This is a genomic window from Dactylosporangium sp. NPDC006015 (assembly GCF_040614215.1).
Taxonomy (GTDB): domain Bacteria; phylum Actinomycetota; class Actinomycetes; order Mycobacteriales; family Micromonosporaceae; genus Dactylosporangium; species Dactylosporangium maewongense.
Genome location: NZ_JBEXUD010000026.1, coordinates 100,012 through 155,382 on the forward strand (window position 1 = coordinate 100,012; position 55,371 = coordinate 155,382).

A 55,371-nucleotide genomic window follows, 5' to 3' on the forward strand; every position below is an offset into this window, starting at 1 on the left:
CGCGATGCTCGCCCGCCGCCGCGGCGAGGAGAGCGAAGGCAGCATCATCGAGCACCCGCTGCTGCTCGCCGCGCTCGCCTCGCGGAAGCGGCGGGGCAAGAACATCGTCGAGCACCCACTCCTGCTCGCCGCGCTGATGGCGCGCAACTGACCCGATCATCCCGGTCCCGTCCCCGGCCGTACCGCGGCCGGGGGCGGGATATTCGCCGATTTCAAGGGAGGCACCATCGTGGCGGCTGAATCGTCGACACCACACGATCCCGACCAGCCACAGCAGGTCGAGGCGCTCATCGACGAACTGATCCTGGAGATTCTCGACAGCGCCGACCAGGGACAGATCACGAAGGCCCCCGGCCGGGCCCGGGGCCGCGGCCCGATGCCGGGAGGCCTGCTGGAGAGTATCCGGGCCGGCATGGCACAGGGCGGCATGGCACGGGGCGGTTCGACGCTGGAGCGGCTGCTCATGGCCGAGGCCCTCGCCGGGGTGCTCGCCGACGCGCTCGCACCCGCCCTGGCGGAGGCGCTCGCCCCCAGGATCATGAAGGTCCTGCAGGGCAACGCGGAGGACGAGCCGGCCGGCGACGCGCGGACGCCCGCGAAGACGCCGAGCCGGTCACACACCCGCAAGTCAGAGTCGAAATAGCGCGGCGGCCGCTCCCCCACAGGAGAGCGGCCGCCTTGCTCGGCACGTGCATGCTTGTTTACGGGTGGGCCACCGGCCGGACCGCGGCGGCGTCGCGGCGCATGACGAAGGCGCACGCGATCTCCGCGCACCCGATCACCAGCGCGCTGATCCCGGCCAGCAACACCATCGCGGTGAGCGTGGCGCCCGGCCACATGACGAACACGAGCCCGACGACCAGCGAGGCCACGCCCATGGTCGTGAGCCACACCCGCGTCCTGCCGTGCGTCATCAGCCCGATGCCGATCTCCGACAGCCCGGTCAGCAGCCAGGCCAGCCCGACGATCAGCGCGAGGGCCGTCACGCCGGCGATGACGTCGCGCAGGCACGCGATGCCCACCACCACCATCGCCGCGCCCACCACGCCGGTCATCAGTCGCCGCCCCGCCGCCTGATGGTCGGTCAGGGCCGCCGCGAGCCGCATCACGCCCGCGACAAGCAGCCAGATGCCGACCAGCGCACCGAGGACCCGCAGGGTCTCGCCCGGCCAGACGAGCACCACGAGCCCGAACAGCGCGGTGGCCACGCCGAGCACCAGGGTCTGCCGGAACGGCACCGCCGCCGCCTGCGACGACTTCTGAACCGCACCGCCGTGTCTCGCTGAGAACGTCGCCATGTCCCCTCCTTCTCATGTTCGTTCCACCCCACGATTCACCCGCGCACGGGCCACGTCATCGCCCGCGGAGGGTGGGGATGTCAGAAGGCGAGCCAGACGGCTGCCGCCGCGGCCACGAGCAGGCCGATGTTGAGCCCGATCAGCCGGGCCTCGCCGCGCGACAGGTGCACCGCGATGCCGCCGACCTGGATCAGCACCAGACCCGCCGCCGCCGCGACGGCCAGCCACGGCGCGATCCCGGTCAGCCGCGGCAGGATCAGGCCCGCCGCGCCGAGGACCTCCAGCACGCCGATCGTCCGGACGAGCGGCATCGGGACCCGGTCGACCCAGCCCATCATCGGCAGCAACCGCTCCTGGCTCTGCGTGGTCTTCTTGCCGCCGGCGTACAGGTAGAACACCGCGAGCAGCCCGCCGACGATCCAGTACGCGATCTCCATGTGCGCCCCTCACCAGGATGGTTACCAGTCGTAAGTGACCACATGGTGCGTCACTATTGAGGGGCTTACAAAAGGCACACGCGTGTGCGTGACGCACAAGGGATGGTCATGTCCGAGTACGAGCACACCTGCATGATCCGGGGCGACGGCGGCCGGACGATCCGCGCGATCCTCGACCAGATCTGCAACAAGTGGACCCTGCTGATCGTGGCCACCCTCGACCAGGGGACGCTCCGCTTCACCGACCTGCACCAGCAGATCCCGGGCATCTCCCAGCGGATGCTGACCCTGACGCTGCGCCACCTGGAGCGCGACGGCCTGGTCGCCAGGACGGTGCACGCCGAGGTCCCGCCCCGCGTCGAGTACACGCTGACCTCGACCGGCAAGAGCCTCATCGGACCCGCGCTCGCCCTCGCCGGCTGGGCCATGGAGCACGTCCCGCACATCGAGGCGAGCCGGGCGGCCTACGAGGCGCGGTCCTGAGCGATCGGGCGGCCCACGAAAATGGTCAGTACTCGTCCTTGCGCCGCCACCAGATGCCGGTCTCGTTGCGCCCCAGCGGCGCCCGGTCGAGCCACTGGTACATGCCCCAGATCGCGTCCACGCCGCGCTCGTAGGTGGAGTACGTGTGGTGGACGACGCCGTCCTCGTCGCGCACGAACGCGCTCAGGCCCGGGCCCTGCTGCCGGTAGGTGGACCAGTCGACGCCGACCCCGCCGGCGAGCTCGAGCACGTCGGGGCGCATCTCCCCGGACTCCGGCGGCCGGACGTCCATCTGCCGGTAGTTGTACTCCACGCTGCCGGACCGCCACTCCTCGGCGGAGTGCGTCACGCGGAAGTCGTAGTTGAAGTCGCTGCCGGCCGACGACGCCCACGGGAACGTCCAGCCCATCCGCTCCCGGTAGGCCAGCAGCTTCGCCAGCGGCGCCTGCGACACGGCGTGCAGCGTCACGTCGTGGTTCGCGAGGTGGACGACGGACCCGTTGAAACCGTCCGCGATCGAGGAGCACGACGGGCAGCCCGCGGTGTAGTCCGGCCCGAACATGAAGTGGTAGATCAGCAGCTGCGACCTGCCGCGGAACAGGTCGGCGAGGGTCGCCGGCCCGTCCTCGGTGTCGAAGCGGTACTCCTTGTCGATCCGCACCCACGGCAGCTCCTGCCGCTGCCGGGCCACGGCGTCGCCGCGCCGGGTGAGCTCCTTCTCGGCCTCGAGCAGCTCCAGCCGCGCCGCCAGCCACTCCTCGCGCGTCCCGACCTTGTGGTCGATCATCTCTTCCCCCTGACTCCGGTCTCCTGTAGCAACCCAACGGTTGCACAATCTCGGACTGAACGCAACCAGAAGGTTGCGTCAGTTTTCGTGTAAGCAATGCGACACGGGCTTGCGAACCGGTCGCCGACTACGACAGCGTGCACTCGTACTTTCACTGACCGCGATGTATCCGTACGCCTTGCACAGTCACGGGGGTGACCGAGCTTGACGGTTGAGTTCGCCGCGGTTCCCGAGGGGGAAGTGCTCGCCAGGCGATCGGCGCGGCAGCTCGCGGAGTCGGTGGCGGCGCTCGCGCTCATCGTGCTCTTCTCGCCGCTGCTGCTGGCGGCCTACGCCGCGGTCGCACTGACCAGCCCCGGGCCCGCCCTGTTCCGGCAGGACCGGGTCGGCCTGCGCCGCCAGGTCTTCACGATGTTCAAGTTCCGCACCATGTACGACGGCAACGACGACACCGAGCACCGCCGCCTCATGCGCGAGCAGCTCGTCGCCGAGGTGCCACCCACCGGCGGCGAGCCCGGTATCTACAAGTTCGCCCGCGACCCCCGCGTCACCCCGGTCGGGCGGCTGCTGCGCGAGTACAGCGTCGACGAGCTCCCGCAGCTGTGGAACGTCGTGCGCGGCGAGATGTCGCTGGTCGGCCCGCGCCCCTACGTCCCGTGGGAGGCGGAGCTCTTCCCCGCCGACGTCGAGCGGCGCTTCAGCGTGCGGCCCGGCATGACCGGGCTGTGGCAGGTCAGCGGCCGCAGCACGCTCGACTTCCGCAGCGCGCTGCGGCTCGACGTCCACTACGCCGACAACCGGTCGCTCTGGCTGGACCTGCGCATCCTCGCCCGCACGGCGATCGTCGTGTTCGACCGCTCGGCGAGCCGGTAGCCGGATGCCTCGGCCTCCCCGCCGGCCGCGGGTCCGGCACATCGCGATCGTCGTGGCCAACCTGCCCGCCGAGCGGGACCGCCGCGTCATCCGCGAGAGCCTGTCGCTGGAGTCGCGCGGCTACGGCGTGACGATCATCGCCCCACGCGGAACCGCGCGCGGAACCCTGCCGGGCAGCCGCGACGTGCGCCTGCGCCCGTATCCGCTGCTGGTCACCGGCTCCGGCGTCGTCACCTTCGCCCTCGAGTTCGTGTGGTCCTTCCTCTGCGTCGCCGTCCGCCTCGCCGGCGAGGTCCTCCGCGGCCGCGCCCACGCGGTGCAGGTCTGCAACCCGCCCGACGTGTACTGGCCCCTCGCCCTGGTGTTCCGGCTGCTGCGCCGCCCCTGGGTCTTCGACCACCACGACCTGTGCCCCGAGATCCTGGCCACCCGCAGCGGCTCGGACGGCGGGGGGCTCGCGTTCCGCGTCCTCGTCCTCTTCGAGTGGCTCACCCTGCGCACCGCGACCGCGGTCTTCGCCACCAACGAGTCGTTCCGCGCCAACGCGCTGCGCCGCGGCGTCCCCGCGCACAAGGTGACCGTCGTGCGCAACGGGCCGTCGGCGCGCGAGGTCGGCGTGGCGTCCCCCGCTCCCGCGGCCGGGCACCGGATCGCCTACCTCGGCGTGCTGGGCCCCCAGGACAACGTCGAAGGCGCCGTCCTCGCCGCCGAGGAACTCACCCGCCGCCGCGGCCGCACCGGCTGGCGCATGGTCATCGCCGGCGACGGCGAGTCCAGGCCGACCCTCATGAAGCTCACCGCGGACCGCGGCCTGGCCGATGTCGTCGAGCTGCCCGGCTGGCTCGACGCCGTCGAGGTCGACGCCCTCCTGCGCACCGCGACCGTCGCCATCCAGCCCGACCTCCCGACCCGCATGAACGACCGGTCCACCATGGCCAAGACCGTCGAGTACCTGGCCCGCGGCGTCCCGGTCGTCGCCGCCGACCTCACCGAGACCCGCCGCACCGCCGCCGGCGCGGCGCTCTACGTCCCCGCGGCCACCCCGGTCGCCTTCGCCGCCGCCCTCGACGCGCTGCTCGACGACCCGCCCCGCCGCGCGGCCATGAGCGCCACCGGCCGCCACCGCTTCGAGACCTTCCTGTCCTGGGACCACCAGGCCGAGGCCTACCTCGCCGTCTGGTCCCGGCTCCTGCCCACCCTTCCGCCCACCACTGCCACCCGGATCCCCGCCCAGCGCCCGGCGCCCGGCCCGGCGCTCCGCCGCAGGTCAGACGCAGATGACGGCGACGCCGGTGGCGCGGACGGCGGCGAGCTCGGCGGGGTCGGCGGTGGAGTCGGTGACCAGGGTGGAGACCTCGGCCAGCGGGGCGATGGTGGCCAGGCAGTCGCGGCCGATCTTTGAGCCGTCGGCGACGACGATGACCTGGGTGGCGCGGCGGAGCATGGTGGCGTTGGTGTTGGCCTCGATGTCGTCGTGGGTGGTGAGGCCGCCGGCGGCGGTGATGCCGTCGACGCCGATGACGGCCACCTGGAGGTGGAGTCCGTTCAGGGTGCGGTCGGCGATGGGGCCGACGAGCTCGTAGGACTGGGTGCGGGTGACGCCGCCGGTCATGATCAGCTTCAGCCGAGGGCGCAGCGCCAGCTCGGCGGCGATGTTGACGGCGTTGGTGACGACGGTCAGGTCGACGCGGGTCGCCAGGAGCCGGGCGAGCAGGTGGGTAGTGGTGCCGCCGGTGAGGCCCAGGGTGAGCGGGCCGTGCGGGAGCAGCTCGAACGCGCGCTGCGCGATGCGGGCCTTGGCCTCGCGGTGCTGGCCGGTGCGGTAGCGGACCGGGAGCTCGGCGAGGGACGGGGACGCGGCGACCGCGCCCCCGTGGGTGCGGGCGAGGAGCTGCTGGTCCTCGAGCGTCTGCAGGTCGCGACGGATCGTGGCGGTGGAGACGCCGAACTCCGAGGCGAGGGCGCCGGCGTCGATGGAGCCGCTGCCCGAGACGCGGGACAGGATCGCCGAGACGCGGTCGGCGCGGCGGCGGCTCACCCGATCACCGAACAAAACGCGCAGTTCAGAATGTCCACTTGTGCAAGATACCTTGTGAAGCGAACAGGAAACGCGCAACCCTGGTTGGCATGACGGACACCGCGAGGGAGATCGCCAGCCAGCCCGAGACCTGGGCACGAGCGGCGACCGTGGACGGCAGCGCGCTCACCGGACGGGGCGAGCGCACCCTGGTGCTGGGCTGCGGCACCTCGTGGTTCATGGCGCAGAGCCTGGCCGAGCTGCGCGAGGCCGCCGGCTTCGGCGAGACCGACGCCGTGTGCGCCTCCGAGTTCGTGCCGCGCCGCCGGTACGACCGGGTCATCGCCCTCACCAGGTCGGGCACCTCGACGGAGGTGCTGGACGCGCTGCGGCGCCTCCCGGGGAGCCCGCACCGGGTGGCGGTGACGGCGGTGGACGGGGAGCCGGTCGACGACCTGGTCGACGAGCGGATCCTGCTGGACTTCGCCGACGAGCGCAGCGTCGTGCAGACCAGGTTCCCGACGACGCTGCTGGCGGTGGCCCGTCACGCGTACGGCGAGAACCTGTCGCACCTGGTCGGGGACGGCGCGGCGGCGCTGGCGGCGGAGCTGCCGGCGGGCGTGCGGGACGTCGGGCACCTGGTGTTCCTCGGCACCGGCTGGACCGTCGGGCTCGCCCACGAGGCGGCGCTCAAGGTCCGCGAGGCCGCGCAGGCCTGGTCGGAGTCCTACCCGGCGATGGACTACCGGCACGGCCCGGTCGCGGTCGCCGGGCCGGAGAGCCTGGTGTGGGCGTTCGGCGCGGTGCCGGACAGCCTCGACGACACGATCCGCGGCGCCGGCGCCACCCCGGTGCGCAACGGCCTCGACCCACTGGCCCAGCTCGTGCTGGCGCAGCGCTTCGCCGTCGCGCTCGCGGAGCACAAGGGCCTCGACCCGGACCGGCCGCGACTGCTGACCCGGTCCGTGATCCTTACCCAGCCATGATCCTCACGGTGACGCTGAACCCCGCGCTCGACGTCACGTACACGGTGGACGCGCTGGTGCCGCACGCCACGCACCGCGTCACGGCGGTGCGGGAGCGGGCCGGCGGCAAGGGGCTCAACGTCGCCGCGGTGCTGCACGCGCTCGGCGAGCCGGTCCTCGCCACCGGGCTGCTCGGCGGGATGACGGGCGCGGCCGTCGCCGCCAGGACCGCGGTGCCGCACAGCTTCACGGCCATCGGCGGGGAGACGCGGCGGACCGTGACGGTCGTCGACCGGGCCGACGCGACGGGGCTGTGGGAGCCCGGGCCGGCCGTCACGCCGGACGAGTGGGGCGCGTTCCAGGAGCACTACGCGGCGCTCGTCAAGGACGCCGAGGTGGTGGTGCTGTCCGGGTCGCTGCCGCGGGGTCTGCCGGCGGACGCCTACGCGACGCTGGTCGGGCTCGCCCGCCGGTACACCTGCCGCAGCGTCCTCGACTCCAGCGGCGACGCGCTCCGGATCGGCGCCGCCGCCGGCCCGGACGTCGTGAAGCCCAACGCGGCCGAGCTGAACGACATCCAGACACCGCTCCGGGCGGTCGTCGAGACGCACGGCCCGCGAGGGCTGATCGCGCGGACGCCCGAAGGGTCGTGGCGGGCGATCCCACCCGAGGTGGTGACCGGCAACCCGACCGGCGCCGGCGACGCGTGCGCGGCCGCCCTCGCACGGGGGCTGCGGGACGGCACGCCCTGGCCGGAGCTGCTCGCCGACGCGGTCGCCCTGGCGGGCGCCGCCGTGGCCGCACCGGTCGCCGGAGAGATCGATATCAACCACTACCGAGCAACGAGGGAACGGGTCCATGTTCAGCCCCACGGGTGAGATCGTCGAAGCGGCACGCAGCGCGAACGTGGGCGTCGGCGCGTTCAACGTCATCACCGTCGAGCACGCCGAGGCGATCGTCGCGGGGGCGGAGGCAGCGGGCTGCCCCGTCGTGCTGCAGATCAGCGAGAACGCGGTGAAGTTCCACGGGGGGCGCCTGGCGCCGATCGCGGCCGCGGCCCGCCGGGTCGCCGAGCTGTCGTCGGTGCCGGTGGCGCTGCACCTCGACCACGTGGAGAGCGACGAGCTGTTCGACCAGGCCGCGGCGCACGGGTTCGGATCCGCGATGTACGACGCGTCAAAGCTGCCGTTCGAGGCGAACGTGGCCGCGACGAAGGCGGCGGCCGAGCGGGGCCGGGCAGCCGGGATCTGGGTGGAGAGCGAGCTCGGCGAGGTCGGCGGCAAGGACGGCGCGCACGCGCCCGGCGTGCGGACCGACCCGGCGGAGGCGGCGGCGTACGTGGCGGCGACCGGCGTCGACGCGCTCGCCGTCGCGGTCGGGTCGAGCCACGCGATGACGACCCGGACGGCGGCGCTGGACCACGCACTCATCGCCGCCCTGACGGCTGCGGTGCCCGTCCCCCTGGTGCTGCACGGCTCCTCGGGCGTGCCCGACGACGAGCTGCGCGCGGCGGTCCGCGGCGGCCTCGTGAAGATCAATATCGGCACGGCGCTGAACGTCGCGTTCACCGGCGCGGTGCGGTCGGCGCTGGAGGACGCGGCCGTGGTCGACCCGCGCAAGTACCTGAAGGCCGCGCGGCAGGCGATGGCCGACACGGTGACGCACGCATTGCGGGTCGTGACCGAGCTTTAGGCCACCTTTACGTTCGACTTAGATCTCCCCGGAACGCTTGAGAGAGCGCTCTCCTGGTGTCTACGGTCGCGGTGCTCGCATCGACCAGACCCGTTCCGGAGGGCTCATGCCGACCCAGCGGCAGACCAGACGACGCACCTTGCTCGCACTTCTCGCCGTGCCGGTCGTCGGCGCGGTCGCCACGACCGTCATCGTCACCACCACCGCCGGCGCCGAGCAGGCCGACACCGCCGGGCTGCTGCAGGCCGAGGCGTGGAGCGCCCAGTCCGGCGCCAGGACCGAGAACACCGGCGACACCGGCGGCGGCAAGAACGTCGGCTGGCTCGCCAACGGGGACTGGATGCGCTACGACGGCGTGGACCTCGGCGGCACTGGCTCGCTGACCGCCAGTGTCCGGGTCGCCGCGGCCAGCCGCGCCGGTGGCACCGTCGAGCTGCGCGCCGGCACGCAGACCGGTGAGCTGCTCGCCAGCTACCCGGTGAACTACACCGGCGGCTGGCAGACGTGGACCACGAAGACCGCCGTCAGCCCGACCGCGCTGACCGGCAAGCAGACGGTCTTCGTCGTGCTCAAGAGCGACCAGCAGAGCGACTTCATCAACATCAACTGGCTGCAGTTGAAGCGGACGCCGACGGCGACGGTCCCCGGCTCGCCGACCGGCGGCACCACCACGCCGCCGACCGCGCCCACGACCAGGCCGCCGACCAGCGCGCCGCCGGCGCCGCAGACCGGCTGGCCGACCGTCGACCCGGCGAAGCAGGCCGCGGACACCGCCGCGTTCTTCGCCCGCAAGCCGAAGCCGGTCACCAACAACCCGGTGAAGGTCCCCGAGTTCAACGCGCAATGCACGGTGAGCCACCACAACAACGACGACCCGATCGTCTTCCCCGGCCTGACCGGCGCCGCGCACAACCACACGTTCTTCGGCAACAAGACCACCGACGCGGCCTCGACCACCGAGAGCCTGCTGGCGGGCAACACGACCTGCAACCCGACCGGCGACCACTCGGCGTACTGGATCCCGACGCTGTACCAGAACGGCAAGGTCGTCGACCCGAAGGGCGCGGTCACCGTCTACTACGGCTCGCGGCTCAAGGACCCGAGCAAGACGCAGCCCTTCCCGACCGGGCTGCGGATGATCGCCGGCGACGCGAAGACCCAGACGGACACGCCCGACAAGCAGGGCAACCACTTCTGGTGCGCGGGCATCGGCGGCGCCACCGGCCGCACGCCGGACGGCGAGTACCCGGTCTGCGCCCCGACGGCCGAGCTGGTCCGCCAGATCACGTTCCCCGACTGCTGGGACGGCGTGCACCTGGACAGCCCGAACCACAAGGACCACATGGCCAACGGCGACTACACGGGCGCCTGCCCGAAGTCGCACCCGGTGCCGATCCCGTCGGTGTCGTTCGTCATCGCGTACCCGCTGAACACCAACACCACCGGGATCACGCTCTCGTCGGGCAACGGCTACTCGATGCACGCGGACTTCTTCAACGCGTGGGAGCCGGAGGAGCTGGCCCGGCGGGTCCGGGACTGCCTCGACCAGGGCTACAAGTGCAACTCGGCGGGCAACTTCTAGCCGGGCGCGCAGGAGCTCGGAATGGCCACCCGCCGCCACGGGTGGCCATTCCGCTGTTCAGGGATGGCCGGGTCCACAGCCGGGTTTCACAGCCGGCTGCCAACCTCGGCGGACCGTGTGCACAGGGATAGGGCCGAGAGTTGCTTCCAGCGGCCCTCCGGGAGCGGGCCGACCGAGACCGGGAGCGACATGATGACCAGCACCGAGCAGCCCACCCCCGTCTGGGCCACCCCCGTCAACAACACGCCTGTGCCGGACATGACGGCCCCGGCCTACCAGGGCCAGACTCCGGCCGCGGTCATCGAGGGGCCACCCGCACAGCGCCCGGCGGCCAGGTCGTCGCGGCTCAAGACGGCGATCGTCGGGGCGGTCGCGGCGCTCGTCATCGGCGGCGGCGGGTTCGCGGTGATCAGGGCGTCCGAGGACAGCGCGGCGCCGGCGAGCCAGCAGGCCGGCGCGCAGAGCGGTCAGGGAGCGCAGGGGGCGCAGGGGGCTCAAGGGGGGCAGCAGGGAGCCCAGGGGGCGCAGGACGGTCAGGGGGCCCAAGGGGGGCAGGGCGGCGCACCGGACGGCGGTCAGGGTGGGCGCGGCGCGATGGGCGGCGGGATGGGGCGGGGTGCCGGTGGGCTCGCCGGTGTCATGTACGGCGACTTCGTCGCCTCCGACAGCAACGGCGGCTACGTCACCAGGCGGATGCAGACCGGAACGGTCACCGCGGTGAGCGCCACGTCGATCACCGCGAAGAGCGCCGACGGCCACGCGACCACGTTCGCGGTGACGTCGGCGACGACGGTCAGCGGTGGAGGCACGATCGGCGACGTGCAGGTCGGCGACACCGTGACCGTGGTCGGCACGGTCACGGGCGACACCGCGAGCGCCACCGCCATCACCGCCACCGTTCCTGCGGGGAACTGAGGAACATCGGGGGGATCAGGCGTCGGCCAGGGCGCGGGTGCACAGCGTGCGGGCCCACTGGATGCGGTCCAGGGCCACCTCGGGGCGGTCGCCGAAGACCTCGGCGGCGCGGGCGTAGCACTCGTCGGGACCGAGCTGATCGAGGGTCCGGTCGACGGTGTCGCGGACGGTCGCGTCGTCCAGGTCCGCGTGGTTGGGAGTGTCGGAGACGAACAGGGCCATGCACAGGACCGGGTCGACGAGGCAGGTCGTCATGGTGGCTCACCTCTCGGAGAGGTCGTTGTTGTCCTGTCCACCGTCGCTCGGGTGAGGGGGCGGGGCATCTGCGCCAGCATGCGTCCGGGGCTGCGGGTTTCCGGACCCGGAGATACCGGCTGGCAGCCACCGGCATCTCAACTGGCCTCACCCTTCACGGACTCGTCCCTCAGGGGAATTCTGCAGGACAATGTGGTGCCGTGACCGGGCCGGCTGGCGATGTGCATCGTGCCGCCGAGCGCGGCGATCCGGTCACCGAGGCCGATCAGGCCGGTGCCCAGGTGCGGGTCGGCGCCGCCGGCGCCGTCGTCCTCGATCGAGAACTCCAGCGCGCCGCCGTCGAGGTCGTCGGCGACGGACCCGCGGACGGAGATCAGCGTGGGGTGGGCGTGCCGGATCGCGTTGGTGAGCGCTTCGGCGATCACGTAGTACGCGCCGATCTCGATCTTCGTGTCGATCCGCGTGGGCAGGTCGAGCCGGACCTCCACCGGCACCGGCGACCGGCGCCCCAGCGACTTGACCGCCGGCACCAGCCCGCCGTCGGACAGGATCGACGGGTGGATGCCGCGGGCGAGCTCGCGCAGCTCGTCGATCGCCTCGGCCAGGTCGGTGCCGATGTGCGACAGCCGCTCCCGCAGCTCGCCGCCGGCCTGCGTCTCGGTCGCCCGCAGCTGCAGCAGCAGCGCGATCAGCCGCTGCTGGGTGCCGTCGTGCAGGTCGCGTTCGATCCGGCGGCGGCCCTCGTCGGTGGCGGCGACGACCCTGGCCCGCGAGGCGGTCAGGTCGGCGCGGGCCTGCGAGCTGGCGATCGAGCTGGCGACCAGGTCGGTGAACTCGGCGGCGCGGGCGGCGTCGTGCTGCAGCAGCGGCCGGGCGCTGGTCGACAGGGCCTTCAGCACGCCCCAGGTGCGGCCGGCGACGAGGACCGGCGCGCCGATCGCGGAGCGGATCGAGAGGTCGCCGAACTCCCGGGCGAGGAAGCCCGCGTTCGGGGGGGCCTCGATGTGGACCGGCTTGCCCGAGTGCAGCACCCGCCCGGCCACGCCCTCACGATCCAGGATGACCTTGCCCGGCGAGATGCGGTGCGCGGCGTCGGCGCTCCAGGTCGCCACGACGGTGCCCTCGCCGTCGGGTTCGAAGCGGACCAGGGCGGTGGCGTCGGCGCCGAAGAGCTTGCCGGCCTCCTCGGTCACGGCGCCGAACACGGCCACCGCCGGCCGGCCCTTGGCCGCGACGGTCGCCACCCGGCGCAGCGCCGCCTGTTCGGCGGCCACCGAGCTGAGCGTGGTGCGGCTGCGTCGCATGGCGCCGACCATCGAGTTGAACGTGCGCTGCATGCTGCCGATCTCGACCGCCCCGTCGGTGGCGACCCGGACGTTCAGGTCGCCGCGGGCGACTTCGTCGGCCGCCGAGACGAGCCGGCGCAGTGGCCGCACCACCATCACGGCGAGGGAGCGGGTCAGGATCGCGACGCCGAACATGGCGGTGGTGAAGCCGCCGATGCCCGCGACGAGGGCCCGCCGCCCGGCGAGCATCGACTCGCGGCGGCTCTGTTCGACGGTGCGGCGCTGGGCGGCGGCGAAGTCGTCGAACTCCTGGCGCAGCGCGGAGATCTGCCGCTGCCCCTGAAGGACCGATGTGGGGCTGATGTTCTTCGGCACGGCGCCCTCCTCCAGGGCGATGGAAGGGTCGGCGTAGTCGTCGAGATAGTCGGTGATGTCCAGGTTGAGCACGGCGACGCGGGCGGTCTGCACGCGGTCGCCGGCGACGGTCGCGGCCAGCTCCTGCTGCTGTGCCGGGATCTGCTCCTGGGCGGCCTTCCACGGCACGAGCACCGCGGGGTCACGGGTGAGCGCGAAGCCGCGGCGGCCGGCCTCGACGTCCAGCAGGAGCCGCTCGAGGGTGGTGGCGGCGGAGACCGATCGCTCGGCCCGGGTGACTGCGAGGACGGATTCGCGCAGCTGGTAGACGGACAGGAGGATGGCGGCGAACGCCGTGCTGATCAGCAGTGTGAACAGCGCGCAGGTGACCCCTAGGCGGAGCGTCAACCCCCCGTGCATGGGGTGTCCTTACCCCCTAACGCGGGGATATGTTGGATTTGATGACATCTGTGGTGGTCGCTGACGATGACGTGCTGCTCCGAGAGGGCCTCGCCAGCCTGCTCGACCGTCATGGGTACACCGTGGCCGGAGTTGCCGACGACGGATCGCACCTGCTGCGGCTGGTCGAGGAGGTCAGGCCCGACCTCGCGGTGGTGGACATCCGCATGCCCCCGACACACACCAACGAGGGGCTGGCCGCGGCACGGGAGATCAGGAGCCGGTTCCCGTCCGTGGCGATCCTCGTGCTGTCGGCGTTCGTCGAGGTGGAGCACGCGATCGAGCTGCTGGCCAGCGGCGAGCGGATCGGGTACCTGCTGAAGACCCGGATCACCGACGTCGAGGAGTTCCTGGAGACGCTGCACCGGGTGCAGGACGGCGGGACCGTGGTCGACCCGGCGGTGGTGCAGGAGCTCGTCGCGGCGCACCGGCGGCGGGACCCGCTCGACGTGCTGAGTCCCCGGGAGCGGGAGGTGCTCGCGCTGATGGCGGAGGGCCGGTCCAACGCGGGGGTGGCGAAGCAGCTGTGGGTCACCGAGGGCACCGTCGAGAAGCACGTCAGGTCGATCCTGACCAAGCTCGACCTGCCGGAGACCGACGAGACCCACCGCCGGGTCCTGGCGGTGCTCACGTTCCTTGAAGCCGCGTCAGCAGGCACTTGATCGCCGCGGCGGACAGGTGCTCCTTCGGCAGGAAGCCGATCGCCCGGCTGTCCGCGAGCAGGTCGGCCACCTCTTCCGCGGAGAACGCCGACACCATGATGACGGGGCTCTCCTCGATCCGGGCGGCGAGGTCGAACCCGCTCTCCGCCCCGAGGCCGACGTCCACCAGCACGACGTCCGGCCGCTGCGCGTCGATGGCCTGCAGCGCCCCCCGGCTGTCCGCAGCGTCCCCGACCACGGCGATCCCCTGCGCGGTCAGCAGACGTTTGGCTCCCGCGCGAAAGCGCTCCGAGTCGTCGACGATGACGCAGCGGATCGTCATACCTTGAACGGTGCCAGCCCAGCCGCCCGCTGACCTTACGGCTAGCCGGAAAGACCGGATGTCACCACCACGCCTACCACCCCGGGGCCGGCGGTGCGGCCGATCGCCATGAGCCCGGCCGCCACTGTTGCCGGCCCCCCGGATGCGGCCCGGGCGAGGCGCCGGAGCGCCCCGCCCGGTGTCGAAGCGGAAGCTAGACGGTCACGAGATCAGCCGCCGGCTCCGCCGCGGCGGGGCGGCGAGCGGTGCGCAGCGCCGCCAGGCCGGCGAGGGCCAGGCCGAAGGCCGCCCAGCCGAGCAGGACCCAGACGTGCCCGGCGGCGGCGTGGCCGTCGAAGAAGGCGGTACTGCGCAGCAGGGAGCCGGCCGCCCCCGGCGGGAGGAACTGGCCCAGGGCGCCCCAGCCCGACGGCAGCATCTCCGGGGCGCTGGTCAGCCCCGACAGCGGGTTTCCCAGCAGCATCATGGTCGCCGCGCCGAGGCCCAGGCCGGCCGGGCCGAGCAGGGACTCCAGGCCGAGGATGGTCAGGGCGGTGGCGGCGATGCCGAGGGCGACGGCGCCGGCGTTGAGCCAGTAGGAGCCCTCGACCGAGCCGAGCCAGAACTGCAGGATGCCGACGAGCGCGAGCCCGCCGGTGACCGAGAAGGCGAGCGCGCCCGCGAGGCGCCGGCCGGCGCCGACGACGAGGGTGGTGAGCAGGCCCGCGGCCGCGATCCCGCCGAGGACGAGCGGGAGCGCACCGGCGGCCAGGCCGGCGCCGCGCTGGTCGTCGGCGGGCAGCGGGACCAGGTCGCGGACCGGGACCGCCAGCTCGGTGGCGCCGAGCGCCTGGGCGACCTGCTGGAGGGCCTGGGCGACGGACGGGCTGGCGGCCGAGGCGATGATCAGCTGCGGCCGGCCGGTGGAGAGGTCGATGGCGCCGTAGACGTCGCGGTCGAGGATCAGCCGCTCCGCGGCGGCGGTGTCGCCGACGACGGTCACGTCGAAGGTGCCGGGGCGCTTCGCCGCCAGCTGCTGGGTGACCTGCGCGGTGGCGGCGGCCGGGCCGGCGACGGCGATCGGGATGTCGTGCACGCTGGAGCGGCTCGCGGGCCAGGCGAACGCGATCATCATGACGCTGAGCAGCGCGGTGAGCAGGAGCACGAGCGCGCCGACGCGGGGCCAGGCCGACGGTGGTGCGGCGGTGGTTGCCATCGGAAGTCTCCTAAAAAGAACGTTCGTTCGCGTACAACGAGCATGCGCCGCCCCCTGGGACGCGTCAAGAACGAACGTTCGCTTTGGCGGCGTGGTGTACGACACTCCGCGTCGCCTTCGGCAGCGTGAACGCGAACCTGGTGCCGCCGCCGGGGTTGTCCACGGCCACGATCTGGCCCCCGTGCCGCTCCACGATCCGCTTGCAGATCGCCAGGCCGAGGCCCGTGCCGGCGTAACCGGCGGAGCGGTGCGCCCGGTGGAAGTTGTTGAAGATCGCCTCGTGCTGCCCGGCGGGGATGCCGATGCCGTTGTCGGCGATCTCGACCCGGACCAGCTCCGCCTCGACGCGCTCCGAGCCGATCTCGATCCGCGGCACGACGCCCGGCGCGGTGTACTTCACCGCGTTGCCGACCAGGTTGTCGACGAGCTGGCGCAGCAGCACCGGGTCGGCGTGCACGTCGTGCAGCCGGCCGAGGACGAACTGCGGCGCGGCCGCGTCGCCCGCCGCCGCCAGGTCCGCGCGGGCCATGGTCACGTCCGCGACGAGGTCCCGCAGCGGGACGTCGACGGGCGCGATGACGGCGCTGCGGGTGGTGGTGTACGCGAGAAGGTCGTTGATCAGGTGCCGCATGCGGCCGGAGGCACGCACGATCCGGCTGAGGCTGTCGGTGGCGTCGTGCCGCTCGGCCGACTCGGGCATGCCGCGCAGCGTGTCGTCGAGGTTCTCGGCCCAGCCGTCGATCGTGGTCAGCGGGTTCAGCAGGTCGTGCGCGACGACCCCGGCGAAGGACGCCAGCTCGTCGCGCTGCCGGCGCTCGGCCGTGACGTCGTGGAAGACGACCACCACGCCGTCGTCGCCGTGCAGGCGGCGCGCGCTGACGCTCACGATCCGCCCGTCGGGGACGCCACTGTTGCGCACCAGCAGCTCCACGTTGCGCACGTCCTCGCCGGCGAGGGCGCGGGTGTGCGCCATCTCCTCCTGCGGCAGCCGGGTGCCGTCGGGGAGGAAGAGGCCGTAGTGGTCCGGGTCGGCGATGGCGGCGGTGCCGCTGGTCACCCCGCCGAGCAGGGCGACCGCGGCCGGGTTGCGCATGACCCAGCTGCCGTCGGCCCGGATCACGGCGAGGCCGTCGCTCATCGAGTCGACGATCGTGGTCAGCAGGCCGGCCTGCGCCGCCGCGGCCCGGCCGGTCTCGGTCAGCCGGTCCAGCAGCTCGGCGCGCTCGTCGCGGCCCAGCGCGATCGACAGCCCGACGATCGCGACCATGCCGACGAAGGCCTGCGCGACCAGCGCCCGCGTCTGGTGCGACGCGATCGTGGCGAACGGGCCGTCGCCGTGCAGCGTGAACAGCACGGCGAGGGTGCCCAGGCACAGGTCGTGCAGGACGACGAACGTGGTGTGCAGCCGCAGCGCCGCCCAGACGGTGACGGCGAGCAGCGGAAACGCCAGCGGCAGGCCGTGGTTGAGGGCGAAGCCGACGACGTACGCGCTGATCGAGCACACGACCAGCGCGAGGTACTCGGCGAGCCGCACCGGCGCGACCCGCCTGAGGCGGATGCCGTTGCGCCAGTGGTGACCGACCCGGAGCCCGACGGCCAGGATGAGCAGGATGCTCACCGTGTTGCGGGTGAGCCAGACGGCCGCGTCCATCCAGGAGAAGTGGCCCGAGACGAGCCAGACCGCGGTCGGCCCGATCGTGGCGCCGGCGAGCGCGCCGGCGCCGGTCGCGACCAGCATCCGCCAGAGGTCGGAGGAGCGGGCGAGCGGCTCGTCCCCGCCGGCGCCCCACAGCCGCGGGCTGAGCCGCGCGTGCACCCGCAGGAACACGGCGACCTGGACGAGGTTGGCGACGAAGAACCACAGCGCGAGGACGAGCGGCGCGCCGGTCGCCACGTTGGCCACCACGGTGATGACCCCGAGCATCACCGGGTCGGCCCAGCGCAGCCGCGCCCTGCGCTGCATGGAGAACCACAGGACGGTGACCCCGGCGGCCGGCCACACGAGGCTGAGGCTCGTGCCGTCCATGATGGTGAGCCGCCCGGCGAACGTGGCGAGGAGGCAGAGCAGGGACCAGACCGCGGTCCGCGCGAGCGAGCCCGTCATCCGGGCACCAGCACCATGTCGAGCGCGGTGCGCAGGCTCTCGCTGGTGAAGGGTTTGCGCAGGTACAGCGCGCCGGTGTCGCGGACCCGGGCCACCACCGTGCCGTCCCACAGCACGGTGAGGAACATGGCCGGCAGGTCGGCGCGCTGCCGGCGGAGCAGGTGCAGCAGCTCGATGCCGTCCATGCCGGGCAGGTCGACGTCGAGGATCGCCGCCTCGGGCAGCCCGTGCGTGGCGACCGCATCGAGTGCCTCGGCGCCGGTGCCGGCCGCGAGGACCTCGTGCCCGTCGGCGCGCAGGCGCTTGACGATCAGCTCGAGGACGTCCTGCTCGTCGTCCACGACGAGAATCCGTGCCATGTCGGCCCCCTGCCTGTCCTCCTGCTGATCGACAGGCGGGGGGCCGATGTTCAGCGTTTCGTGGGAACGACGTCCTGCAGGTGGCGGCCGTTGACCGAGGACCGGCGGCCGGCGTCGACCTCGCGCTTCCAGGTGCGCACGTAGTTGGACGCGGTCAGCCGCTCCACGTCGTTGAGCTCGAGGAGGTCCCCGACGAACGAGGTCAGGGCCATCGTGTCGCGGGGGTCGTTGTCCGGGACGTGCTCGTGCAGGGCCGCGTGCACCTGGCTGCGCAGGGACCCCTCCCGGATCGACCTGGTCGGCGTCAGCGTGGGCTCCTCGGCGATGTCGACGGTGGTCGTCACCTTGGACTGGCCGCGGGGGCGCCGGGGCGTCGGCGGCGGGAGGATCTCGGCGATCTCGCCGCGCCACTCACCCAGCGGCGAGGCGGCGGGCTCCCGCGGCTCAGCCGCGGGAACGGGCGCTTCAGGCGCCTCGGCGACCTCGGGCGCCTCGGGCAGGGTCAGCTGCTCCTCGGCGGGCTCCTCGGCGGGCTCCTTGACCAGGGCCTCCGTGAGCGCGGGGCGCCGCGCGGGCTCGTCGACGACCGAGATCACCCGGGCGTCCGACGCGAGGCGGGCCGGGGCCAGGTCGGCGGCGATGAGCGCGGTGAGCCCGTCGTAATCGGCGCCGTCGGCGAGCCGCACGGCGATCTCGTCCAGGTCGTAGACGGCGACCGCGATGTCCGCCGTCGTCGGGTCGACCGCGGCGCGGATCTTGCGGTGCAGCACCTTGGCGATCGCCTTGGTGCGCACCTCCTTGCGCTTCTCCGCGCGGGCCGCGGCCAGGGACGTGTAGAGGCCGAGCCGGTCGTCGGCCTTCGCCAGGTTCTTCGCGCGCAGGGTCATCCAGGGGTGCCGGATCCAGTGGCCGACCACCTCGTACGCCGGCGTCGTGGGCGGCAGGTCGCCGGTGGCCCGCAGCCGGTCGCGGCGCTGGTTCTCGGTGTGCATCAGCCACACCAGGTAGCCCAGCGCGGACATGCCCGCGAAGAAGCCGGCGAGCAGTTTGTTCTCGTGCGCCAGCCAGTTGAAGGCGACCGCGAAGCCGGCGATGGCGGCGGACAGCACCCGCGAGGCCGTCGCCCGCTCGCCGAGCCGGCGCCGCACGTCGGCGTTGGCCAGGACCACGATGCCGCCCAGCTCGAGCGCGCCGACGGCCGGGACGGCCCACAGCAGCGGGATGCCGAGCGCTTCGACCGCCCCGGACACCTGCCCGGCGAGGGCGACCAGCAGCACCACGAAGTAGAACAGCTGCCGCATGTATGACGTGCGCCGGACCGTGCGCTGCAGGTCGGCGTCGAGTTCGACGATTCCGGGTCGTGAGGTGCGGTGGGCGTCCGGTGCGGTCACCGGTTTCTCCTGTCATCCGTTGCCGGCAGCGGGTAACCCCGCGCCGCGAGGAACTCGGCCAGCGCGAGGTCCACGGAGCTCTGCACCGTGGTGTTGTGGTCCTCGACGAAGCGCTGCAGGGCCTGCTCGATCTCGACCCTGACCCGGGTGTTGAGCTGCACCCGCTCGGACCGGGCGCGCTGCGGCGGCATCGCCACCGCGTTGTCTGTCAGTTCCAACCCACACTCCTGCTAGCCGTTTGCTAGCGGGGACGCTAGCAAAGGACGCGTCGATATCCTCAATCGACGCGCCGACCCCGCAGGGCGACCCCGGTGAGTAAGGCACACGTCACTCCACCGGCCCCGGCGATGATCAGCGTCGCCGGGGCGCCGGCGGCGTCGATCAGCAGGCCGCCGGCCACGTAGGAGAGCGCGGCGGCGGCCCCGACGGCGCCGTACAGGTTGGCGAAGACCCGCCCGAGCAGCGCGTCCGGCACGAGCCGCTGCAGCAGCGTGTTGCAGCCCACGTCGATCGCGGCGATGCCGAGCCCGCGTGCGGCCTGCATCGCGAACACCACCGCGGCGGCCCCGGCGACGTGCGCGAGCGCGCCGGTGAGGAGGTTGCCGGCGGCGCTGACCGCGAGGCCGGCGGCGAAGAGCACGGTCATCCGCGCCCGGCCGGCGCGCCCCGAGAGCAGCGCGTAGCCGGCGGTGAGGCCGAAGCCGACCGCGCCGAGCAGCAGCGCCGCCACGGAGTCGCCCGCCCGCAGGTCCTCCTTGGCGAGCACGACGAGGGCGACGTCGTCGACGCCCGTACACAGGACGACGGCGCAGAAGCCGAGCGCGACGACCCGGACCGTCCGGTGCCGGGCCAGATACCCCAGACCGGTCCGGGCGCCTTTCCACAGCGACTCGGCGTCCAGCACGGACGGCCGGATCCGCGGCAGCCCGGTCAGCAGGGCCGCCGAGACCACGAACGACGCCGCATCGGCGGCGAGCACGCCGCGGGTGCCGAGCCACGGCAGCAGGGCGGCGGCGAGCAGCGGCCCGGCGAGCTCGGCGACGTTGGTGACCAGGCCGAGCCGGGCGTTGCCGGCGGCGAGCCCTTCGGCCGGCACCAGCGACGGCACCGCCGCCCGCGACGCCGACTGGAAGATCTGACCGGCGACCGCCCGGGCGGCGACGAGCGCCAGCAGCAGCCACAGCGACGGCAGGAACAGCGCGATGGCGGCGACCACCAGCGCCTGGGCGAGCTCGCAGCCGATCATCAGCCGGCGCCGGTCGAACCGGTCGGCGAGCGCCCCCGCGAACGGCGCGACGAGCGACGGCACGAAGTCCCCGGCGAGCAGCAGCGCGGCGACCGCGAGCCCCTGACCCGTCGCGCCGGCGACGTGCAGCATCAATGCGACCATGCTGAGGGTGTCGCCGGCGTACGAGATGCCGCGCGCCCCGAGAAGGACACCCAGACCCCTCGGGGTTGTCTCGGGGTCGCTCCCTGATGCGTCTCTTATCCGCGCGGCCATAGCGTCATCCACATGACCGAGTGGCTCGAACCGCTGTACAGCCTGCCCGCTGCCCTGCTGGGGCTGGCGCTGGGGCTCGTCATGCTGCTCGACTCCATCCCGCTGCTCGGCATCCTGATCCCGGCCGACGTCGCCATCCTCACCACGGCCGGCGCGGCCGACCCGGTCAGCAGCCTCGGCTGGATCATCGCAGGCTGCCTCGCCGGCTGGTCACTGAGTTTCCTGGCTGGCTGGGCCTTCGGCCAGCGGTTGCGCGAGGGCCGGTTCGGCCGCTGGATCGGCGAGGCGCGCTGGGCGAAGGCCGACCACGTGGTGCGCACCGGCGGCAGCCGCATCCTGGTGACCGCGCCGTTCCTGCCGTTCCTCAACACGCTGGTGCCGCTCGCGGCCGGCGGGCTGCGGATGCCGTACCTGCGGTTCCTGCGCTCCGCCGCGCTCGGCTCCGCGCTGTGGGGCGGGCTCTACGTCGGGCTGGGCGTGCTCGCGACCCGGCTGTCGGGGCTGCTCCCCACGGGCAACCTGACCACGGTCGCGACCATCGGCTTCGGCCTCACGTTCGGCTGGGTGGCGCTCTTCACGACCCGCCGTATAGTCGCCGTAAACGGTGCAGAGCTGGCGGCTACGGTCAGTAACTGATCGGACGCGTTTCTCGGTCCTGTGCTTCCGGGTGACAGTCGGTAATCTGACGGCTGACCAGCCCCCGGAAGGGACTCCGTTGCGCAAGCGCATCATCGCCTCGCTCCTCGCGGCGCTCATCGTGGTCGGCGGCTGGGCGGTGCCGGCCGGCGCGGCGCCCGGCGACCCGACGGCCGCCCCCGACGAGGGCAGCGCCAACATGACCCTCGGTGAGCTGCTGGACAAGGCCAACGGCGAGTTCCTGGACGCCCAGGGCATCCTGGAGGTCTCCAAGCAGCGCCAGGCGGAGCTCACCACGAAGGTCGCCGCCATGCAGGGCGAGCTGGACGTGATCCTCGCCGAGGTCAACATCATCGCCGGCGCCGCCTACCGCAGCGGCGGCATCCGCACCACCGCGGCGCTGATCCAGAGCGAATCGACCGAGTCCTTCATCGAGCGCACGATGATGGTCAACACCGTCGCCCGGTACAACGACCGGAAGATCGGGCAGCTGACGAAGCTGCAGAAGGAGCTCGGCGAGGCGAAGAAGGCCGTCGACGCGGAGGTCGCGCAGCAGCAGGCGCAGACCGACATCATGGCCAAGAAGAAGAAGGACGCCGAGGCGGCGCTGGTGAAGATGGGCGGCCGGGCCAACGGCTACGTCAACGCCAACTCACCGCTGGCGACCCCGGCCCCGCGCAACGCCAACGGCTCGTGGCCGAAAGAGAACTGCATCATCGACGACCCGACCACGACCGGCTGCATCACTCCCCGGATGATCCACGCGGTGAAGGAGGCCCAGAAGGCCGGCTTCACGCGCTACTACTCGTGCTTCCGGCCCTCCGGACCGTATGAGCATCCGAAGGGCCGGGCCTGCGACTTCGCCGCCCAGTCGGGCGGCTTCGGCGGGGTGGCCAGCGGCGGCGACAAGACCTACGGCACCAACCTCGCCGCCTACTTCGTCAAGAACGCGAGCGCGCTCGGGGTGCTCTACGTGATCTGGTTCCGCCAGGTGTGGACGCCGGCCGCCGGCTGGCACTCGTACAGCGGCGGCAACGGCGACCCGTCCAGCGACCACACCAACCACGTGCACCTGTCAATGATCTGACCGCCTACAGGGGCAGCCGCCAGCCGAAGGGGTCCCCCTCGGTGCCGCGCTGGATGCCGACGAGCGTGTCGCGGATCTTCGCGGTGAAGGGGCCCTCGACCGCGCCGGCGATGGCGAACTCGCCGTCGGCGGTGCGGGCGGTGCCGATCGAGCTGATGACGACGCCGGTGCCGCTGGCGAAGGTCTCCTTCAGCCGGCCGGAGCGGGCGTCGTCGCGCCACTCGTCGAGGCTGTACGGGCGCTCGGTGACCGTGTAGCCCAGGTGGGCGGCGAGGCGCAGCACCGAGTCGCGGGTGACGCCCGGCAGGATCGAGCCGTTGAGCGGCGGGGTCACCAGCTCGCCGTCGTAGACGAAGAACAGGTTGTTGCTGCCCGCCTCCTCGATGTACCGGCGCTCGACCGAGTCGAGGAACACCACCTGGTCACAGCCGGCCTCCTGGGCCTGCGCCTGCGCGCGGAGGCTGGCGGCGTAGTTGGCGGCGGTCTTCACCGCGCCGGTGCCGCCGGGCGCGGCCCGCGAGTACTCCTGCGAGACCCACATCGTGACGGGCTTCGCACCGCCGGCGAAGTAGGCGCCGGCCGGCGAGGCGATGACGGCGTACAGGTACTCCGACGACGGCCGGACCCCGAGGAACGGGTCGGTCGCGATCATGAACGGGCGCAGGTAGAGGCTCTGCCCCTCGCTCGTCGGCACCCAGTCGCGGTCCGCCTCGACGAGCACCCGCAGCGACCGCAGGAAGAGCTCCTCGGGCAGCCGCGGCATCGCCAGGCGCTCCGCCGTGACGTTGAGCCGGCGGGCGTTGGCGTCCGGGCGGAAGAACGCGACGCCGCCGCCGGGCTGGGCGTAGACCTTGAGACCCTCGAAGATCTCCTGCCCGTAGTGCAGGGCGGCGGTCGCCGGCGAGAGCGCGAGCGGGCCGAACGGCTCCAGCTTCGCGTCATACCAGCCCTTCGTGTCGGCATACCGCACGGTGACCATGTGATCGGTGAAGACGCGACCGAAACCGGGGTCGCTCATCAGGGCGGCGCGCTCCGCGGCAGAACGGCGGGTGGCGGCGACGGTGGCGAATTCGAGCATCCCGCGACTGTATTCGCTCACTGAACGATGCCTAAGCTCCTTCCCGGGGACTGGGCGGTAGCTTCCGCGGCGGTGATTCAGCGGCGGTGGTTCAGCGGCGGTCGCTTCAGAATAGGTCCTTCGGGGGCAGGGGCGACTGGGTGGCGACGTCGTCGGTCACCACGCGGGCGCCGGCGACGAGACGGTCCAGGTCGTCGCCGTGGACGAGCCGGGCCGGGAACGCGTCCCCGGCGCCCGCCCGGGCGAAGCCGGCGACGGGGAGCGGGGCCGCCGACGCGGCCAGCACGACGTTGCCGAAGCGGCGGCCGCGCAGCACGGCCGGCTCGGCCAGCAGGCACACGTCGGCGAAGAGCCGGCGCAGCGTCGCGACCTGGCCGCGCGCGAACGCCAGGCCGGTGCCGTCGGCGAGGTTCGCGGCGTACACGCCGCCGGGGCGCAGCAGCCGGGCCGCGGCGGTGACGAACTCCAGCGACGCGAGGTGCGCCGGCACCCGGGCGCCCCGGTAGACGTCCGTGATGACCAGGTCGAAGCGGCCACCCGACATGGACTCCACGGCGGCCCGGGCGTCCATCGCCCGGACGCGGATGTCGGCGCCCCGGGGCAGCGGCAGCTCCCGCCGCACCAGGTCGATCAGCGCCGCGTCGAGCTCGACGACCCGCTGCGAGGAGCCGGGCCTGGTCGCGGCGACGTAGCGGGCCATCGTCAGCGCGCCGCCGCCGAGGTGCAGCACCGACAGCGGGGTGCCCGCGGGTGCGATCCCGTCGACGATCGAGGCGAGGCGGCGCATGTACTCGAAGTCCAGCCGGCTCGGGTCATCGAGGTCGACGGCCGACTGCGGATAGCCGTCGACCAGCAGCGTCCACCGGCCCGGCCGCCCGTCGTCGGGGAGCAGCTCGGCGACACCGCCGTCGATTTCACTGACGATGCCGGACCCACGCTTCTGACGACCCATGGATCACACCGTAGTTACAGTTCACGAGAAGAATTTTTGTCATCGGGTGTTGTTCAATGTCGCCTTTAGGACGAACATCGTCCCGTTGGTGCCCAAACGACACTCCTCACGCGGAGGCGCGATGCAAGTACCCGCCGCATTCGAATACGCGAAAGCGACGACGGTGAGCCAGACCCTCGAACTGCTGTCCCAGTGGGGCGAGGACGCCCGGGTCATCGCCGGCGGTCACAGCCTGATCCCGATGATGAAGCTCCGACTGGCCCGGCCGACCGCGCTGATCGACATCAACGACGTCAGCGAGCTGTCCTACATCCGGGTCGAGGGCGGCGAGCTGCGGATCGGTGCGCTGACCCGGCACGCCGATCTGCTCGACTCCGCGCTCGTCGAGGAGCACTACCGAATCTTCCGCGACGCGGAGCGGGTGATCGCCGACCCGATCGTGCGCAACCGCGGCACCGTCGGCGGGTCGCTGTGCCAGGCGGACCCGGCCGAGGACCTCTCCGCCGCGTTCGCCGCCGTCGACGCCTCGGTCGTCATCCACGGTCCGCGGGGGTCGCGCACCGTGAAGCTGACCGAGTTCCACGTCGGGCCCTACGAGACGGTCGTCGAGGCCGGCGAGCTGCTCACCGAGGTGCGCGTGCCGATCCGCCCGGGTGGCGGCTCCGCGTACACGAAGGTCGAGCGCCGCGTCGGTGACTGGGCGGTCGCCGCGGCCGGCGCCGCGATCTGGACCGACGCCGCGGGCACCGTCAGCAACGTCGGCATCGGCCTGGCCGCCGTGGGCGCCGAGCACTTCCGGGCAGCGGAGGCCGAGGCGTACCTCGTCGGCAAGCCCGCCACGGAGGAGAGCTTCGCCGAGGCGGGGCGCATCGCCGCCGAGCACAGCAACCCGGTCGCCGACCAGCGCGGACCGGTCGACTACAAGCGCCACCTCGCGGGGGAGCTGACCGTGCGCGCGCTGCGCGCCGCGGCCGCCCGTGCGCGTGGGCAGGAGGCCTGATCATGCAGATCACCGTGACGGTGAACGGCGAAAGCCACACCCGCGACGTGGAGCCCCGGCTGCTGCTGGTGCACTTCCTGCGCAACGAGCTCGGCCTCACCGGGACGCACTGGGGCTGCGACACGTCCAACTGCGGCGTGTGCACCGTGACCCTGGACGGCGTGCCCGTCAAGTCCTGCACCGTCCTGGCGGTGATGGCCGACGGCAAGCAGGTCGGCACCGTCGAAGGGCTCGAGCGTGCGGACGGCCTGGACCCGGTCCAGCAGGGCTTCGTGCAGTGCCACGGGCTGCAGTGCGGCTTCTGCACCCCCGGCATGATGCTCACCGCCCGCTGCCTGCTCGACAAGAACCCCGACCCGTCGGAGCAGGAGATCCGCGAGGCGATCTCCGGCCAGCTCTGCCGGTGCACGGGTTACGAGAACATCGTCCGCTCGGTCCGCTGGGCGGCGGAGCACGAGGCTGCAGCGAAGGCCGAGGTGACGTCATGACCGTGACCGAGACCCCCATGGGCTTCGGCCGCATGCACCGCAAGGAAGACGCGCGGTTCGTGCGCGGCAAGGGCAACTACGTCGACGACGTCAACCTGCCCGGCATGCTGCACGGCTCGTTCCTGCGCAGCCCGTACGCCCACGCGAAGATCGTCTCGATCGACACGAGCGCGGCGGAGGCGCTGCCGGGCGTCAAGGCCGTCATCACGGGTGCCGTCCTGGAGACGCTGAAGCTCGCGTGGATGCCGACCCTGTCCTACGACACGCAGGCCGTGCTCGCGACCGACAAGGTCCGCTTCCAGAACCAGGAGGTCGCCTTCGTCGTCGCCGAGAACCACTACATCGCGCGGGACGCGCTCGAGCTCATCGAGGTCGAGTACGAGCCGCTGCCGGTCGTGGCGGACGCGAAGCAGGCCCTCGCCCCGGACGCCCCGGTCATCCGGGACGACAAGGAGGGCAAGACCGACAACCACATCTTCGACTGGTCCGCCGGCGACGCGGAGAAGACCGACGCGGTCTTCGCCTCGTCGGAGGTCGTGGTCAGCGAGGACATCCTGTACCCGCGGGTGCACCCCTCGCCGCTGGAGACGTGCGGCGCGGTCGCCGACTTCGACAAGGTCAGCGGCAAGCTGACGATCTACTCGACCACCCAGGCGCCGCACGCGCACCGGACCGTCTACGCGCTCGTCGCGGGGCTGCCGGAGCACAAGATCCGGGTCATCTCCCCCGACATCGGCGGCGGCTTCGGCGGCAAGGTCGGCATCTACCCCGGCTACGTCCTGGCGATCGTCGGCTCCATCGTCACCGGCAAGCCGGTGAAGTGGATGGAGGACCGCAACGAGCACCTGACGGCCACCGCGTTCGCCCGCGACTACCACATGCGCGGCGAGATCGCGGCGACGAAGGACGGCAGGATCCGCGCCCTGCGGGTCAAGGTCCTCGCCGACCACGGCGCCTTCAACGGCACCGCCCAGCCGACCAAGTTCCCGGCCGGCTTCTTCCACATCTTCACCGGGTCCTACGACCTGGAGGCGGCGTCCTGCGACGTCACCGGCGTCTACACCAACAAGGCCCCGGGCGGCGTCGCGTACGCCTGCTCCTTCCGGATCACCGAGGCCGCGTACCTCGTCGAGCGCATGATCGACGTGCTGGCGTTCGAGCTGAAGATGGACCCGGCCGAGCTGCGGCTGAAGAACCTGCTCAAGCCGGAGCAGTTCCCGTACACCACGCCCACCGGCTGGGAGTACGACTCCGGCGACTACCCGCGCGCGCTCCGGCTCGCCATGGACATGGTCGAGTACGACAAGCTCCGCGCGGAGCAGGCCGACAAGCTCAGCCGCGGCGAGTACATGGGCATCGGCATCAGCTTCTTCACCGAGGGCGTCGGGGCCGGCCCCCGCAAGCACATGGACATCCTCGGCCTGGGCATGGCCGACGGCGCCGAGCTGCGGGTCCACCCGACCGGCAAGGCGGTGCTGCGGCTGTCGGTGCAGACGCAGGGCCAGGGCCACGAGACGACGTTCGCGCAGATCGTCGCCGAGGAGCTGGGCATCTCGCCCGATGACATCGACGTCGTGCACGGCGACACCGACCAGACCCCGTTCGGCCTCGGCACCTACGGCTCGCGCTCGACGCCGGTCTCCGGCGCGGCGACCGCGATCGTGGCCCGCAAGGTCCGCGACCGGGCCCGGATCGTGGCGTCGGCGATGCTCGAGGTGTCCCCGGACGACCTGGAGTGGGAGAAGGGGAAGTTCTTCGTCAAGGGCGACCCCGACCAGGCCAAGACGATCCAGGAGATCGCGATGGCCGCGCACTCGAGCCTGGAGCTGCCCGAGGGCGTCGAGGGCCACCTGGACGCGACGACGGTCTACAACCCGCCGAACCTGACCTACCCGTTCGGCGCGTACATCTGCGTCGTCGACGTCGACCCGGCCACCGGCCAGGTCAAGGTCCGCCGGTTCATCGCCGTCGACGACTGCGGCGTGCGGATCAACCCGATGATCGTCGAGGGCCAGGTGCACGGCGGTCTCGCCGACGGCATCGGCATGGCGCTCATGCAGCTCATGGCGTTCGACGAGGACGGCAACCACCTCGGCGCGTCGCTCATGGACTACCTGCTGCCGACCTCGCTGGAGTGCCCGTCGTGGGAGCTCGGCGAGACGGTCACGCCGTCGCCGCACCACCCGATCGGCGCCAAGGGCGTCGGCGAGTCCGCGACGGTCGGCTCGCCGGCCGCCGTGGTCAACGCGGTCCTCGACGCGCTGAAGCCCCTCGGGGTCCGGCACGCCGACATGCCCCTCACCCCGTCCAACGTGTGGCGCGCCGCGCAGGGCCGCCCGATCCGAACGGACCTCGCCATCTCATGACCGACCTCCTTCATCGCGCCGACCGGTTGCGCGCCGACCGCACCCCGTTCGTCCTCGCGACGGTCGTGCGGGCCGAGCGGCCGACCAGTGCCAAGGCGGGAGACCGCGCCCTCGTGCTGCCGGACGGCACGATGGAGGGGTTCGTCGGTGGCACCTGCGCCGAGTCGACCGTCCGTCTCCAGGGGCTCCGGCTGCTGGAGACGGGCGAGTCGACGCTGCTGCGCATCACGCCCGACGGCGCCGACGTCACCTCCGAGCGGGAAGGTCTGCTCACCGTCTCCAACCCGTGCCTGTCCGGCGGGACCCTCGAGATCTTCCTGGAGACGATGATTCCGGCGCCGCTGGTGTACGTGCAAGGCGAGGCTCCCGTCGCCCGGGCGATGGTGGACGTCGCGCGATCCATCGGCTGGGAAGCGGTCAGCGGGCCCGCTTCGGCGGTGCCGCTGGACGCGTCCGCGGTCGTCGTCGCCTCCCACGGGCGCGACGAGATCGAGTCCCTCACCGCGGCGGTCAGGGCGGACGTGCCGTACATCGCGCTGGTCGCCAGCCGTAAGCGGGCTCTTGCGGTCATCGGCGAACTGCCGCTGACGGACCTGGAGAAGGCGCGCATCCACGCGCCGGCCGGGCTGGACATCGGCGCGCGGACGGCGCCGGAGATCGCGCTGTCCATTCTCGCCGAGGTCATCTCCAAGCGGCCCCGGCAGACCGCCCCGCCGCCCGGCCGGATCGAGCTGCCGTTGCTCCAGCCGGTCGCCAAGGCCGCTGTCTCCAAGGTCGCGGTCGCCAAGGACGTCATCTGCGCGATGGACGTGGCGATCTCGCCGGACGCGCTGCAGTACGAGCACGAGGGCACCATGTACTACTTCTGCGGCTCCGGCTGCCGGCGGGCGTTCATCGACAACCCGGCCCGGTACCTGTGACGGCCTCGGTCGAGGAGCTGGTCGACGGCCTGTCCGAGCAGGGCTACCTCGCCGACCAGGGGCTCGCCACGGCGCTGTTCCTGTCGGTGCGGCTCGGCCAGCCGATCCTGTTGGAGGGCGAGCCCGGGGTCGGCAAGACCGCCGCCGCGGGCGCCCTCGCCGCGTCGCTGGACACCCCGCTCATCCGGTTGCAGTGCTACGAGGGGCTCAGCGCCGCCGAGGCCCTGTACGAGTGGAACTACCCGCGCCAGCTGCTGGGGATCCGGCTCGCCGAGGCGCGCGGCGAGGTGCCCCGGGAGGCGGACCTGTTCGCCCCCGAGTACCTGCTGCGCCGCCCGCTGCTCGCCGCGATCGAGCACCCCGGGCCGCGCCCGGCGGTGCTGCTCATCGACGAGGTCGACCGGGCCGACGACGAGTTCGAGGCGTTCCTGTTCGAGCTCCTGGCCGAGGGCTCGGTGACCATCCCCGAGCTGGGGACGCGGACCGCCGTGGTGCCGCCGATCGTCGTGCTGACCAGCAACCGGACCCGCGACCTGCACGACGCGCTGCTGCGGCGCTGCCTGTACCACTGGATCGGCTACCCCGACGCGCACCGGGTCGCGGCGATCATCCGGCAGCGGGTGCCGGGCGCCGACGAGCTCCTCGCCGCCCAGGTCGCCGGCGCGGTGTCGCGGCTGCGCGGGCTGGACCTCACCAAGCCACCCGGCGTCGCCGAGGCGATCAGCTGGGCCAACGCGCTGCGCCTGCTGGGCCTGCCCCTGGACGAGAAGTCCGCCGGCGCGACCCTCGGCGCCGTCCTGAAGTACCGCGAGGACGAGGAGCTGGCCCGCCGGACGGGACTGGCGGACCTTGCCACGGGGTGACCTGGCCGGGCTCGTCGCCGCCTTCGGCGCGGCGCTGCACGACGCGGGCCTGCCCGTCGGACCGGACCGCGGCGAGCGCTTCGCCCGCGCCGTCACGCTCCTCGCACCCACCACCACCGCGGAGCTGCACCGCTGCGCGCGGGCGACGCTGACCTGCCACCCCGAGCAGTTCGAGATCCTCGACCGGGTCTTCGACGCGGTCTTCCGCGGCTACGCCGACGACCCGGCCGACTTCCGCGGCGACCCCAACGCCACCGGCACGTCCACGACCACCGGGTCCGGCGGCTTCTCCAGCGCGGGCCCGTCGTCGGAGTCGCCGTCCTCCTCGCAGGCGCCCGCCCGCGAGGTCGAGATCCCGGTCGCCACCGTCGGCAGCGCGGCGGAGCGGCTCGCCTCCCGCGACTTCGCCACGCTGACGCCCGAGGAGCTCGCGGCGCTGCAGGACCTGATGCGGCGGCTCGCCGTCGCCACCCCGCCGCGCCGGACCCGCCGCATGCGCGCGAGGCCGCTCGGTGCCGCCGTCGACCTCCGGGCCACCCTGCGGCGGGCCAGGCGCTCGGGCGGGCATCCGGTGCGGCTGATGCGCCGGGAGCCCCGGCTGCGGCCGCGGCGGCTCGTCGCGCTGTGCGACATCTCCGGATCCATGGAGCCCTACGCCAGGGCGATGCTGCAGCTGCTGTACTGCGCGGCCGGCACCTCGCACGCCGAGGTGTTCACGTTCGCCACCCGGCTGACCCGCCTCACGAAGGTGCTCGCCCGCACCCGCCCGGCGGTCGCGCTCGCCCGCGCCGGGCAGGCCGCCCCCGACTGGTCCGGCGGCACCCGCATCGGGGCCGCGCTGAAGGCCTTCAACGACGGCTACGGCCGCCGCGGGATGGCCCGCGGCGCGATCGTCCTCATCGTCTCCGACGGCTGGGAGACCGGCGACCCGGCGCAGGTCGGCGTCGAGATGGCCCGGCTGTCCCGCCTCGCCCACCGGATCGTGTGGGTCAACCCCCGGACCCAGAGCCCCCGCTACCGGCCCCTCGTCGGTGGCATGGCCGCCGCGTGGCCCTACTGCGACGCGGTGGTCAGCGCCCACTCCCTCACCGCTCTCGACCCCCTCCTGGCCGCGCTCGAAGGCCATTCTCGAAGGACGTGACCGTCAATGCTGCTCACCAATGAGTTCGTCGTCCACCGGCCCCTCGAAGAGACCTGGGCGGTGCTGACCGACCTGGAGCGGATCGCCCCCTGCATGCCCGGCGCCCAGCTGACGTCGGTGCAGGGGGACGAGTACCACGGCAAGGTCAAGGTGAAGGTCGGCCCGATGACCGCCCAGTTCTCGGGCGTGGCCACCTTCAAGGAGCGCGACGACGCGGCGCACCGGGCGGTGATCGACGCCCGCGGCCGCGACGCGTCCGGCAAGGGCCGCGCGTCGGCGCTCGTCACGGCGGTGCTGACGGCGGAGGGCGAATCGACGAAGGTGACCGTGGAGACGGACCTGACGATCGCCGGCCCGCTGGCGCAGATGGGTCGCAGCACGATCGGCGACATCAGCACCCGGCTGCTCGGCCAGTTCGTGACGAACCTGGAGGCGCAGCTGGCTGAGTCCACCCCCGCGGCCTCGCCTGCAGATCGTGTGGAGGAGGTCGAGGCGGTTCTGCCGACCGCTCCCGTCCCCGACGCGAACGGCGTGACGACCGCGCCCGCGCAGCAGGCCGTCCGCGTCATCGACGGTCCTGACGCGGCACCCGTCAACCTGCTGGAGACCGCCGGGACCACGAACCTCGTGAAGATCGCGGTGCCGGTCGTCATCCTCGTCGCGGCGGTCGTCGCGCTGGTCGTCTGGCTGGTCTGAACAGGCCGAGGGGCACCGGTCGGATCGCGACCGGTGCCCCTCGCCTTTCCTCACCCCATCCGATGCGGCCGCCCAATCAACCGCAGGTGAAGACCGCCGGGGCCGCGTTCGGACCCCACGCCACCTTGCCGACGAGCAGGATCGTCGTCGACTCGCCCGGCTTCAGCCGGCTCTGCCACGGCTTGACCTTCACCGAGGCGCCGGTCTGCGTCGCGGTGCCGTTGACCGCGAGGTCGACCTTCTGCGTGCCGGTGTAGGCGAAGCCCAGCGCCCAGTCGTTCAGCGTCTGGCGGGACGTGTTGCGGACCGTCACGGAGGCGATGTAGACGCCGCCGAGGTCCAGGACCCTGGTGTAGGTGACGGTGCACGGCTGCTTCGCGACCGCGCCGCCCTCACCCTGGTCCGCCAGGAACGACGCCACGAACGACAGCGCCGAGTTCCAGTTGATCGTGATCTCGTTGGTCGACCACGACTCGATGTCGTCGACGTAGCAGAACTGCGGCTTGCAGCCCGCCAGGATCTTCGACGCGACCGGGTCCTGGATCGAGGAGTTCGGCCCGCCCGACAGCGACCCGGCCGGCGGGTTGGGCAGCGCCGGGTTGAGCTGGTGGGCGTACATCCGCGAGTGCTGGTTGTGCGACGCCCGCTCGCCGTAGCCGGTCACGTAGGACTGGTTGAGCGCGTTGCGGCCGAGGAGGTAGTCCATGCCCGTCAGGACACCGTCGCGGAACGCCGTGTCGCCGCTGATGTCGTACGCCGTGGCGATGACGGCCAGGTTGTTCACGACCAGGCCGTTGGAGCCCCAGTCGAACTTCCCGTTGGACGGGTTGTAGGCGATGTTGTACGCGTTGCCCCGCAGCGTCTGCAGGTAGCCGCGGGCACCGTCCACAACGGACTGCCGCACCCGCGCCCGGTCGGCCAGCGCGTTGGGCACGGTCGCGAGGTCGAGCCGGCCGGCCGTCGCGGTGAACTTCCAGTCGAAGCCCTCCGGGCGGAACACGTCGGCGGTGTGCCACGGCGACGCCACGACCGCGTCCTGGTAGGCCTTCTCGCCGGTGCTGATGAACAGCTCCGCCGCGGCCCAGTAGAACTCGTCGGTCACGTTGTCGTCGTCGTACGCGCCGCCGCCGGTGCCGTCCGTGACGAGGGCGTAGCGGGCCGGGTTGGCGACCGCGGCCGCGTACGCCGTCTTCGCCGCGGCGAGCAGCTTCGCGGCGAACGCCTTGTCGTAGGGCTGGAAGAGCCGGGCGCCCTGGGCGGCGGTCGCGGCGAGGTTCAGCGTCGCGGCCGTCGACGGTGCGTGCAGCTCCCGCGGCTGCGGGTCGGCGGCGGGGTCGAGCGGCAGGCCGGTCCAGGCGGCGTCGTGCACCTTGTGGTGCACCATGCCGGCCAGGGGCTTGCCCGCCGGGACCTGCATCCGCAGCATGAACTCGAGCTCCCAGCGCGCCTCGTCGAGGACGTCGGGCACCTGGTTGCCGTGCTCCGGGACGCGCAGCGAGCCGTCGCCGAGCTTGTCCGCGCGGGCGCCGGCGGCGACCTTGGTCCGCTCGAAGGTGCTCAGCAGCTGGTACACCGAGATGCCGCCGTTGACGACGTACTTGCCGTGGTCGCCGGCGTCGTACCAGCCGCCGCGCACGTCGAGCCGGTAGTCGCACAGGCCCGGCTGGCACGGGACGTCCGTGTCGCCCTGGTTGGGCGCGACGCCGAGGTGGCCGGCCGCGCGGCCGTAGCCGGGGGCGATGCTGTCGAGGATCTCGATGCCGCTGCGCTGGGTGTAGTACCAGGACAGCGAGTCGGTGCGCAGCTTCTCGTAGGCGGCGTTGACCCCGATGTCGAAGGGCACGCTGGTCTCGCCGTCGGCGGTCAGCGTGTATCCGGCGCCCTTCACCCTGTACGAGCTGAAGTCGGCCGTCTGGACGTTCTGGCCGGAGGTGGCGTCGACCCCGGCCGGCGTGGTCGTGCCGGTGGCGACGACCGTGCCGGCGGCGCTGCGCAGCTGCCACGGCAGGCCGGTGGTCGCCTCGGTGACGACGGTGGCGGCCTTCGGGCCGTCGGCGAGGTAGCCGACCTGGTTGACCCGCACGCGGGGGCCGGTGTCCGGGACGTACACGGGCGGCGGAGCACCTCCCTGCAACGAGATGTCGTCGAGGCACAGCGTCCAGGCGGTCGCGCTGCCGCCGACCTGGAACGCGACCTGGCCCGCGTCGGTGTCGGCCGCCGCGGTGAACGTGTAACTGTAGGACTGTTGCGCCGCGGTGAGGGCCGGCGCCGCGGAGAGCTCCTGGGTGTAGGGCGGCGCCGCGAGCTGGACGTTGGCCCGGATCGTCACCGGCGTGCTGGCGCTGGCCTTGAAGGCGAGCTTGTACGACTCGCCGGCCTGCAGCTTGACGGCGTTCTGCCCGATGATGGCGTCCCACGGGTTGGTGGTCCCGGCGGGGATGGCCGCGCACAGCTGCCCGCCCACGACGGAGGCCGGCGCGTTGCCGGTCCACCACCACGGGTCGGTGCCGCTGTCGAAGGTGCCGTTGACGAGCTGTTCGGCCGGATCGGCGAGCGCGGCGGACGCGGTCATCGGCACGACCAGGACCGCCGCGACTAAGGCGAGCGAGAGTTTGCGCTTCACACAGACACCCCTTGTGGCGGAAGGGAAATGGGAGCGCTCCCACTGTGTCTCACCGCACACAAGGGTGTCAATACTCAAGCTGCCTAGCGTTTCAGGGTGGGAAACACGTACCAAACCAGCACGAACAACACCCCGAGCGTGGTGGCCGCCACGATCGCCCACGAGACCGCGACGACGACCTCGAACACGAGGAACACGGCGCCGACCACGGAGAGCCACAGGAACACGAGGCCGATCTGCGCGAGCGTGTCGCTCGTCTCGACGAGCTGCTCCTTGCGGCCCCGGCGGAACAGGATCCGGTGATGGCTGACCGGGGCGATCAGGCACAGCGTCGCCAGGGCGGTGAGCACCAGCGTCACGATGTACGTTCCACGCTGGACGGCCGTGATCTCCGCGAACCGCTGGCTGAACGGAATCGTCAGCAGGAAGGCGAACAAGATCTGCACGCCGGTCTGCGCGACCCGCAGCTCCTGCAGCAATTCGGTCCAATTCCGGTCGGAACGCTCAACGGGGCTCTCGTCGCGATCGGCCATGCGGGTTCTTTTACCCAACCGGTCGCCAGAACGAAACTGGCGATCGGGTCAAACCCGGCGCGTCGGGGCTGCGACCGGTTGCATGCTGGGCATATGGTCGCGAACGTGAGCGCACCCTTCGATGAGTTGACGTCCGGTCGACGCGCGTGGATCGCCCGGGCCGGGCTGGCCGAGCTCGCCTCCGCCGTCGGGCGCCCCGGCCGTGTGGCGGTCTCCATGCGGCCCGACCTGCTGGCGCGGGTCGACCAGCACGCCGCCGCGGTCCGCGAGTCCCTCGGTGGCACGCTGCTCGACCCGGTGGCCCTCGCCGGTTACGCGGCGGCGATCCGCGACGCCGCCAGGGACGCGGGCGAGACCCTCGACGACTGGTCCCGCCCGACCTGGGCGATGCTCCGCCTGCTGGCGGTCTGCTCGCTGATCCCCTCGTAGGCGCCTACTTGTTGCTCGCCTCAGGCGCTTACTTCAGGAAGCGCTTGTCGGCGTGCAGCGGGTCCGTCAGCCGGATGGTGATGAACTCGTTGTTGTCAGGCTGGCCCGGCGTGCGCCCGTTGGAGAACGGGAAGTTGTTGTCGTTGACCACGCCGAGGGTCTTGTCGTCGAGGATGACGACGTCCTCGATGGTCTGGAACGGGAACGTGAAGGTGCCCGTGTCCCCACCGAGGTGGCGCGGGTCGGCGAGGTTCATGAGGTCCGCCACGAGGGTCTTGTCGAGCTTGCCGTCGCGGTTGCGGTCGCGCTTGTCGGCGAGGTAGATCCGCTTGAACTTCGCGGTCGCGCCCTGGCCGTTGTCGCGCTCGATGACGAGGAAGCGGTCATCGTCGACGGCGATCGCGTCGCCGATCGCGTTGGCCGGGTCCTCCAGCTGGTAGATCCAGCGCTTGCCCGTGTACGCGCGGGACGCGACGTCGAACTCGTTGAGCCGCAGGCCGCCGGGCGCGTCGCCGGCGACGACGCCCTCCAGCAGCGCGTACAGCTTCCGGCCGTCGGGCGACTGGGCGAGGCCCTCGAAGCCCTTGCTGCTGTTCAGGTTCGGGTTGCCGGCCGGGTTCTCCGGCGCGCGGACCCCGTCGAGCGGGATCGGCGCCTGCAGCAGCCGCCCGGCGCGGTCGAAGTGCAGCAGGTACGGGCCGAACTCGTCGCCGATCCAGTACGTGCCGTCCTTCGCCCGCTGGATCGACTCGACGTCGAAGTCCGAGCCGGTGAGCACCCGGTCGGGGCGGGTCAGCGCGAACGGCACGAGACCGTTCGGGTCCGTGAGGTTGATGCCGCCGACCACGTCCACCGTGTGGTTGCCGTAGTCCGGGGCCACCCGGTGGATGCGCAGCACGAAGTCGGCGCTGTTGGCCTTGTTGCCGTAACCGTTGTCCGAGAGCACCTCGAACGTGCCGTCCCCATTGCGGGCGATGCCGCTGAAGCCCTGGACCGGCTGGTCGGCGAACGGCGGCGTGATCCCGTTGGACGGCGTGCCGCCCAACAGCGAGCCCGACGGGTCGCTGGCGGAGACGAACGTGGCCGCCGGCAGCGCGGCGAAGCCGGTCAGGGTGGCGCGGCCGTAGGTGTCGTGCGCTTCAGCGCTCGGCGCGGCAAGGGCCAGCGTCAGCACGCCGATACCCAAGCCGGCACCGGCACGTCGGAGATTCCTCATGGGCCGCGACGCTAACCGGCCCGGGTGAACCACCCAGGTGCTTCCGGTGATCGGCCTACGTTTTCTTGGTGATCGCTTCCTGGAGCGTGCGCAGCCGCGCGACGACGGCCGGCCCGTCGGTGATGCTGCCGCCGCCCTGGTAGTACACGAACGACACGCGCACGACGAGCTCGCCGCTGGCGGCCTCCACGTACGCCTCGCCGTCACCGGCGACCGAGAACGTCGACGCGTCGATCGACTTCGCGTCCTGCGCCGCGTTCTTGTCGTAGGCCACCTGCTGCGCGGCGCCCGACGAGGGGCGGACCAGCGTCAGGAACAGGTAGAAGTCGCCGGAGGCGCCGTCGACCGCGCACGCCTTGAGCGAGTCGGTGTCGCGGCGCTCCCTGGTGCCCGGCGCCTCGCCGAGCGCGGCCTTGAGCTGGTCGTCGGTGGCGATGCCGCACATGTCGGCGGTGTCGTAGACGGCGCCGTTGCGCTTCGCGTCCTGCGGACTGCCCTGCCCCGCCGGGTCGTCGCCGCAGCCGGCGAGCGCCAGTACGACGCCCGCCGACAGCACGGCTTTACGAATGGTCACGCAGTGTTTCTACACGGTTTTCAGACGCGGCCGAAGTCCTGGGTCCAGTACGGGGTCCCGTCCGCCTTGTACGCGAGGCCGACACCGACCGCGACGCTGCTGCAGTTGAGGATGTTGGCCCGGTGGCCCTCGCTGTTGATCCAGCCGGTGACGACCTCCTGCGGCGACCGGTAGCCCCAGGCGATGTTCTCCGCCGACGCCCCGGTGGTGTACCCGGCGGCGACCTCACGCTGCACGAACGTGCTGCCGTTGGACCCGGTGTGGCTGAAGAAGTTGTTCGTCACCATGTCGGTGCTGTGGTTGCGCGCCGCCGCGACCAGCCGCGAGTCGATGCGCAGGGCGCCGCAGCCGTTGGCCTTGCGGTAGTTGTTGGTCAGCGTCACGACCTCGCTCTCCAGCGAGCTGCTCTCCACCGGCTTGGTGGCGGGCGTCGTGGGCGCGGTGGTGGGCGTCTTGGTGGGCGTGGTGACCGGCTTGGTGGTGGGCTTGGTGGTCGGCTTCTTCGTCGGCGTGGTGACCGGCTTCTTGGCGGTCGACTTCTTCTTCTTTTTCTTCTTCTTGGACACCGCGGCGGTGACGTCCGCACCGGCGACCGCGTCACCGGCGGCGGTGACGACCTGCGCGGCGGCGGGGGCGGCCGTCGCGGCGGTGGCGGTGAGCGTGAAGCCGAGCGGCGCCGCGAGCAGCACGGCGGCGAGGATGGTGGCACGGCGAGGGAACCGGGTCACGATGGGAAAACCTTCCGTCGGTGAGCTTGACGGAGTTGGTATCGGGTGCCTCGCAGCGCTCGTGAGCAGGTCAACTGGCCCGCAACGGTCGGCAACCGACCGGCTACCCGTGCGGGTGGGTCCCTAGTGGACCGGCCGCCGAAGTTCCATCAAAGGTTGGAGGGCGACGGCCCCGGGCATTCATACCGTTGAGCTACAACAACGATCCGCCCGTCGAAGGAGCAGCAATGTCCACTCTGGTCAGGCCCCGGGACAACCGTTGGATCGCCGGCGTCTGCTCCGGCCTCGCCCGCCGGTTCGGCATGTCGCCCAACGTCATGCGGCTCATCTTCCTCATCTCGTGCCTGCTGCCGGGCCCGCAGTTCGTGATCTACATCGTGCTGTGGGTCCTGATGCCCGACGAGTCGAAGTCGCCCAGTTACAACTGAGGTCCGCACGGGTGCGCTCCGGGTTCGCCGGTCAACCGGCCGGCCGACCGGTCGAACTCGGAGGCATGTTCAAAGACCTCGCCGAAGCCACCCGCCACACCGCCGCCCGCGCGACCCTGAACGGCCTGATGACCTGGCTCGGCGAGTCCGGCCTGGCGGCCGCCGCCGCCTCGGCCGGCCTCCAGGCCGCGGTCGACCAGCACGCCGCCTCGGTCCGCGACGCCCTCGGCGACCCGGAGCACGGCCCGAACGCCGTCGCCCTCGCCAGCTACGCCACCGGCGTCCGCGACGCTCTCATCGAGGCCCAGTGGCAGCTGCCGCCGACCTCGGAGCTCGACTGGTCGAAGGCCGAGTGGCCCACGGTCCGCCTCATCGCCATCTGCACCCTGGCCCGCTCCGCCGGCCACAGCTGACCCACCTCCCACCTCTTCCGGACCGCTGCTAGCCGGGCGGTGGAGGGTTCTCGCGTGGGCCGCCGATGAACGCGGCCGCGACGGCGCCCGCGAGGCAGACGGCCGCGGTGATCAGGAAGATCTCGCGGTACTCGGTGCGCAGGGCGTCCTGGAGTGCGTTCGCGTACGCGGACATCAGCCGCCGCTGCTCCTCGGCCGGTTTGCCGAAGACCAGCGGGAAGTCGAGGTTCGCGGTCAGCTCGTGGAACCGGTGCAGTCCCCACGCCGTCAGGGCGGCGACCCCGATCAGCATGCCCATCGTCCGTGCCACGACCACCGCCGACGAGGCCACCCCGTGCTGCGACGCCGGGGTCGCCCGCAGCGCCGCCGCCGACAGCGGAGCGATGACCAGCCCCAGCCCGAGCCCGGCGAGCGCCAGGTCCGTGTCCAGCCGGGGCAGGAACCCCAGGTGCCGCGCGGCGAGCACGTCCTCCGGCCAGCCCGCGATGAGCAGATACGCGACCGCCGCCAGCACGAGCCCACCGACGGCGACCGCCCGCTCGCGCACCCGCCCCGCACCCGACCCACCAGCACCGACACCACCGCCAGCACCGCCAGCACCGACACCGACACCGCCACTGGCACCGGCACCGGCACCGGCACCGGCACCGGCACCACCAGAGCCGGCATCGGCAGCACCGGCATCATCGGCGCCGGCGCCATAGGGGCTGCCCACTGCCGGAAGTTCGGCAGCGCTGAGAGCGCCGGGACGGGCGGGGCTGAGCAGGCTCTCGCCGGCGGGAGCGGCAGCCAGGTCGAGAGCTTCCGCGCCGGAAGGGACGTCCCGCACGGCTGCCCGGCGGGACTGGCGGAGCAGCAGGCCGCCCAGGATCGCCCCCGCGGGGAGGGCGACCAGGAAGCGGGTCAGCACCAGGGTGGCCTCGACGCCGGACTTGCGCAGGAGGGTCTGCGCGACCAGCTCCACGTCGACCAGCGTGACCATGAGGGCGACGCCGGCGCACCAGCTCGCCACCAGGACAGCGAAGAACGGCAGCTTGGCAGCGCCGGTCAGGTCCAGCAGGCGGGTGCGGGCCCGGCGCTCCCACAGCGCGAACAGCACCGTCACGACCGCGGCGCCGGCGAGGACGGGCCAGCCCCACGAGGGCAGGACGGAGCGCTCGGGGTCGGGGTTGTACAGCGCGGCGACCACCGCGCCGAGCGCCACCGCCAGGAGCAGCCCGCCGACCAGGTCGGTCCTGCGCGGGGCGGACGACCGCGGCGGGCCGCCGGGCACCGCGCGCCAGACGAGGACGATCGCGACCGCGACGAGCGGCAGGTTCAGCCAGAAGATGCCGCGCCAGGTGCCGAGCGCGGCGGCGACCGCCACCCCGTACAGGGGGCCGAGGACGCTGCCGAGCTCCTGCGCCGCCCCGATGTTGCCGAGGACCAGGTGGCGGCCGCGGTCGGGCCACAGGTCGCTGACGAGGGCGACGGTGACGGGCAGCAGCGCGCCGCCGGCGATGCCCTGCAGCGTGCGGCCGCCGGTGAGCAGCCAGATCTCGCCGCCGGAGGCGGCCGTGAGCACGCCGGACGCGGCGGTGAGCGCGGAGCCGGCGGCGAACCCGAGCAGGCTCGCGACCAGCAGCGCCCGGCGGCCGAACCGGTCGGAGAGCGACCCGAGCAGCGGCATCCCGGCGACGTATCCGAGCAGGAAGCCGGTCACGACCGGGGTGACCCGCTCCAGCCGGGTGTCGGCGATGTGCAGGGAGTCCATGATGTCGGTGAGGACCCCGACGATCACGTAGGCGTCGAGCGCGGCGAGCAGCACCGCCACCCCGCCCACGCTGACGGCGAGCCGCCGCCGCCCGCCCCCGGAGGCGGGCGCAGTCGACGTCATCTGCTTACTTCGGCGGGGCGATGGTGACCGGGGCGTCGAACTCCTTGAACGTGATGGTGACCGTGCCGCCCTTGGCCTCGCCGACGGCGGGCAGGGTGAACGCCGCCTTCAGCAGCTTCTTGCCGTCCTTGGCGATCCAGAACTTGCCGGGCACGGAGCCGGTGACGCCGGGCACCACGTTGGCGAGGGTCTGCGAGGAGTTGTCGGTCGAGAGCCGGTAGGCCTCCTGGCCGTCGACGCTCTCGGTGGCCTCGGTCTTGCCGTTGGTGGCGGTGCCCAGGACCTTGGCGATGCCGCGGTCGGGCGAGAGGATCGCCGACGGGTCGTAGACCGATGCCGCGAGGGCCAGCGGCAGCTGCTGGTAGTCGCCGGTGGGACCCTTCAGCCACATGGTCTGCCCCACGATGGTGAAGGCCATGTCGACCGTCGCGCCCATCTGCTCGACCTGGGCGGTCCCCTGCGCGTTGCCCTCCTTGGTCAGCACGCCGTCGGCGCGCTTGAGCGCCACGCCGGCGATGGTGCCGTCGGCGGTGATGAGGAACTTCGCGGACGTGATCCCGCCCATCGCGGTCGCGGACTCCTTGAGCAGCCCGTCTGCGGCCGGCAGGTTGGGATCCGCCTTCCCGGCGTCGTCCTCTTTGGACTTGCTGGTGCAGCCTGTCAGGACGAAGAGCAAGGCCGTGAAACCGGCCAGCAGAGCACGAGTGCGGGGCATACCGGCATGCTAGACCGCGCAACGAAACAACGGGCGAGCCGTGACCCTGGGCAGCGGCGAAGTCACCGAGCGGCAGGTCTAGCGCCCCGCGAGCAGCTCCGCGACCGCCCGGCCGGAGGCGGCCGTCGCGCCGAACGTGGCGATGTGCAGGTCGCCCCGCGGTGCGGCGGGCACGCCCATCTCGACCACGACCGCGTCGGGGCGCACGGCGAGGGACGCCTTCAGCGCGTCGGTGATCCACGGGTAGCGGTGCGGGTCCCGTACCACCAGCAGCAACGGACGACCGATGGACGAGCGCAACGCGTCGGGCAGGCCCTCCTCCGAGGACAGCCGCACCCCGGAGGTGTCGGGCACCAGCTCGGCGAGCGGCGCGATGAGCCCCCACGGCGTCTCCGGGGCGATCGCGAAGTTGAGCTCCGGCTGGAACTCGATCACGTACGCGGGCGCGGCGAGCGGGAACGTGGCGTCGGGCGCGGTGATGCGCAGCGCCCGGCGGGCCGCGGACAGCCCGAGCGCGCCCGCCTGCGGGTCCGGCGGCGTGCGGGACGCGTTCAACGACCAGGCGGCGAGCCGCGCGACCCGGGCAGCGGCGTCGGCGAGCCGCGACTCGGGCAGCTCGCCGGAGCGCACTGCGGCGACGATCGCGTCGCGGAGCAGGTTGGCCGTCTCCTCGTCGGCGTGGTCGCCACCGACGCAGATCGCGTCGGCACCCGCGGCGAGCGCGAGGACGGTGGCCTGCGCGAAGCCGTAGCGGTCGGAGATCGCCCGCATCTCGATGCCGTCGGTGACGATCAGGCCGTCGAAGCCGAGCTCGCCGCGGAGCAGGTCGGTCATGATCCGCGGGCTGAGGGTGGCCGGCAGGTCCGGGTCGAGCGCGGGGACGCGGAGGTGGGCGCTCATGACGGCGCGCACGCCGGCGGCGATCGCCGCACGGAACGGCACCAGCTCGGTCGCGTCGAGGTCGGCCCGCCCGGCCTTGATGATCGGCACGTCCAGGTGCGAGTCGACACTGGTGTTGCCGTGCCCGGGAAAGTGCTTCGCGCAGGCGGCGACACCCGCCTCCTGCAGGCCGGTGATCCACGCGGCGGTGTGCCGGGCGACGCGCTCGGGCTCGGCGCCGAACGCGCGGGAGCCGATGACCGGGTTGTTGGGGTCGGAGTTGACGTCCGCGTCGGGCGCGTAGTCGAAGGTGATGCCGACCGAGGCGAGGTCGCGGCCGATGTGGCAGGCGACCTCCCGGGTCAGCGCGGTGTCGTCGACGGCGCCGAGGGCGAGGTTGCCGGGCCACGGGCTGCCGCTGTGCGCATCGATGCGGGTGACGTCGCCGGCCTCCTCGTCGATGGCGACGATGACGTCCTCGCGCTCGGCGCGAAGCGCCGCGGTCAGCTCCGCGACCTGGTCACGGTCGACGACGTTGCGAGCGAAGAGCACGACGCCGCCGAGCCCCTCGGCGAGGCGGCGGCGGACCCACGGCGGGGGCTCCTTGCCCACGAATCCCGGCTGAAGCACGGCGTTCGCCATGCCGACCAGGTCGTCCCCCGTGCTTGCGTCCATGCGTCAACCACCCTTCGCGCCTGGCGAGAATGGTCACATCACAGCTCCGTAATAGTCAAGAAACCTTCCAGTAGTTAACGGCCCGGTCATCGATGGGGGCGGATGGTCCAGACCACTGTCATCTCGGTCGTGACGGCGCCGTCGGCCCTCGTGACCTCGATCGCGACGGGAAATTCGGGGCGCTCGCCGGCGGCCAGCTCCGCCAGAACCTCGCTGACGGGCCGGCCGAGCCGGGCGACGGCCTGGACCGGCCCGGCGGCGAGCTTGCGGTACGCGATGTCGGACCGCACCGCCAGCGGGGTGCCCAGCGCGAGGTGCTCGCCGAACGCCGCCATCACGACGGCGCCGGATGCGGTCTCGCCCAGCGTGAAAATAGCGCCGGCGTGCGGCCCGGCGACGTGGTTGTGCAGCCGCTCCTCGTCCGGGAGCGTGGCGGTGGCGCTGATGTCGTCGCCGTCCACGCGCACGTCGGTGATCTCGATTCCGACGGTGCGCGCGAACGGGACTGCGGAGATCAGGTTGGTCGCCAGTACCTTGGCATCAACGGTCATGCGCCGAGGTTACCGACCGGTAGCAAGACTTAGAAGAGCTCGCCGATCGTGTGGATGATGTTGACGTAGAAGTTGCCCTCGATCGGCCGGAACACCTGGAACGGCTCGTGCGGCTCGCCGACGAACGGCCGCAGCGTCCACGCGAGCTGGGTGCCGACGAAGCCGAAGAGCAGGATCCACACGTGCAGCAGCGTCATGCTGGCCGGGCGCTCGCCGGGCGCCAGCGTGAAGGCCCCGGTGCGCGGCGTGGGGAGCGGCGGCGCCACCGGGAACGCGTAGCGGCCGTCGGGCAGCAGCAGCGGCTGCTTCGGCGGGTACACCACCGGCGGCGCCGCCGCGATCTGGACCGCCCCGTTGGCCTGCGGAGACGATGCCGCGGCCCCGGCCGACACCGACGCGGCCGGGACAGCCGCCTTGTCATCGTCTGCGGCGTCGGCACCGGCGGGCGCCGGCGACACCGGTGCGTCCTGCGACGCGTCTGCCAGCTCGGCCATCGCCTCCGCTTCGGCCCGCTCCTGCGCCTCCCGCGCCTCCTGCTCCGCGCGCCGCGCCGCCGCGACCGTGGCCGTGTGGGCGTTCAGCGCGTGCATGCCGCTGGTGAGGAACTTCAGCCCGACGAACGCCGTCATGGCCAGGATCGCCACGTTGAGGATCTTGTAGAACGAGTAGCTGAACGCCGTCAGCAGGAAGAACAGGCTGATCGGCGCGAACGCCAGGGACAGCACCGCGGTCACCGTGATCGTGACCATGACCAGCGCGAGTGCCTGCCGGACCTGCAACCTGGCGCCGAACACCAGGTTGAACAGGTACAGCGTCGGCAGGCAGATCGCGAGCGTCATCAGGAACAGCAGCGGCAGCTTCAGCGCGGACAGGCCCGCCTGAGCGAAGCTGTGCGAAGCCCCCAGCACCGCGCCGTAGCAGGCGAGCGCCAGCACCGAGCTGGTGAGCATCTGCAACGTCAGCTTGCCGAGGTCCCGCTCCTCACCGATCTGGCGCCAGATCGACTCCCGGTCGCGGAGGATCCGCTCGATGATGAGCAGTCCGCTCCCGGGTTGTTGACCGCCGCCCGTCGTGCCGTATGCCGCCATCGGAGCATCCCCTATGTCGGAGGGCCAGTTCGCCGCAGGCTAGAGCAGCCGCGTCACTCAGCGCCACCCCACATCGATGCGTTGTCCCCTTTCATCGAAAAAGTGCAGCGCTTCCATGCGCACAGCGACGGTCAACGGGTGACCGTGCGTGACCGCCGGGTACGGCGCGAGGCGCACCGCGAGCTCCGCCGGGCGACGGTGGTGCCGGCCCGGGTCGCTCAGGACGCTGTCGCGCTGGGGGGCGCGCCGCCCGTTGCGGCCGCCGGCGCCGACCAGCTCCAGGTCCTCCGAGCCGCCGCGGCCGGTGAGCTTGCCGACGAAGCGCTTGAGCCCGCCGCCGTTGATCGGGATGTCGGTCGGCGGCGCGCCGATCTCGTCGACGATCACCGCGGTCGCGCCGATGTCCAGGAACGCGAGCGACTCGTGGCCGTGGTGCTCCAGGTACCGGATGCGCCCGCGCAGCACGTCGCCGCCGGTCGTGTCCGGCACCGGGGTCAGCGCTTCGGCCCGCACGCCGATGACGATCCGCTCGCCGTGGAAGTGCGCGACCTGGCGCGAGCGCAGATCGTTCCACGGCAGGTGGAGCACCTGGTCACCCATGTGCAGCGCGATGTGGCGGTCGAGGTGCACGTAGACCTCGGCCTCCAGCAGGTTCATCCGGGGGCTGCCCAGGAACGCGGCGACGTAGAGCGTGGCGGGCCGGCCGTACACCTGCGTCGGCGTCCCGACGTCCTGCAGGACGCCCTTGCGCAGGATCGCGACCCGGTCCGCCATCGTGAGCGCCTCGGCCTGGTCGTGGGTGACGTAGATGGTGGTGACACCCAGCTCACGCACGAGACCGGAGATCTCCGCCCGCAGCTCCGCCCGCAGGCCGCTGTCCAGGTTGGACAGCGGCTCGTCCATGAGGAAGAGCTTCGGGCGGCGCACGATGGCACGGCCCATCGCGACCCGCTGGCGCTGGCCACCGGACAGCTGCCCGGGCTTGCGGGCCAGCACGTCACCGATGCCCAGCGCGCTGGCCACCTCGGCGACCTGCTCGGCGCGCGGCTCCGGCTCCACCCCCGACAGCCGCAGGGGGAAGCCGATGTTCTCCCCGACGGTCATGTGCGGATAGAGCGCGAAGTCCTGGAAGACCATGGCGACCCCACGCTCGCGCGGCGGGAGATCGTTGGCGAGGTCGCCGTCGAGCATGATCGCACCGGAGGTGGGGTCCTCCAGGCCCGCGACCATGCGCAACAAGGTCGACTTGCCGCAGCCGCTGGGACCGAGGAGCACCATGAACTCGCCCTGTCCCACGTCAAGGTTCACTCGGTCGACGGCCACCGTGCCGTCGGCGAAGACCTTCATCACATCTTTGAGTGCGACGGTAGCCACCGTCACCTCCACCCCGAGTCAGCAGTGCAATTCGCGGATAACTCAGTCACCCCGAGTCAAGTACTGTGACGAGGGGCACGCAAGTTGGTCCATCGGGTAAATGACCAGTGTTCAGCGTGTTACCACACAACTACTGGTAGGAAAGTTGGCAGTGACGGCCGCCGCTCACGACGCGGGGAAGTTTACGGTCACCGACGTGTACCCGAGAGCCCCGAGGAACTGCTGCAGCATCTTCCTGGTGTTCTCCTCGGCCCGCTTGCTGAGACCGGCCTCCTTGGCGGCCGTGCCGATCTTCTCCTCGGCGAGCTTGTAGACCTCCTGCAGCCGGTTCGGGTCCGACTTGAAAGCGTCCGCCAGCCGGTTGAACAGCCCGCGGTCCTCCTGGTAGACGTAGCTGCGGTCGTTGTTGATCCGCACCGGCCGCAGCTGCGGCGCCGGCAGCGTGATCTCGACCGTCCGCCGGTCGTCGGACTCCTTCACCGCGCCCTGACCGATCCCGGCGAAGTCGACGTAGACCTCCACCGACCCGGCGGCCACGAACAGGATCCGCTCGTTGAGCAGGAAGTCCGGGATGTACTTGCGGTCCTTCTGCACGTCGACGATGACCTCGAAGTTGCCCTCGGCCGCCACGTACTGGCTCAGGTCCTGCACGGACTTGAGCAGCGCGGGGCCGCTGCGGTCGGTCTGCTCCTTCGCGAACGGGTTCTTCAGGTCCGGGAACAGGCCGATCGTCTTCGCGCCCAGCACCAGCGCGACGACCAGCCCGATCGTCGCCACCAGCCAGAACAGGCCCCGCATCGCCCCGCCGCCGGCCTTGACCGGCACGACGATCGGCGCGTCCCGCTCATCGCGCCCACGCGGGTCGACCGGATCGCCGATCTTCGGCGACCAGCCCTTGCCCTTCCCGGTGGTCGGCGCGTCGTCAGCGGGCCCGGACGCGATCGCGGGGTATTCGGAGGTCTTCGGGTCCGACCCGCGCCGTTGCGTCGGCACGTCGTCCGAGTCGTCGGGGGTCACGGTTTCGTCGTTGCGGGCCATGCTGACTCCTCCGGGAGGATCTTCTTGCTATCACGGTAGAGGGGTCCGCAAAGGGCCGCGAATCGATCTCAGCCGAACGCCGCCAGCCCGGTCAGCTTCTGCCCGATGACCAGCTGATGGATCTCCGACGTCCCCTCGTACGTGAGGACCGTCTCCAGGTTGGCCGCGTGCCGCATGACCGGATACTCGGCGCTGATGCCGTTGGCGCCGAGCACGGTCCGGCACTGCCGGGCGATCGCGAGCGCCTCCCGCACGTTGTTCAGCTTGCCGACGCTGACCTGCTCCGGCTTGAGCACCCCGGCGTCGGCCCGGCGCCCCAGGTGCACCGCCAGCAGGTACCCCTTCTGCAGCTCGACGGCCGCGTCGGCGAACTTCGCCTGGGTCAGCTGGAACCCGGCGATCGGCCGGCCGAACTGCTCCCGCGCCCCCGCGTAGTCCAGCGCGGTGTGCAGGCAGTCACGGGCCGCCCCGAGCGCGCCCCACACGATGCCGTACCGCGCCTCGGTCAGGCACGACAGCGGCGCCTTCAGGCCCTTCGCGTCCGGCAGCAGCGCCTCCCCGGGCAGCCGCACCCCGTCCAGCACGATCTCGCCCGTACACGAGGCCCGCAGCGACAACTTGTGCTTGACCTCGCGCGCCGTCACCCCCGGCGTGTCCATCGGCACCACGAACCCGCCGATCCCCGCCTCGGTCCGCGCCCACACCACCGCCACGTCGGCGACCGGCGCGTTGGTGATCCACATCTTGGTGCCGTCGAGAATCCAGTCGTCGCCGTCCCGCCGGGCGCGGGTGGTCATCGAGCCCGGGTCGGATCCGTGGTCGGGCTCGGTCAGCCCGAAGCAGCCGATCAGGTCGCCCGCGGCCATGCCGGGCAGCCAGCGGTCCTTGTGCTCGTCGGAGCCGTACTTCCAGATCGCGAACATCGCCAGCGAACCCTGGACGCTGACCAGGCTCCGGACACCCGAGTCGCCGGCCTCCAGCTCCAGACACGCCAGCCCGTACGCGACGGCACTGGCCCCGGCACACCCATACCCGCTCAGGTGCATGCCGAGCAGCCCGATGGACGCGAACTCCTTGGCGAGGTCCCGGACGGGCACCTGCCCGCGCTCGTACCAGCCGGCCACGTTGGGCCGCACGTGGTCGTCGACGACCCGCCGCACCACGGCCCGGATCGCCAGCTCCTCCTCCGAGTGCAGCGCGTCAACGTCCAGCAGGTCCAGAGGCCGCATCGTCATAACTAACACTGTAAGTCAGCCGCCACCTCTCCCGCCCAGACGCCGCCCAACCCCCCAAACCACCCCACCCGACAGCACTCACCACCCAACTCGCCGGCCGACCCCACCGCCCAGTTCCCTCCTTGGACCACAGAGCGACCGGCGGAACACCCGGGCGGACACGACGCTCAGCACAGCCGACGTGATCCAAGTCGCCAGGCGGCCACCCCAACGACCAGTCCCATCCTTGGATCACAGCACGCGCGGCGGTCACCCCGCCCGGCACGAGACTCGACGCCGCGGGCGTGATCCAAGTCGCCAGGCGGCTACCCCCGCGACCAGATCCGTCCTTGGATCACGGGCCTTGCATGTGGGAGGAAGGCAAGCCGGGGGCCGTTCTGCAGCGGTGAACCCCGCGGACCGGCCGCGTCGGTGGGGCGTGCGAAACAGCAGGACGCGAACGCGCAGAGGCGGAGACGGCCGCTCGAAGGCGACCGTCTCCGACCCTTGGCACCGAAGGCCCGCCCGCACCGGGGTGCGGGCCTCAGGCCTGGAGGACCCGTGCATGGATCGAGGTGCGTTGCTGCAGCGCCGCGCGTAACGCGCGGTGCAGGCCGTCCTCCAGGTACAGCCCGTTCTCCCACTGGACCACGTGCGGGAACAGGTCGCCGTAGAACGTGGAGTCCTCGGCGAGGAGCTTGTCGAGCGCCAGCTCCCGCTTGGTGGTGATGAGCTGGTCGAGCCGCACCGGGCGCGGCGGGATCTCGGACCACTGTTTCAGCGTCAGCCCATGTTCCGGATAAGGCCGACCGTCGCGGACCGCCTTGAAGATCATGAACGTCTCACCCCCCTGACCGTGTCAGGGTACCGACTAGGTGCGACAGAATCGCCGCCGAGCGTGTTCAAGACCCCCAGCGGCCGCGGTGCGTGACGGTGCCGGACTCGCGGCGGCCCCGTTTGAGTGACGGCGACTTCACGTCCGGAGCCCGGTAGCCGATGGTCATGGCGCCGATCGGGGTGTACTCGGGAGGCACCCCGAACGCCGCTCGGTAGGCCGCGTCGGAGGCGGGCGGGATGCCGAAGAAGCACGCGCCCAGGCCCTCGTCGACGGCGCCCAGCAGCACCAGCAGGCTCGCCATCCCGGTGTCGATGTGCCAGTAGGGCACCGGCCAGCGGGCCTCGTCGCGGTCGGTCCAGCCTTTGTCGGGCTCGGCGTACCGCGAGAGGTAGGCGTCGCGGTGGCTGTGCGGCACGACGATCACCGGCGCCTGGCTCATCCCGTCCAGCCACGAGGTCGTGGCCGTGTCGGGCGGGGAGGTCGCCGCCCAGAACCTGGCCCGGTCCTCGTCGGAGGTCAGGACCAGGAACTCCCAGCCCTGCGAGAACCCCGCCGAGGGGGCGTGCGTCGCGTACCCCAGCAGCTTGTCGATCACGGCTGGGTCCACCGGCCGCGACGCGTCGTAGTTTCGGACCATCCGCCGACGGCGGATCGCCTCAGACAGTTCCACGGATCCCCCAAACCCCGTGCCAGGACGCTCCCGGCTCCAGGGTCACCACATCACGCCCGGACCGGAACGCGTCAGGGGGGCAGGTCATCGGCTCGATGGCGAGCGCCTTGCGCAGCCGATCGGCGGGAAGCGTGTCGGAGGAGTACACCTGCCACCAGCCGAACGACGAGTCGGCCCAGACCGTGACGCCGCGGCCGTCGGGGGCGGTGACCGTGACCTGCGAGCCGCCGTCGGCGTCGGGGACCACCTCGCCGAACGCCGTGTCCAGGATGGTGCCGCCGAGCCGGCGGCCGTCGAGGAAGTCGTACTCGCTGCCGGCGACCCGGGCGGCGCCGATCGGCAGGAGGCGCGCGTCGACGAGCAGGCGGCTACGGGCCGGGACCTTCAGGGTGAGGTCGTCGACCGCGACGCCCGGCACCAGCACGTACGGGTGGGTGGCCAGCCCGAACGGCGCGTCCTCGGCGCCGACGTTGGTCACCTCGTGCTCGGCCCGCAGGCCGCCCTCGCCGACCGACCAGGTCGTGCGCAGGCGCAGCGGCCACTGGTACCCCGGCTGCGGCACCAGGTCGTGCTCGACGGTCACACTGTCGGGCGCGGCGTCGACGAGCCGCCAGCGGACCCAGTTGACCAGGCCGTGGATGGCGTTGTGACGCTCGGGCTCGGTCAGCGGCAGCTGTAGGTGGTCGCCACCGAACGCGTACTGCCCGTCGCGGATGCGGTTGGGCCACGGGGCGAGGACCTGGCCGGCGCAGCCGACCGCGTGCTCCCCCTCGGCGTAGCCGGCGACGACGTCGGCGCCGTCGACGGTGTAACTGCGCACGCCACCGCCGACCTCGACGATGACGGCCTCATGGCCGCCCGAGGCGATCGTCCACTGTGTACCGGAAGGGGCGTGCGAGAGCTGCGCGGCGGCGGCGGTGTCCATGGCCGCGACAATATCGTCAGTCCGACCGGTCGGTGTACCGAAGCAGGACGGGAAATGTCAGGCCCAGGAGGACGGCCACCGCGGCGGCCGCGATCCCGCCGCTGACCCAGGAGAACGTGGCGCCGGTCGCATCGGCCATCGAGCCGGCCCGAAGGTCACCCAGACGTGGACCTCCTGCGACGACGGCGAAGAACACGCCCTGCAGCCGCCCGCGCATCTCGTCGGGGGCGCTGAGGAGCACCGTCTGCCGGTACACCCCGCTGATCATGTCCGCCGCACCGGCCAGCGCCATGAAAGCTACACACGCCCACAGCCACGGGACCGCGCCGGCGGCCGCGACCGCGAGCCCCCAGCCGACGACGGCGAGCACGAGCGCGACGCCCTGCCGGTGCACGCGGCCGATCCAGCCGGACGTGAGACCGGCGAGCGTCGAACCGATGGCGATCGACGCGTACAGCCAGCCCAGCGACGCCGGGCCGTAGCGCTGGTCGGCGACGACGGGGAACAGCGCCTTCGGCATCGCGAGGACCATCGCGGCGATGTCGATCGCGAACGTCAGCAGGATCACTTTCGAGCCGGCGAGGAACCGCAGGCCGTCGCGGATGTCCCGCAGCCCGCCCGTGGTCTTCGCGACCCCGGCCGGCGGCAGGGCCGGCAACCGCAGGGCCGCCCACAGGACGATCGTGAAGAGGACGGCGTCGACGGCGTACGCGACGGCGAAGTCGGCGTTGGCGATGACCAGACCCGCGCCGACCGGGCCGAAGATCGACGAGACGCTGGAGGCGGTGAAGCTCAGCGTGTTGGCCGAGGCGACCTCGCCCTCGTCGATCAGCGCCGGGATGATCGCCTGCCGGACGGGGCTGTTGACGCCGAACGCCGCGGACTGCGCCGCGATCAGCGCGAGCATCAGGTAGGCGTTGTCCATGTGCAGGACCGCCTGCGCGAGCAGGCCGAGCGTCGTCAGCCACATGAGGGTCGAGCTGGTCAGCAGCACCTTGCGCCGGTCGAACGCGTCCGCGATCGCGCCGCCCCAGATGGAGAACACGATCAGCGGCACCAGGCCGACGAAGCTGGCGATGCCGACCCACAGGGCCGACTTGGTGATCTCGTACACCTGCACCGGCACGGCGACGGCGGTGAACTGGACGCCGAAGAAGGACACCGCGTTGCCCACGAACAGCCGCCGATAGGCCACATGCCGCAGCGGCCGGACGTCGATCACATGCTTGCGCAGGGCCTCCTGCACGCTCAAGGCGCGAGCCGTTCGACCTTGCCGCCGGTGTACCGGAGGCGGTCGTGCAACCGGCTGGGGCGGCCCTGCCAGAACTCGACCTCGTCGGGGCTGACCCGGTAGCCGCCCCAGTGCGGGGGTGCCGTCAGCGGGCCCTCGGCGGCCTCGACCGACGCGACCAACGCCTCCAGCTCGTCGCGGGATCCGATGACCCGCGATTGTGGACTTGCCCACGCCCCGACCTGGGCACCGTGGGGGCGGATCGCGAAGTACTCCTCGGTCTCCTCGCGGGACACCTTCTCGACCGCGCCGATGACGATGACCTGGCGGTGCAGGGGGTACCACGGGAACACCAGGGAGGCCCGCGGGTTGGCCGCGATGTCGTGGCCCTTGCGCGACTCGTAGTTGGTGAAGAAGGTGAATCCGCGCTGGTCATAGCCCTTGAGGAGCACCGTCCGCGCGCTCGGCCGCCCGCTGCCGTCGGCGGTCGCCAGCAGCATCGCGTTGGGCTCGGGAAGGCCCGCCTCGACCGCGTCGGCGAACCAGGTGGCGAACTGCTCCAGCCACGTCCCGGCGAGTCCTTGCTCGGTCAGCTCGCCGCTGTACTCGTTTCTCATCCGCGACAAATCTTGCGGCGATGTGCTGGGTCTCACGCTCACATCCTTCCTCCGACGGTCGCAAATGCGTGAAGATGTGTCACGGAAGACACATTGAGCCCCCGTTCAGTCGGCGCTGGCACCCCACCGGGGCGAAGATGACAAAAGGGAACACCGGCGGGTAACAAACCTAGTCAGACACCCCAGACCAGCAGGAGTGCGAGATGTCCGATTTCAAGCCGGGACTCGAGGGCGTCATCGCCTTCGAATCCGAGATCGCGGAGCCCGACAAGGAAGGCGGCGCGCTGCGCTATCGCGGCGTCGACATCGAGGATCTCATCGGCCAGGTGTCGTTCGGCAACGTTTGGGCGCTCCTGGTCGACGGCAAGTTCGGCCCCGGCCTGCCGCCGGCCGAGCCGTTCCCGGTGCCCGTGCACTCCGGTGACATCCGGGTCGACGTGCAGTCCGCGGTGGCCATGCTCGCCCCCTACTGGGGCCTCGGCCAGCTGCTGGACATCGAGACCACGCAGGCGCGCGAGGACCTCGCCCGGGTCAGCGTCACCGCCCTGTCGTTCGTCGCGCAGGCCGCCCGCGGCCTGGGCCTGCCGGCCGTGCCGCAGAAGGAGATCGACAAGGCCGACACGATCGTCGAGCGGTTCATGCGCCGCTGGCGGGGCGAGCCCGACCCGCGGCACGTCAAGGCCGTCGACGCCTACTTCATCTCCGCCGCCGAGCACGGCATGAACGCCTCCACGTTCACCACCCGGGTCGTCGCCTCCACCGGTGCCGACGCCGCGGCCTGCATCTCCTCCGGCATCGGCGCGCTCTCCGGCCCGCTGCACGGCGGCGCGCCGTCGCGCGTGCTGGGCATGATCGAGGCCGTGGAGCGCAGCGGCGACGCCGAGGGCTACGTGAAGGGCGTCCTCGACCGCGGCGAGCGGCTCATGGGCTTCGGCCACCGCGTCTACCGTGCCGAGGACCCGCGCGCCCGAGTGCTGCGCCGCACCGCCAAGGAGCTCGGCGCGCCGCGCTTCGAGATCGCCGAGGCCCTGGAGAAGGCGGCCCTCGCCGAGCTGCACGCCCGCCGCCCCGACCGGGTCCTCGCCACCAACGTCGAGTTCTGGTCCGCGGTCGTCCTCGACTTCGCCGAGGTCCCCGCGCACATGTTCACGTCGATGTTCACCTGCGCCCGGGTCGCCGGCTGGAGCGCGCACATCCTCGAGCAGAAGGAGCTGGGCCGCCTGGTCCGGCCGTCCGCGACGTACGTCGGCCCCGGCCCGCGCAAGCCGCAGGACGTCGAGGGCTGGTCCAACGTGGCGTGACGCGCCGCGCGTCCGGTGTGACGCGCGTCGCCCTCGACGCTGAATCGACCTGGATCGCGGCGGCGGAGGTGGCAGGATTCGCGGGGTACCCGTACCTGCCCGCCCGCCGCCGCATCCCGGAGTACCCACATGGTCGACATCCGCATTCCCGATGAGCTGAAGCCCGCCGACGGCCGCTTCGGTTCAGGCCCGAGCAAGGTCCGGCCCGAGGCCGTGCAGGCCCTCGCCGGTGTCGCGACCTCGTACCTCGGCACCAGCCACCGGCAGAAGACCGTCCGCGACGAGGTCGCCCGCCTCCGCCGTGGCTTCGCCGAGCTCTTCAGCATCCCCGACGGCTATGAGGTCGTCCTGGGCAACGGCGGCAGCACCGCGTTCTGGGAGATCGCGGTCTTCGGCCTGATCCGCGACCGTGCGCAGTTCGCGAGCTTCGGCGAGTTCGGCGCGAAGTTCGGCAGCGCCGCGAAGAAGGCGCCGTTCATCGGCGACCCGACGATCGTGAAGGCCGACCCGGGCACCGCCGCGTTCCTGCGCGCCGAGGCCGGCGTCGACACGTACTGCTCCCCGCAGAACGAGACCTCGACGGGCGTCTCCGTGCCGGTCCAGCGCGTCGACGGCGCCGACGAGGGCGCGCTGGTGCTGACCGACGCCACCTCGGGCGCCGGCGGCCTCGAGGTCAACGTGTCGCAGACCGACGTCTACTACTTCGCCCCGCAGAAGTGCTTCGGCTCCGACGGCGGCCTGTGGATCGCGATCATGTCGCCGGCCGCGATCGCCCGGGTCGCGGAGATCAAGGAGTCCGGCCGGTACATCCCCGACTTCTTCGACCTCCAGACGGCGATCGACAACTCGCGCCTCGAGCAGACCTACAACACGCCGGCACTGTCGACGATCTTCCTCACCGCCGAGCAGGTCGACTGGATGCTGGCCGGTGGCGGCCTGTCGTTCGCGACCAAGCGCAGCGCCGAGTCGGCGTCCATCCTGTACGGCTGGGCCGAGCGCTCGCCGGTCGCGACGCCGTTCGTCGCCGACGCCTCGGTCCGCTCCAACGTCGTCGGCACCATCGACTTCGACGAGTCCGTCGACGCGACGGCGCTGGCCAAGGTGTTGCGCGCCAACGGGATCGTGGACACCGACCCCTACCGCAAGCTCGGCCGCAACCAGCTCCGGATCGCGATGTTCCCGACCGTCGACCCCGCCGACATCGAGGCGCTGACGGCGTCCATCGATTACGTCATCGAGCGACTTTAGTTTGTGTGTACGAATGCCCGCCG

General features: G+C 72.0%; 56 protein-coding genes and 1 pseudogene. 24 read left to right on the forward strand and 33 right to left on the reverse strand.

Annotated elements, in window-relative coordinates; genetic code table 11:
- Positions 1–229 precede the first annotated feature (229 nt).
- Positions 230–643, forward strand: coding sequence for a hypothetical protein (locus tag ABZ321_RS35880; RefSeq protein ID WP_354899753.1), 414 nt, complete (start codon positions 230–232; stop codon positions 641–643).
- A 58-nt stretch (positions 644–701) separates the two neighbouring features.
- Here the strand turns inward: ABZ321_RS35880 and ABZ321_RS35885 are convergent, their stop codons facing one another.
- A complete protein-coding gene (locus ABZ321_RS35885) occupies positions 702–1,298 on the reverse strand; it encodes a DUF308 domain-containing protein (RefSeq protein WP_344501384.1) in 597 nt (198 codons plus the stop codon).
- A gap of 80 nt (positions 1,299–1,378) precedes the next feature.
- Positions 1,379–1,735 (reverse strand): DoxX family protein, encoded by a 357-nt coding sequence (locus ABZ321_RS35890; protein ID WP_354899756.1) that lies wholly within the window; start codon positions 1,733–1,735, stop codon positions 1,379–1,381.
- Positions 1,736–1,843: 108 nt separating this feature from the next.
- On the opposite strand from ABZ321_RS35890, the gene ABZ321_RS35895 reads away from it, so the two are divergent.
- Positions 1,844–2,218, forward strand: a complete 375-nt coding sequence (locus ABZ321_RS35895; protein ID WP_354899759.1) for a helix-turn-helix domain-containing protein — start codon at positions 1,844–1,846, stop codon at positions 2,216–2,218.
- Positions 2,219–2,243: 25 nt separating this feature from the next.
- Here the strand turns inward: ABZ321_RS35895 and ABZ321_RS35900 are convergent, their stop codons facing one another.
- Positions 2,244–3,005 carry a thioredoxin family protein gene (locus ABZ321_RS35900; RefSeq protein ID WP_354899762.1) on the reverse strand — a complete coding sequence of 254 codons (762 nt, stop codon included), beginning with the start codon at positions 3,003–3,005 and terminating at the stop codon, positions 2,244–2,246.
- Between the two features lie 204 nt (positions 3,006–3,209).
- Here ABZ321_RS35900 and ABZ321_RS35905 point away from each other — a divergent pair, with 204 nt between their 5' ends.
- Together ABZ321_RS35905 and ABZ321_RS35910 are read left to right on the forward strand one after the other, a co-directional pair.
- Positions 3,210–3,878 carry a sugar transferase gene (locus ABZ321_RS35905; protein WP_354899765.1) on the forward strand — a complete coding sequence of 223 codons (669 nt, stop codon included), beginning with the start codon at positions 3,210–3,212 and terminating at the stop codon, positions 3,876–3,878.
- 4 nt (positions 3,879–3,882) lie between these two features.
- Positions 3,883–5,037: pseudogene (locus tag ABZ321_RS35910) on the forward strand (glycosyltransferase family 4 protein); the annotation flags it as partial.
- 108 nt (positions 5,038–5,145) lie between these two features.
- Here the strand turns inward: ABZ321_RS35910 and ABZ321_RS35915 are convergent.
- Positions 5,146–5,916 carry a DeoR/GlpR family DNA-binding transcription regulator gene (locus ABZ321_RS35915; protein ID WP_344501379.1) on the reverse strand — a complete coding sequence of 257 codons (771 nt, stop codon included), beginning with the start codon at positions 5,914–5,916 and terminating at the stop codon, positions 5,146–5,148.
- Positions 5,917–6,005: 89 nt separating this feature from the next.
- On the opposite strand from ABZ321_RS35915, the gene ABZ321_RS35920 reads away from it, so the two are divergent.
- From ABZ321_RS35920 to ABZ321_RS35940, 5 genes are all read left to right on the forward strand, one after another.
- Complete coding sequence (locus ABZ321_RS35920; protein ID WP_344501378.1) at positions 6,006–6,881, forward strand: sugar isomerase; 876 nt, start codon at positions 6,006–6,008, stop codon at positions 6,879–6,881.
- Positions 6,882–6,889: 8 nt separating this feature from the next.
- On the forward strand, positions 6,890–7,738 hold the full coding sequence (locus ABZ321_RS35925; RefSeq protein ID WP_354899769.1) for a PfkB family carbohydrate kinase: 849 nt from the start codon (positions 6,890–6,892) through the stop codon (positions 7,736–7,738).
- The gene (locus tag ABZ321_RS35930; protein ID WP_344501376.1) at positions 7,719–8,552 is read left to right on the forward strand and encodes a class II fructose-bisphosphate aldolase; all 834 of its coding nucleotides are present in this window, start codon (positions 7,719–7,721) and stop codon (positions 8,550–8,552) included. Before ABZ321_RS35925 ends, ABZ321_RS35930 begins: the two co-directional genes overlap by 20 nt.
- 139 nt (positions 8,553–8,691) lie before the next feature.
- A complete protein-coding gene (locus ABZ321_RS35935) occupies positions 8,692–10,134 on the forward strand; it encodes a DUF1996 domain-containing protein (protein WP_344501375.1) in 1,443 nt (480 codons plus the stop codon).
- Positions 10,135–10,326: 192 nt separating this feature from the next.
- The gene (locus tag ABZ321_RS35940) at positions 10,327–11,049 is read left to right on the forward strand and encodes a hypothetical protein (protein WP_354899773.1); all 723 of its coding nucleotides are present in this window, start codon (positions 10,327–10,329) and stop codon (positions 11,047–11,049) included.
- Between the two features lie 15 nt (positions 11,050–11,064).
- Here the strand turns inward: ABZ321_RS35940 and ABZ321_RS35945 are convergent, their stop codons facing one another.
- Together ABZ321_RS35945 and ABZ321_RS35950 are read right to left on the reverse strand one after the other, a co-directional pair.
- Entirely contained in the window at positions 11,065–11,304 is a 240-nt protein-coding gene (locus ABZ321_RS35945; protein WP_344501373.1) for a hypothetical protein, read from the reverse strand.
- Between the two features lie 137 nt (positions 11,305–11,441).
- Positions 11,442–13,364: a CHASE3 domain-containing protein gene (locus ABZ321_RS35950; protein WP_344501372.1), complete on the reverse strand. Its 1,923-nt coding sequence runs from the start codon at positions 13,362–13,364 to the stop codon at positions 11,442–11,444.
- 41 nt (positions 13,365–13,405) lie between these two features.
- On the opposite strand from ABZ321_RS35950, the gene ABZ321_RS35955 reads away from it, so the two are divergent.
- Positions 13,406–14,065: a response regulator transcription factor gene (locus ABZ321_RS35955; protein WP_344501371.1), complete on the forward strand. Its 660-nt coding sequence runs from the start codon at positions 13,406–13,408 to the stop codon at positions 14,063–14,065.
- On the opposite strand, the gene ABZ321_RS35960 is transcribed toward ABZ321_RS35955, so the two are convergent.
- From ABZ321_RS35960 to ABZ321_RS35990, 7 genes are all read right to left on the reverse strand, one after another.
- A complete protein-coding gene (locus ABZ321_RS35960) occupies positions 14,031–14,387 on the reverse strand; it encodes a response regulator transcription factor (RefSeq protein ID WP_344501370.1) in 357 nt (118 codons plus the stop codon). The two genes, ABZ321_RS35955 and ABZ321_RS35960, sit on opposite strands and share 35 nt — an antisense overlap.
- Positions 14,388–14,580: 193 nt before the next feature.
- The gene (locus ABZ321_RS35965) at positions 14,581–15,582 is read right to left on the reverse strand and encodes a hypothetical protein (protein ID WP_354899778.1); all 1,002 of its coding nucleotides are present in this window, start codon (positions 15,580–15,582) and stop codon (positions 14,581–14,583) included.
- A 64-nt stretch (positions 15,583–15,646) separates the two neighbouring features.
- Positions 15,647–17,686, reverse strand: coding sequence for an ATP-binding protein (locus tag ABZ321_RS35970; protein WP_354899781.1), 2,040 nt, complete (start codon positions 17,684–17,686; stop codon positions 15,647–15,649).
- Positions 17,683–18,045 (reverse strand): response regulator, encoded by a 363-nt coding sequence (locus ABZ321_RS35975; protein ID WP_344501367.1) that lies wholly within the window; start codon positions 18,043–18,045, stop codon positions 17,683–17,685. The genes ABZ321_RS35970 and ABZ321_RS35975 overlap by 4 nt, the downstream gene beginning before the upstream one ends.
- Positions 18,046–18,095: 50 nt before the next feature.
- Complete coding sequence (locus tag ABZ321_RS35980) at positions 18,096–19,436, reverse strand: hypothetical protein (RefSeq protein WP_354899785.1); 1,341 nt, start codon at positions 19,434–19,436, stop codon at positions 18,096–18,098.
- Complete coding sequence (locus tag ABZ321_RS35985; protein ID WP_344501365.1) at positions 19,433–19,654, reverse strand: hypothetical protein; 222 nt, start codon at positions 19,652–19,654, stop codon at positions 19,433–19,435. The genes ABZ321_RS35980 and ABZ321_RS35985 overlap by 4 nt, the downstream gene beginning before the upstream one ends.
- Before the next feature lie 59 nt (positions 19,655–19,713).
- Positions 19,714–20,937, reverse strand: a complete 1,224-nt coding sequence (locus ABZ321_RS35990) for an MFS transporter (protein ID WP_354899788.1) — start codon at positions 20,935–20,937, stop codon at positions 19,714–19,716.
- 12 nt (positions 20,938–20,949) lie between these two features.
- Between ABZ321_RS35990 and ABZ321_RS35995 the strand changes: the two genes are divergently transcribed.
- Entirely contained in the window at positions 20,950–21,573 is a 624-nt protein-coding gene (locus ABZ321_RS35995; RefSeq protein ID WP_344501363.1) for a VTT domain-containing protein, read from the forward strand.
- Positions 21,574–21,652: 79 nt separating this feature from the next.
- A complete protein-coding gene (locus ABZ321_RS36000) occupies positions 21,653–22,660 on the forward strand; it encodes a hypothetical protein (RefSeq protein WP_354899791.1) in 1,008 nt (335 codons plus the stop codon).
- Positions 22,661–22,664: 4 nt separating this feature from the next.
- Here ABZ321_RS36000 and ABZ321_RS36005 read toward each other — a convergent pair whose 3' ends face one another.
- Both ABZ321_RS36005 and ABZ321_RS36010 read right to left on the reverse strand, forming a co-directional pair.
- Positions 22,665–23,738: a branched-chain amino acid aminotransferase gene (locus ABZ321_RS36005; RefSeq protein WP_354899794.1), complete on the reverse strand. Its 1,074-nt coding sequence runs from the start codon at positions 23,736–23,738 to the stop codon at positions 22,665–22,667.
- A 106-nt stretch (positions 23,739–23,844) separates the two neighbouring features.
- Complete coding sequence (locus ABZ321_RS36010) at positions 23,845–24,690, reverse strand: fused MFS/spermidine synthase (protein WP_344501360.1); 846 nt, start codon at positions 24,688–24,690, stop codon at positions 23,845–23,847.
- Positions 24,691–24,811: 121 nt separating this feature from the next.
- On the opposite strand from ABZ321_RS36010, the gene ABZ321_RS36015 reads away from it, so the two are divergent.
- From ABZ321_RS36015 to ABZ321_RS36045, 7 genes are read left to right on the forward strand one after another with little or no spacing between them, the layout of a single operon-like run.
- On the forward strand, positions 24,812–25,690 hold the full coding sequence (locus tag ABZ321_RS36015; protein WP_354899797.1) for a xanthine dehydrogenase family protein subunit M: 879 nt from the start codon (positions 24,812–24,814) through the stop codon (positions 25,688–25,690).
- Positions 25,691–25,692: 2 nt separating this feature from the next.
- The gene (locus ABZ321_RS36020) at positions 25,693–26,178 is read left to right on the forward strand and encodes a (2Fe-2S)-binding protein (protein ID WP_344501358.1); all 486 of its coding nucleotides are present in this window, start codon (positions 25,693–25,695) and stop codon (positions 26,176–26,178) included.
- Complete coding sequence (locus tag ABZ321_RS36025; RefSeq protein ID WP_354899800.1) at positions 26,175–28,544, forward strand: aerobic carbon-monoxide dehydrogenase large subunit; 2,370 nt, start codon at positions 26,175–26,177, stop codon at positions 28,542–28,544. The genes ABZ321_RS36020 and ABZ321_RS36025 overlap by 4 nt, the downstream gene beginning before the upstream one ends.
- On the forward strand, positions 28,541–29,464 hold the full coding sequence (locus tag ABZ321_RS36030; RefSeq protein ID WP_344501356.1) for an XdhC family protein: 924 nt from the start codon (positions 28,541–28,543) through the stop codon (positions 29,462–29,464). The genes ABZ321_RS36025 and ABZ321_RS36030 overlap by 4 nt, the downstream gene beginning before the upstream one ends.
- The gene (locus tag ABZ321_RS36035; RefSeq protein WP_344501355.1) at positions 29,461–30,327 is read left to right on the forward strand and encodes a MoxR family ATPase; all 867 of its coding nucleotides are present in this window, start codon (positions 29,461–29,463) and stop codon (positions 30,325–30,327) included. The genes ABZ321_RS36030 and ABZ321_RS36035 overlap by 4 nt, the downstream gene beginning before the upstream one ends.
- Positions 30,314–31,468 carry a VWA domain-containing protein gene (locus tag ABZ321_RS36040; RefSeq protein WP_354899804.1) on the forward strand — a complete coding sequence of 385 codons (1,155 nt, stop codon included), beginning with the start codon at positions 30,314–30,316 and terminating at the stop codon, positions 31,466–31,468. Before ABZ321_RS36035 ends, ABZ321_RS36040 begins: the two co-directional genes overlap by 14 nt.
- Before the next feature lie 6 nt (positions 31,469–31,474).
- Positions 31,475–32,164, forward strand: a complete 690-nt coding sequence (locus tag ABZ321_RS36045) for an SRPBCC family protein (protein WP_354899807.1) — start codon at positions 31,475–31,477, stop codon at positions 32,162–32,164.
- A gap of 76 nt (positions 32,165–32,240) precedes the next feature.
- Here ABZ321_RS36045 and ABZ321_RS36050 read toward each other — a convergent pair whose 3' ends face one another.
- Both ABZ321_RS36050 and ABZ321_RS36055 read right to left on the reverse strand, forming a co-directional pair.
- Positions 32,241–34,736, reverse strand: coding sequence for a glycoside hydrolase family 9 protein (locus tag ABZ321_RS36050; protein ID WP_354899853.1), 2,496 nt, complete (start codon positions 34,734–34,736; stop codon positions 32,241–32,243).
- 134 nt (positions 34,737–34,870) lie between these two features.
- Positions 34,871–35,320, reverse strand: coding sequence for a DUF6328 family protein (locus ABZ321_RS36055; RefSeq protein WP_344501352.1), 450 nt, complete (start codon positions 35,318–35,320; stop codon positions 34,871–34,873).
- A 105-nt stretch (positions 35,321–35,425) separates the two neighbouring features.
- Between ABZ321_RS36055 and ABZ321_RS36060 the strand changes: the two genes are divergently transcribed.
- Positions 35,426–35,749, forward strand: coding sequence for a DUF6401 family natural product biosynthesis protein (locus ABZ321_RS36060; protein ID WP_344501351.1), 324 nt, complete (start codon positions 35,426–35,428; stop codon positions 35,747–35,749).
- Between the two features lie 28 nt (positions 35,750–35,777).
- Here ABZ321_RS36060 and ABZ321_RS36065 read toward each other — a convergent pair whose 3' ends face one another.
- Genes ABZ321_RS36065 through ABZ321_RS36075 form a run of 3 tightly spaced genes read right to left on the reverse strand, consistent with a single transcriptional unit; the run spans position 35,778 to position 38,267 of the window.
- Positions 35,778–36,965: an esterase-like activity of phytase family protein gene (locus ABZ321_RS36065; protein WP_354899810.1), complete on the reverse strand. Its 1,188-nt coding sequence runs from the start codon at positions 36,963–36,965 to the stop codon at positions 35,778–35,780.
- Positions 36,966–37,020: 55 nt separating this feature from the next.
- A complete protein-coding gene (locus tag ABZ321_RS36070; protein ID WP_354899813.1) occupies positions 37,021–37,539 on the reverse strand; it encodes a hypothetical protein in 519 nt (172 codons plus the stop codon).
- Positions 37,540–37,559: 20 nt separating this feature from the next.
- Positions 37,560–38,267, reverse strand: a complete 708-nt coding sequence (locus ABZ321_RS36075; RefSeq protein ID WP_354899816.1) for a CAP domain-containing protein — start codon at positions 38,265–38,267, stop codon at positions 37,560–37,562.
- 227 nt (positions 38,268–38,494) lie between these two features.
- Here ABZ321_RS36075 and ABZ321_RS36080 point away from each other — a divergent pair, with 227 nt between their 5' ends.
- Both ABZ321_RS36080 and ABZ321_RS36085 read left to right on the forward strand, forming a co-directional pair.
- A complete protein-coding gene (locus ABZ321_RS36080; protein ID WP_344501347.1) occupies positions 38,495–38,695 on the forward strand; it encodes a PspC domain-containing protein in 201 nt (66 codons plus the stop codon).
- A 65-nt stretch (positions 38,696–38,760) separates the two neighbouring features.
- Positions 38,761–39,108, forward strand: coding sequence for a DUF6401 family natural product biosynthesis protein (locus ABZ321_RS36085; RefSeq protein ID WP_344501346.1), 348 nt, complete (start codon positions 38,761–38,763; stop codon positions 39,106–39,108).
- Positions 39,109–39,136: 28 nt separating this feature from the next.
- Here ABZ321_RS36085 and ABZ321_RS36090 read toward each other — a convergent pair whose 3' ends face one another.
- From ABZ321_RS36090 to pdxH, 13 genes are all read right to left on the reverse strand, one after another.
- On the reverse strand, positions 39,137–40,984 hold the full coding sequence (locus ABZ321_RS36090; protein ID WP_354899820.1) for an MFS transporter: 1,848 nt from the start codon (positions 40,982–40,984) through the stop codon (positions 39,137–39,139).
- Positions 40,985–40,988: 4 nt separating this feature from the next.
- Positions 40,989–41,699, reverse strand: a complete 711-nt coding sequence (locus ABZ321_RS36095) for an LppX_LprAFG lipoprotein (RefSeq protein ID WP_354899823.1) — start codon at positions 41,697–41,699, stop codon at positions 40,989–40,991.
- Between the two features lie 78 nt (positions 41,700–41,777).
- A complete protein-coding gene (locus tag ABZ321_RS36100) occupies positions 41,778–43,253 on the reverse strand; it encodes a glycoside hydrolase family 3 protein (protein ID WP_344501343.1) in 1,476 nt (491 codons plus the stop codon).
- An 86-nt stretch (positions 43,254–43,339) separates the two neighbouring features.
- Positions 43,340–43,804 carry a DUF4442 domain-containing protein gene (locus ABZ321_RS36105; RefSeq protein WP_344501342.1) on the reverse strand — a complete coding sequence of 155 codons (465 nt, stop codon included), beginning with the start codon at positions 43,802–43,804 and terminating at the stop codon, positions 43,340–43,342.
- A gap of 29 nt (positions 43,805–43,833) precedes the next feature.
- On the reverse strand, positions 43,834–44,892 hold the full coding sequence (locus ABZ321_RS36110) for a hypothetical protein (RefSeq protein ID WP_354899827.1): 1,059 nt from the start codon (positions 44,890–44,892) through the stop codon (positions 43,834–43,836).
- 57 nt (positions 44,893–44,949) lie between these two features.
- A complete protein-coding gene (locus tag ABZ321_RS36115; RefSeq protein WP_354899830.1) occupies positions 44,950–46,266 on the reverse strand; it encodes an ABC transporter ATP-binding protein in 1,317 nt (438 codons plus the stop codon).
- 165 nt (positions 46,267–46,431) lie between these two features.
- A complete protein-coding gene (locus ABZ321_RS36120) occupies positions 46,432–47,304 on the reverse strand; it encodes a DUF4230 domain-containing protein (RefSeq protein ID WP_354899833.1) in 873 nt (290 codons plus the stop codon).
- A 68-nt stretch (positions 47,305–47,372) separates the two neighbouring features.
- Positions 47,373–48,533: an acyl-CoA dehydrogenase family protein gene (locus ABZ321_RS36125; RefSeq protein ID WP_354899856.1), complete on the reverse strand. Its 1,161-nt coding sequence runs from the start codon at positions 48,531–48,533 to the stop codon at positions 47,373–47,375.
- Positions 48,534–49,062: 529 nt separating this feature from the next.
- Positions 49,063–49,353: a type II toxin-antitoxin system VapB family antitoxin gene (locus tag ABZ321_RS36130; RefSeq protein WP_033364898.1), complete on the reverse strand. Its 291-nt coding sequence runs from the start codon at positions 49,351–49,353 to the stop codon at positions 49,063–49,065.
- Positions 49,354–49,420: 67 nt separating this feature from the next.
- Positions 49,421–50,026: a nitroreductase family protein gene (locus ABZ321_RS36135; protein ID WP_344501338.1), complete on the reverse strand. Its 606-nt coding sequence runs from the start codon at positions 50,024–50,026 to the stop codon at positions 49,421–49,423.
- Positions 50,013–50,951, reverse strand: a complete 939-nt coding sequence (locus ABZ321_RS36140) for an aldose 1-epimerase family protein (RefSeq protein WP_354899837.1) — start codon at positions 50,949–50,951, stop codon at positions 50,013–50,015. The genes ABZ321_RS36135 and ABZ321_RS36140 overlap by 14 nt, the downstream gene beginning before the upstream one ends.
- A 16-nt stretch (positions 50,952–50,967) precedes the next feature.
- Positions 50,968–52,203 carry an MFS transporter gene (locus ABZ321_RS36145; RefSeq protein ID WP_354899840.1) on the reverse strand — a complete coding sequence of 412 codons (1,236 nt, stop codon included), beginning with the start codon at positions 52,201–52,203 and terminating at the stop codon, positions 50,968–50,970.
- Positions 52,200–52,799, reverse strand: coding sequence for a pyridoxamine 5'-phosphate oxidase (gene pdxH / locus ABZ321_RS36150; protein ID WP_344501335.1), 600 nt, complete (start codon positions 52,797–52,799; stop codon positions 52,200–52,202). The genes ABZ321_RS36145 and pdxH overlap by 4 nt, the downstream gene beginning before the upstream one ends.
- A 203-nt stretch (positions 52,800–53,002) precedes the next feature.
- Between pdxH and ABZ321_RS36155 the strand changes: the two genes are divergently transcribed.
- Together ABZ321_RS36155 and serC are read left to right on the forward strand one after the other, a co-directional pair.
- Complete coding sequence (locus tag ABZ321_RS36155; protein WP_344501334.1) at positions 53,003–54,100, forward strand: citrate synthase 2; 1,098 nt, start codon at positions 53,003–53,005, stop codon at positions 54,098–54,100.
- Positions 54,101–54,229: 129 nt separating this feature from the next.
- On the forward strand, positions 54,230–55,348 hold the full coding sequence (gene serC / locus ABZ321_RS36160; RefSeq protein WP_344501333.1) for a phosphoserine transaminase: 1,119 nt from the start codon (positions 54,230–54,232) through the stop codon (positions 55,346–55,348).
- Positions 55,349–55,371: the final 23 nt, after the last annotated feature.

What these genes read in the sequence shown, in the direction of transcription:
- ABZ321_RS35885 (WP_344501384.1), bottom strand. Translation starts at nt 1,298, where the DNA reads ATGGCGACGTTCTCAGCGAGACACGGCGGTGCGGTTCAGAAGTCGTCG.
- ABZ321_RS35890 (WP_354899756.1), bottom strand. Translation starts at nt 1,735, where the DNA reads ATGGAGATCGCGTACTGGATCGTCGGCGGGCTGCTCGCGGTGTTCTAC.
- ABZ321_RS35895 (WP_354899759.1), top strand. Translation starts at nt 1,844, where the DNA reads ATGTCCGAGTACGAGCACACCTGCATGATCCGGGGCGACGGCGGCCGG.
- ABZ321_RS35900 (WP_354899762.1), bottom strand. Translation starts at nt 3,005, where the DNA reads ATGATCGACCACAAGGTCGGGACGCGCGAGGAGTGGCTGGCGGCGCGG.
- ABZ321_RS35920 (WP_344501378.1), top strand. Translation starts at nt 6,006, where the DNA reads ATGACGGACACCGCGAGGGAGATCGCCAGCCAGCCCGAGACCTGGGCA.
- ABZ321_RS35930 (WP_344501376.1), top strand. Translation starts at nt 7,719, where the DNA reads ATGTTCAGCCCCACGGGTGAGATCGTCGAAGCGGCACGCAGCGCGAAC.
- ABZ321_RS35940 (WP_354899773.1), top strand. Translation starts at nt 10,327, where the DNA reads ATGACCAGCACCGAGCAGCCCACCCCCGTCTGGGCCACCCCCGTCAAC.
- ABZ321_RS35945 (WP_344501373.1), bottom strand. Translation starts at nt 11,304, where the DNA reads ATGACGACCTGCCTCGTCGACCCGGTCCTGTGCATGGCCCTGTTCGTC.
- ABZ321_RS35950 (WP_344501372.1), bottom strand. Translation starts at nt 13,364, where the DNA reads ATGCACGGGGGGTTGACGCTCCGCCTAGGGGTCACCTGCGCGCTGTTC.
- ABZ321_RS35955 (WP_344501371.1), top strand. Translation starts at nt 13,406, where the DNA reads ATGACATCTGTGGTGGTCGCTGACGATGACGTGCTGCTCCGAGAGGGC.
- ABZ321_RS35960 (WP_344501370.1), bottom strand. Translation starts at nt 14,387, where the DNA reads ATGACGATCCGCTGCGTCATCGTCGACGACTCGGAGCGCTTTCGCGCG.
- ABZ321_RS35965 (WP_354899778.1), bottom strand. Translation starts at nt 15,582, where the DNA reads ATGGCAACCACCGCCGCACCACCGTCGGCCTGGCCCCGCGTCGGCGCG.
- ABZ321_RS35970 (WP_354899781.1), bottom strand. Translation starts at nt 17,686, where the DNA reads ATGACGGGCTCGCTCGCGCGGACCGCGGTCTGGTCCCTGCTCTGCCTC.
- ABZ321_RS35975 (WP_344501367.1), bottom strand. Translation starts at nt 18,045, where the DNA reads ATGGCACGGATTCTCGTCGTGGACGACGAGCAGGACGTCCTCGAGCTG.
- ABZ321_RS35990 (WP_354899788.1), bottom strand. Translation starts at nt 20,937, where the DNA reads ATGGCCGCGCGGATAAGAGACGCATCAGGGAGCGACCCCGAGACAACC.
- ABZ321_RS35995 (WP_344501363.1), top strand. Translation starts at nt 20,950, where the DNA reads ATGACCGAGTGGCTCGAACCGCTGTACAGCCTGCCCGCTGCCCTGCTG.
- ABZ321_RS36005 (WP_354899794.1), bottom strand. Translation starts at nt 23,738, where the DNA reads ATGCTCGAATTCGCCACCGTCGCCGCCACCCGCCGTTCTGCCGCGGAG.
- ABZ321_RS36010 (WP_344501360.1), bottom strand. Translation starts at nt 24,690, where the DNA reads ATGGGTCGTCAGAAGCGTGGGTCCGGCATCGTCAGTGAAATCGACGGC.
- ABZ321_RS36015 (WP_354899797.1), top strand. Translation starts at nt 24,812, where the DNA reads ATGCAAGTACCCGCCGCATTCGAATACGCGAAAGCGACGACGGTGAGC.
- ABZ321_RS36020 (WP_344501358.1), top strand. Translation starts at nt 25,693, where the DNA reads ATGCAGATCACCGTGACGGTGAACGGCGAAAGCCACACCCGCGACGTG.
- ABZ321_RS36025 (WP_354899800.1), top strand. Translation starts at nt 26,175, where the DNA reads ATGACCGTGACCGAGACCCCCATGGGCTTCGGCCGCATGCACCGCAAG.
- ABZ321_RS36030 (WP_344501356.1), top strand. Translation starts at nt 28,541, where the DNA reads ATGACCGACCTCCTTCATCGCGCCGACCGGTTGCGCGCCGACCGCACC.
- ABZ321_RS36045 (WP_354899807.1), top strand. Translation starts at nt 31,475, where the DNA reads ATGCTGCTCACCAATGAGTTCGTCGTCCACCGGCCCCTCGAAGAGACC.
- ABZ321_RS36050 (WP_354899853.1), bottom strand. Translation starts at nt 34,736, where the DNA reads ATGACCGCGTCCGCCGCGCTCGCCGATCCGGCCGAACAGCTCGTCAAC.
- ABZ321_RS36055 (WP_344501352.1), bottom strand. Translation starts at nt 35,320, where the DNA reads ATGGCCGATCGCGACGAGAGCCCCGTTGAGCGTTCCGACCGGAATTGG.
- ABZ321_RS36065 (WP_354899810.1), bottom strand. Translation starts at nt 36,965, where the DNA reads ATGAGGAATCTCCGACGTGCCGGTGCCGGCTTGGGTATCGGCGTGCTG.
- ABZ321_RS36080 (WP_344501347.1), top strand. Translation starts at nt 38,495, where the DNA reads ATGTCCACTCTGGTCAGGCCCCGGGACAACCGTTGGATCGCCGGCGTC.
- ABZ321_RS36085 (WP_344501346.1), top strand. Translation starts at nt 38,761, where the DNA reads ATGTTCAAAGACCTCGCCGAAGCCACCCGCCACACCGCCGCCCGCGCG.
- ABZ321_RS36090 (WP_354899820.1), bottom strand. Translation starts at nt 40,984, where the DNA reads ATGACGTCGACTGCGCCCGCCTCCGGGGGCGGGCGGCGGCGGCTCGCC.
- ABZ321_RS36095 (WP_354899823.1), bottom strand. Translation starts at nt 41,699, where the DNA reads ATGCCCCGCACTCGTGCTCTGCTGGCCGGTTTCACGGCCTTGCTCTTC.
- ABZ321_RS36100 (WP_344501343.1), bottom strand. Translation starts at nt 43,253, where the DNA reads ATGGACGCAAGCACGGGGGACGACCTGGTCGGCATGGCGAACGCCGTG.
- ABZ321_RS36105 (WP_344501342.1), bottom strand. Translation starts at nt 43,804, where the DNA reads ATGACCGTTGATGCCAAGGTACTGGCGACCAACCTGATCTCCGCAGTC.
- ABZ321_RS36110 (WP_354899827.1), bottom strand. Translation starts at nt 44,892, where the DNA reads ATGGCGGCATACGGCACGACGGGCGGCGGTCAACAACCCGGGAGCGGA.
- ABZ321_RS36120 (WP_354899833.1), bottom strand. Translation starts at nt 47,304, where the DNA reads ATGGCCCGCAACGACGAAACCGTGACCCCCGACGACTCGGACGACGTG.
- ABZ321_RS36125 (WP_354899856.1), bottom strand. Translation starts at nt 48,533, where the DNA reads ATGCGGCCTCTGGACCTGCTGGACGTTGACGCGCTGCACTCGGAGGAG.
- ABZ321_RS36130 (WP_033364898.1), bottom strand. Translation starts at nt 49,353, where the DNA reads ATGATCTTCAAGGCGGTCCGCGACGGTCGGCCTTATCCGGAACATGGG.
- ABZ321_RS36140 (WP_354899837.1), bottom strand. Translation starts at nt 50,951, where the DNA reads ATGGACACCGCCGCCGCCGCGCAGCTCTCGCACGCCCCTTCCGGTACA.
- pdxH (WP_344501335.1), bottom strand. Translation starts at nt 52,799, where the DNA reads ATGAGAAACGAGTACAGCGGCGAGCTGACCGAGCAAGGACTCGCCGGG.
- ABZ321_RS36155 (WP_344501334.1), top strand. Translation starts at nt 53,003, where the DNA reads ATGTCCGATTTCAAGCCGGGACTCGAGGGCGTCATCGCCTTCGAATCC.
- serC (WP_344501333.1), top strand. Translation starts at nt 54,230, where the DNA reads ATGGTCGACATCCGCATTCCCGATGAGCTGAAGCCCGCCGACGGCCGC.